We start from the raw sequence: 56,064 nt of genomic DNA, 5'->3' as shown, positions 1-56,064 counted from the left end.
GGCCGGGCGCAGCAGCGAGGCAGCGGCGGATATTCGCCAGCGCATCGATGCCTCGGCAGGCAAGGTGGAAAGCGGCACGCAGCTGGTGCACGACGCCGAAACCGCCATGCATGAGCTTTCCGAGAGCGTGACACGGGTCACCCAGATGCTGGGCGATATCAGCACCGCGGCCAGCGAACAGAACGACGGCATCAGCCAGGTCAGCATCGCGGTAAGCGACCTTGATCAGATGACCCAGCAAAACGCTGCGCTGGTCGAGGAGTCGACCACCGCCGCCGAGCAGCTCAAGGATCAGGCCGAGCGCCTCGCTTCGCTTGTCGGAGCCTTTACCCTGTCGACCAGTACTGCTACCTCGGGCGGGCAGCTTGCGCCGCCTGCCTACCTGCCGCGTTAAGCGGTAACCAAACTGAGGGCAACAACAAAAATGAACTTCAAGTCCGTACGTACCTTGATTGCCACCCTGGTGGGTGGCTGTATTCTGCTGGTGGTAGCGGCGCTGGTCATCTACTCGGTGATCGCCAACGCTCGCTCCCAATCGCTGGTAAAAAGCGAGACCCAGGCGCTGCTCGAACGCAACATCGAAGCTCGCCTTACCGCCATTGCCTCGGGCCAGGCCGAAGAGATAAAAGGCCACCTCGAGCATGCGCTGACGCTTGCGACCAGCCTGGCGCACACCAACGCCATGCTGGGCCAGCAGGATGCCGACGGACGGCCCTTGATGTCCATGAGTCGGCGCGAAGTATCGATGCTGGTACGGCAAACGGTCATCAACAACCCCGACCTGCTGGATGCATTCATTGGCTGGGAGCCGGATGCGTTCAACCGCGATGCCAATTTTGTCGGTCGAGAGGATCAGGGCTACGGCCCGGATGGCCGCTTCATGCCGTGGTGGTATCGTACGCAAAGCGGCAGCATCGAGGTGCTTGCGCTGGGCAGCAATATCGAAAGCCAGGAGCGCGATGCCGACGGTATTCGCCTTGGAGAGTACTACCTGTGCACCAAGGAAACCCGGCGCAGCTGCATTGTCGACCCGCACCTGTACGACTATAACGGTGAAACCCTGCTGGTGACCTCGTTTAACGCGCCCATCATCGTAGACGGCAAGTTTCGCGGCAGCGCCGGTGTCGACCTCTCGGTCGAATTCATTCAGGGACTGCTCGAAGAAGCCAATGAAACGCTCTATGACGGCGTTGGCGAAATGGCTCTGGTCGCCGCACATGGTGCTCTGGCGGCCTATACCGGCGCGCCGGAGCGGATGGGCAAGCGCGTTGAAAACGTGCTCGACCCTGAGCTTCAGGCCAGCATCGCCCAGGCCCAGCAGGGCGAGCGTGTACGCAAGCTGGACACCGAGCAGGGCATGACCGAGCTGTACTGGCCTTTCACCATCGACGAGAGCGGTAACCCGTGGGTACTGATGATCCGGCTACCTGAAAGCGCCGTCATGGCCGGTTTGTATGGCTTGCAGGACCAGCTCGGCGAGCAGAGCAAAGCCTCCATGTGGGGCATGATACTGATGGGTCTGCTGATTGCCAGCCTCGGCCTGCTGGCCAGCTGGCTGCTGGGCTCCAGTATTTCCCGACCACTGCGTCACCTGGCTGATCGCATGCGTGATATCGCTTCCGGCGATGGCGACCTGACCCAGCGCCTGCCAGTGCGCGGGCGCAACGAAAGCGCTGAGCTGGCCATCCAGTTCAACGCCTTCGCCGTCAAGATTCACGATGTGCTGGTCGATGTACGCGCCAGCAGCGAATCGGTCCACCACGCCGCAAGCGAGATCACCCAGGGCGGACAGGATCTGTCGCGGCGCACCGACCAGGCCGCAGCCAGCCTGCAGCAGACCTCGACCGCCATGGAGCAGATCAGCAGCACCGTGGGCCACACCACCAGCGCCTCCCAGGAAGCCAGCGGGCTTGCGCAAACTGCCTCGCAGCTGGCCGTGCGCACCAACGGCGCCTTCGAGCAGGTGGTGGTCACCATGGACGATATCCGTAACAACTCCACCGAGATCCAGAGTATCGTCAGCGTGATCGACAGCATCGCCTTCCAGACCAACCTGCTGGCCTTGAACGCCTCGGTGGAAGCCGCTCGGGCAGGCGAGCATGGGCGTGGGTTTGCCGTGGTAGCCGACGAAGTGCGCAAGCTGGCCGGGCGCAGCAGCGAGGCAGCGGCGGATATCCGCCAGCGCATCAACGCGTCGGCAGGCAAGGTGGAAAGCGGCACCCAGCTGGTGCACGACGCCGAAACCGCCATGCACGAGCTATCGGAAAGCGTGGCGCGGGTGACCCAGATGCTGGGCGATATCAGTACCGCGGCACGCGAGCAGAATGACGGTATCAGCCAGGTCAGCATTGCGGTAAGCGACCTTGACCAGATGACCCAGCAAAACGCCGCGTTGGTCGAGGAGTCCACCACCGCCGCGGAGCAGTTGAAGGAGCAGGCGGAGCGACTTGCCGACCTGGTGGGCGGGTTCACGCTGCTGGATGAGCACGATGGCGGCGGGCATCCCCGTCTTCTCGGCCCATCGTCCTATAACGAGTAAGAGTGTATCGAGCACCAAGAAATCCCTGCCGAGCAATACAAGACGAGAAGTGCTAAAGCGAGAAGTACCAGCCTAGAGCCTTGATCGAGGCTCTAGGCGTTGAATGATCGACCATCCGGCGACTCGTTTCTCTGTATCAGCACAGAGCGGAGGATGAATGAGACTTAAGTCACAAGACACACTGCCGATATAGCAAACGATTACTCGAGACAGGCCACTGATCCTGTCTACTCCCCTCCCTGATAATGAGATGAACCGATGCTTTCCTCTTTAAGAATGCGCATTCTGGCGATCATACTGGTCGTGATCGCTCTGGCCCTGGCGGTCAATGCCACGGTCAGCTATATCACCCTGAAAAAGCACAACGACCTGCAGATTACCCAGCAGTTGGCATCCGTTTCTCAAGGCAATGCGCTGGCGATCGAGGAGTGGATTGCCGCTCGTGCGTCCATGCTCGAAGCGGCGCGCACACCGGTAATGGATAATGATCCACTGACGGCGCTGGAGCAGTTGCAGGCCTCCGGCGGCTTCATGGCCGCGTTCTTCAGCCAACCCGATGGCAGCCACCTGGCAAGTGCGTTTCCGCCTGGCGACGGCTATGACCCTCGCACCCGTGGCTGGTATCAAGCCGCCGTGGCGCAGGACAGGACCATCGTGACCGAACCCTACGAGGACGACGCCAGTGGCCAGCTGGTCGTGACCTTTGCCACACCGGTCAAGCGCGGAGGCTCCCTCTATGGTGTCATCGGTGGTGACGTGGCGATCGGCAAACTGATCGAGCAGGTCAATGCGATTCAACCCACGCCAGCCAGCTTCGCGTTCTTGAGCAGCGCCGGGGAGACGATCATCGCCCACCCGGACCCGGCCTTGACCCTCCAGCCGCTGACAAGCCTCAACGACGCCTTGACCCCCTCCGCCATCGAACGCCTGCGCATGACCGCCAACGCCTGGGAACACGTTGACGTGAACGACGAAACCAAGCGGATAGCCGCCACCCCCATTGCCGGCACCGACTGGGAGCTGGGTGTCGCACTGGACGAGTACGAAGCCACGGTGGGGCTTCGCGCCATCATCCACTCGGCACTACTGACCCTGGCGGTGATCCTCGTGCTGACGGCGGTGCTGCTCAGCCTGTGGCTCAAGCGTAGCTTCGCCGGCCTCGAGCGCGCCCGCGATGCCCTGGAAGACATCGCCAGCGGCGAGGGCGATCTGACCCGCCGTCTGCCGGAGCAGGGCCGCGACGAAGTCGGCCAGATCAGCCGCGCCTTCAACCGCTTCGTCGACAAGATGGAGCACGTGCTGATCGACGTGCGCGCCAGCAGCGACGCGGTCCACCACGCCGCCAACGAAATCGCCTCTGGCGGTCAGGATCTCTCTCGGCGCACCGACAACACCGCCGCGAGCCTGCAGCAGACCTCCGCCTCCATCGAGGAAATTACCAGCACCGTGCAGCACACCGCGTCTTCCGCTCAGCAGGCCAGCAAGCTGTCCCAGTCCGCCTCCCAGGTGGCCGGCCACGGCGGCGAGGTGATGGGCAACGTGGTGACCACCATGGAGCAGATCACCCAGGCCTCGGAGAAGATCGGCGAGATCGTCACCCTGATGAACAGCATCTCGTTTCAGACCAACCTGCTGGCACTCAACGCCTCCGTCGAGGCGGCCCGGGCCGGCGAGCATGGCCGTGGCTTCGCCGTGGTGGCCGAAGAGGTGCGCAAGCTCGCCCGGCGCAGCAGCGACGCGGCCAACGATATCCAGAAGTTGATCGAGGACTCTCAGGGCAAGGTCAACAGCGGCACGACGCTCGTGCGCAATGCCGGCGAAACCATGGAGGAGATCGTCTCGCACATCGCCCGGGTGACCGACGTGCTCGAGGAGATCGAGGCCGCCACCAGCGAGCAGAGCGAGGGCATCAATCAGGTCAACATCGCCGTCGCGGACCTGGACCGCATGACCCAGGAGAACGCCGCCCTGGTGGAAGAGTCCACCACCGCCGCCGAGCAGTTGAAGGAGCAGTCCGGGCAGCTTGCCAGCGTCATCGGCAGCTTCAAGGTCTCCCGCGCGGCGCCGGCAGCCCCCGCGCCCGCACCGTCGCTGGCTCGCCCCAAGGCGCCGACCACGCCGGCCCCCCGCCTGGCAAGCACCTCGGCCGAAGGCGACTGGGACGAGTTCTGAGCTGCCGCCGCTCGATGATCAAGGCACCGGCGGCAGTGCGATATCGTCGCTGCGGCTGGCGCCGGCGGTCATCTCGCGGCACAGGCGCAGAAACTCGCGCACGCCGGTGGTCAGGTACTTGTGGCGGTGCCAGATGAAGGTGAACTGGCGCTTCAAATCCAGCTCCGGCGTAGGCAGCGGCACCAGGCTCCCGCGCCGGAAGGCGTCGCGCAGCGCAAGCCGCGAGACACAGCCGATGCCAAGGCCGGACTCCACCGCACGCTTGATGCCTTCGGTGTGCTCGAGTTCCAAAAGCGTATTGAAGCGGCTGCGTCGATGGCGCGCCGCGTGCTCCAGCGTCATGCGCGTGCCTGACCCTTCTTCGCGCATGATCCAGTCCTCGCGCAGAAGCTGCTCGAGCTCCAGGTGATCGCGCCCGGCCAGCGGATGGCGCGGCGAGCAGAACACGCACAGCTCATCTTCCACCCAGGGCTGACTGATGATCATCTCGTCATCGCACTGACCCTCGATCAGGCCCAGGTCCAGCGAGTGCTGACGCACGCTCTCGACGATATGGCGCGTGTTGCGTACCGAAAGGCGCACGCGGCTGCCGGGGTAGCGCTGCATGAAGTCGCTGATCAGAAGCGTTGCCAGATAGTTGCCGATGGTCAGCGTCGCCCCCACATCCAGCGTGCCCACGCCCTGCTGGCCGCGCAGCAGCTCCTCGATCTCCTCCCCCCGGTCAAGCAGCGCCACTGCCTTGGGCAGTAGTTGAAAGCCCAGCGCATTGAGCTTTAGCCGTTTGCCCAGCCGGTCGAGCAGTTGGCAGTCGAACTGGCGCTCGAGCTCGGCAAGCGCCGTGCTGGTGGCCGACTGCGACAGGGCCAGCGCCCGGGCCGCCTGGGAAACGCTTTCATGCTGGGCAACAGCAACAAACACTTCGAGCTGGCGCAAGGTATAGTGCATAACAAGCCTATATCGATTCTAAAGATAAGAGTTATCAATATAATTTACTTAACAGATATATCATCTTTGCTTAGACTTGCTGACAACATATTTTCTATTTTTTATTCTTTTAAAGAATATGAAAGATGCCCTCGAGTGTCGGCATCGTTTAACGGAGAGAGTGCATGAGTAAGTTTGCTCTGGAAGAAGTGCTTAGCGTTCACCACTGGAACGATACCCTGTTCAGCTTCCGCACCACGCGCGAGCGCAGCCTGCGCTTCAAGAACGGCCAGTTCGTCATGATCGGCCTGGAAGTGAACGGCAAGCCCTTGATGCGCGCCTACTCCATCGCCAGCCCCAACTACGAGGATCATCTCGAGTTCTACAGCATCAAGGTACCCGACGGCCCGCTGACCTCGCGCCTACAGCACCTGAAAGTGGGCGACCAGATCATGGTCAGCCGCAAGCCCACCGGCACGCTGGTATGCGATGACCTGCTGCCGGGCCGCAACCTTTACATGCTCTCTACCGGCACGGGCCTTGCGCCGTTCATGAGCTTGATTCAGGACCCGGAAGTATACGAGCGCTTCGAGAAGGTCGTACTGATTCACGGCGTGCGTGAAGTTTCTGAGCTGGCCTACTCCGACTTCATCACCAAGGAGCTGCCAGCGCACGAGTACCTGGGTGAAGAGATCGCCGAAAAGCTCGTCTACTACCCGACGGTAACCCGTGAAGAGTTCCACACCATGGGCCGACTGACCGACCACATCCGCTCGGGCAAGCTATACGAGGACACCGGCCTTGCGCCGATCGACCCGCGCCAGGACCGGGCGATGATCTGCGGCAGCCCGGCCATGCTGGACGATACCAGCGCGCTGCTCGACGAGCTGGGCATGAACATCTCGCCGCGCATGGGCGAGCCCGGCGACTACGTGATCGAGCGTGCGTTCGTCGAGAAGTGATGGCTGAGTGAAGAGCCCACAGGAGGCGCATCGTCATCGCGCCTCACTGACAAAAAAGCCCCTGCTGGATGCACTCCGCAGGGGCTTTTTCACAAATCACGACCTACCATTCACGACTCACCACTCATCCGCTTATACCGCATCCTTGCCGGTTTCGCCGGTGCGGATACGGATGACCTGCTCAAGCGGCATGACGAAGATCTTGCCATCGCCGATCTTGCCGGTATTGGCCACCTGGGTAATGGCGTCGATCACCTGCTCGACCATGTCGTCATCCACCGCCACTTCAAGCTTTACCTTGGGCAGAAAGTCCACCACGTACTCGGCACCGCGGTAGAGTTCGGTGTGCCCTTTCTGACGACCAAACCCCTTCACTTCCGTGACGGTAATGCCCTGCACCCCGATATCGGAGAGCGATTCGCGTACGTCATCAAGCTTGAACGGCTTGATAATGGCTGAGATCAGTTTCATTGCGATATCCCCTGGCTTGATGGCCCTGAATAGATGGGTGTTAGCGCCTGCGTCGGCCACCCGCTACCCGTTAGCATACACCGCTACCGGTAGAGAATAAAAAGGCCTTCCTTGAAAGGAAGGCCAAAGGAGCACGCCAGCTCACTTCTTGCGTTGTGCTTATTTCTTGACGCTGAACTCCGGGTAAGCCTCGAGGCCACACTCGGCGATATCCACGCCTTCGTACTCTTCCTCTTCGCTGACGCGAATGCCCATGATCGCTTTCAGCACCAGCCAGACCACCAGGCTCGCCAGGAAGACCCAGGCAAAGATGCCCACGATACCGATCAACTGGGCAGCAAGGCTGACATCGTCGAACAGCGGCACGGCCAGCAGGCCCCAGATGCCGACAACGCCGTGTACGGAAATGGCACCCACCGGGTCATCGAGCTTCAGCTTGTCGAGGGTCACGATGGAGACGACCACCAGCAGGCCACCAACGGCGCCGATCAGCGTCGCGGCAAGCGCCGAGGGAGCGGCAGGACCTGCGGTGATGGTCACCAGGCCTGCCAACGCGCCGTTAAGCGCCATGGTGAGGTCGGCCTTACGGAACCACAGCTTGGCCAATACCAGGGCGGCCAGTACCCCGCCTGCGGTAGCCGCGTTGGTATTCACAAAGACCTGCGCCACGTTATTGGCAGAAGCGACGTCGGACATCTTGAGCTCGGACCCGCCATTGAAGCCAAACCAACCAAGCCAAAGGATGAACGTACCCAGAGTAGCCAGCGGCATATTGGCACCGGGGATCGCATGGATGGCACCATCCTTGCCGTACTTGCCCTTGCGCGGCCCCAGAACCAGCACGCCCGCGAGCGCTGCCGCCGCACCTGCCATGTGCACGATGCCTGAACCGGCATAATCGGAGAAGCCCACAGCGTCCAGCCAGCCACCGCCCCAGGTCCAGTAACCGGATACCGGGTAGATGAAGCCGGTCATCACCACGGCAAAGGCGAGGAATGCCCACAGTTTCATGCGCTCGGCCACGGCCCCGGACACGATCGACATGGACGTTGCCACGAACACGACCTGGAAGAAGAAGTCCGCACGCATGGAGTAATAAGGTGCGTCTTCGCCACCATTCAACACGGCGTCGACGCTGTTTTCAGCGCCAATCAGAAATCCCAGGCTCGGCAGAAAACCGCCCTCACCGCTGGAGTACATCAGGTAGTAGCCCACCAGCAGGTACATGGTGCAGGCAATGGAGAACAGTGCAATATTCTTGGTCAGGATCTCGGCGGTATTCTTGGAACGTACCATGCCGGCTTCCAGCATCGAGAAACCCGCCGCCATCCACATGACTAACGCACCGCAAATCAAAAAGTAAAAGGTATCGAGCGCGTAGCTCAGATCAGTTACCTCATTCATAGGTCGTTCCCCGTCTACTAAAACGTTGTATCAAGCAAAAATGCCAACCAGGTCGCCACGCGGCTTCTTTACTCGGGTTATACGGCGTCGGCGCCGCGTTCACCGGTACGGATACGGATGACGTCTTCAAGGGGCGTGACGAACACCTTGCCATCGCCGATCTTGCCGCTGTTGGCCGCGGTGCAGATGGCATCGATCACGCTCTCCAGGCGCGAATCGTCAACCGCTACTTCCACTTTCACCTTGGGCAGGAAGTCGACCACGTACTCGGCGCCGCGATATAGCTCGGTATGCCCTTTCTGGCGGCCAAAGCCTTTCACTTCGGTTACGGTGATGCCCTGTACGCCGTTGTCGGCGAGCGCCTCACGAACGTCGTCAAGCTTGAATGGCTTGATGATGGCGGTGATGAGTTTCATCCCCTATCTCCCCTGCTGGATAAAGCCTGCTGAATGGGTAGCGACGCAGTCGCTGGCAATGCCCTGCTAATGCGCATACCGTGCCATCAACGTTTTTTATTTTACTTTTTAGCAACTTAACAAAAATTCAGGAATACCCAGGCACCGTTTGAGGTCACTTGAAACTCTCAGACAGCGCCCTTGCACCAAAAAATGACGCTGTCGGCACGACTGCGCACCATTAGCGGGCGTGTGGCCTTGGGTTAAATGAGCCAGCACCGCACGCAAAACATGCGCAGTCGCCAAGGGTTGCGTATCCTTGAGATAGCGCCCATTTTTTAAGCATCACCATCGAGGAGAGCATCATGACCCCCCAGGACCGTATCAGCCGCTTGGCCCAGCAAATCGGCGACCGTTTGCAGAACGCATCACAAGCCCCGGAAGATATCCAGAAAGGAGTGCAGCAGGTGGTTCGCGGCGCCTTTGACCGGCTCGAGCTGGTATCGCGGGAAGACTTCGACATCCTGATGGACGTGCTGCAACGTACGCGCACCCGTGTAGAAGCACTGGAACGCCAGGTGGCGAGCCTTGAAGCCGCCGTCGAAGCGAACAAACCCGCTGCGGCGCCGCCCGCGCCCACCGCCTCGGTTGAAGCATCGGAAAGCCCAGCCGCGGACGCCAAGCCCGAAGCCAAGCCAGCCAGCGTGAAAAAAGCGGCGCCTGCCAAGAAACCGGACGCTGACAAGTCATTGAAAGACGAAAAGTAAGCCGTTCAGCAGCGGTGCCCCTTCAGGCATTGCAAGCTGCCGGCGCGCCGGAAATGCCGAACAATGAGAACATCTATCATTGCGTTTCATGCCGCCAGTGATAGGATCAGCACTAACAAAAAACTGTTCTCTGGATAACCTATGAACCGCTACATCGTTGTAAGCGCCGGTCTCTTGAGCGGCGCTTTTCCTGTGCTTGCCTACTCCCAGACCGCTACTCAAGCCGCTCACCAGACTGACGGTACCGCTCAGGAAACCCTGGTGGTGGTAGGCTCGCGCACGCCTACGCAGATCAGCCAGATTCCCGGCGCGGTTCATGTGGTCGAAGGTCCAGAATTGCAGCAGCAGATCAACGCTGGCGGTGATCTCAAGACGGCCCTGGGCAGGCTGGTGCCAGGGCTCGACTTTGGCCCGCAGGGGCGCACCAACGCAGGGCAGAACATGCGCGGGCGCAGCGTGCAGGTACTTATCGATGGCGTATCGCTGAACAACTCCCGCGGCCTGTCACGTCAGTTCGATGCCATCGATCCGTTCAATATCGAACGCGTGGAAGTGCTTTCCGGCACCAGCAGCCTTTACGGCGGCGGGGCCACCGGCGGCTTGATCAACATCATCACCAAGCAGGGCGAAAGCGGCCGCCCCCATTTCGAGACCCAGGCCAGCGTGACCAGCGGGTTCAACACGCGTCATGATGTCGACCGGCGGCTCTCACAGTCGGCCAGCGGGGGCAATGACACGGTGCAGGGGCGCATCGGCGTATCGTTGGTGGAAAACGGCCGCCAGTACGATGCCGGAGGCGACGAGATATTCCCCGACATCGCCCAAAGCGACCTGCAGGACAATCGCCAGCTGGATATTCTGGGTAACGTGCGTGTCGAGCTTGACGACGAACAGACGCTGATGCTCAGCGGCCAGCTCTATGAGTCCGGCAAGAAAGGTGACCGTGGGGTCTACTACCCCAACCTGGCCGCCGCTGCGCCGAACCTGAATGATGCCGACATTCGCAATGGCTTTACCGCCGACCGCGACCCGCGCACCGACCGCAAGATGTTCAGCGCCAACTACCATCACGCCAACCTGCTCAACCAGGATTTCTACCTTCAGGCGTTTCATCGGGAAGAGGAGTCCAGCTTTCACCCCTTCCCTTACGCCGCCCAGGGCGGCGGCTACTACTTTGCCGCCTCCCGGCAGAACACGACACTCAGCGGCTTGAAGGGCCTGTTCTCGGCGGACCTGACGGAGAACCTCAACCTGACCTACGGCGCGGATATGGACCGGGAGTCCTTCGACGCCTCGCAGATGCGCTTTGATCGCGCCGCCAGTGACGCTACCGGTGGCCTGGTGCAGCGCGCCGACCGCGTCACCCCGCGCTACCCGGGCTTCGAGATCGACACCCTGGCGCTGTTTGCCCAGAGCGAATGGTGGGCAACGGATCAGCTCCAGTTCAGCGGCGGCATTCGCCATCAGCGCATGGACGTGGATATCGATGACTTCAACAATGTGCCGGGTGGCTCGAGCGACTACAACGTCACGCTGTATAACGTAAGCACCCTGTATGATTTCGACAACGGCCACCAGAGCTGGCTGGGCTACTCGGAAGGCTTCGAGCTGCCCGACCCCTCCAAGTATTACGGCCGCGCCGGGCAAACCGTGGCGGACAACCCGCTGGACGGCATCAAGACCCGGCAGGTGGAGCTTGGCTGGCGCTACCAGGGCGGCGACTGGCTGACCCAGGCGGCGGCCTACTACGCCTGGTCGGATACCGCCATGGAGCTGGATCGCGACCTCAACATCACCCAGGTCGATGATGAGCGCCGCGATTATGGCCTGGAAGCATCAATAACGCGCTATATCGGTGATGCCTGGGAAGTGGGCAGCACGCTGCACGTGCTCACCTCCGAGCGCAAGGTGGACGGCGCCTGGCAGGACCGCGGGATTACCGTTTCACCCTACCCCTCCCAGGATAGCCTGACCGCCCACGTGGCCTGGCAGGATGATGTGCGTACGCTGCGCCTGCAGGGCAGCCACGCCCGCGAGTACAAGGACGCCGAGGGCGAGCGTATCGATAGCTTTACCACCCTTGACCTGATCGGCAGCCAGGACATCGGCCTTGGCACGCTGAGCCTTGGCATCAGCAACCTGACCGACAGGCAGTACTCCACGCCCTGGGGCCAGCGCGCCGTCGGCTTCTACTCGCCCACCTACGGGCCCGAGTACCTGTACGACTACCAGGCCCGTGGGCGCACGTTCACGCTGGGCTGGTCAATGGAGTACTGAGCCTTTCGATGCCAACCCTTACCTCACTCACGCCGGCCACCCTTAGCCAGCTGGGGCACCGGTTCGGCATCGACTATCTCCACTTGGAAGCGGCGCCCGATGCGCCGATTGCGCAGGGCAGCGTCAGCGACCTGCCGCTGCCGCCGGCGCTGCATCTCACGCTTTCGGATCTTGAGGTGTGCCACTCCTACCACTCACGTTCGACCCAATCCGTGCCGTGGTTTGTATGCGTGGTCATGGAGGGCCGTATAGGTATCACTCAGGGGCAGAAGCGGCTGACCATCAGTGCAGGCCAAGGGCTGTGTTCACACTTTACTCCGCAGGCGCCGCTGGTCGTCGAACAGCCCGTCCAGAGGCGTTTGCGCACACTCAACATCGCCGTTCTGTCAACCGCCCCCTACACCCTGCCCATCGCCAATGCGCCGCAGTTACGAGCCTGGACGTTGCCACCTGCGCTTTTTACCCAGCTGCTTGCCCTCAGCGAGCACCCGCTGGACGACTGGCGCCAGTCGCTGCTCTGGCATGGCCTTGCCCTCCAGCTACTCGGCTACGGCCTGCCCACGCCACCCCCAGACAAGCCCATGCTCGTCTCGGACAGTAGAACGCGTGAGCGCGAACGGCTTGCCCAGCTGCATGACACGCTAAGCCGCCATCCGCTGGCCGACTACTCGCTGAAAGCCCTGGCTCGCAGCGCCGCCATGAGTCCAAGCAGCCTGCGCCAGAAGTTTCGCCATCAATACGGCTGCACGATTTTTGACCACCTGCGCCGCTGTCGCCTTCAAAAGGCTTACCAGCAGCTGGAACAGGGCCACAGCGTTCAACGCGTGGCCCATGCCTGCGGGTATAGTCATGCCACCAACTTTGCTACCGCCTTCAAGCGCCAGTTTGGCATGGCGCCTACCGCGGTGCTCAGCAGGACGAACGAGTGACCATCGCTGGCATCGCGCATAGCCAATTTGGCATTCGGCATATCTATCCATATCCATAAAAAGCAATAATTCTCATTACTATAAAGATCGGGAATTTATCATGCTTTTGCCCCAGCACCGCTTTGCCTATCGTCATCTGACGCTCGCGACCGCCCTGGCAGGCAGCTTTTTACCCGCCGCCTATGCACAAACCGGCGCCGACGCCAGCAACGCCTTACCCACCGTCACGATTACCGCCCAGCAGGCGGCTACCAAACTGGAAACGCCGGCCATCGAAACCCCGCAGAGTGTTTCCACGATCACCCGCGAGGCGATGGAGAGTCGCGGGGTAAGCACGGTACAGCGGGCCACCGACTACACGCCGGGCGTCTACTCCAATCAGGTAGGCGCCTCCAACCGCTTTGACTACCTGGTACTGCGTGGTTTCTCGGATGGCAGCTTGAGCAATACCTTTCTGGACGGCCTGAAGATAATGGGCGATGCCAACTCGCACAGCTCCATGCGCATCGACCCGTGGTTTCTGGAAAGCATCGAAGTGGTGCGCGGCCCGGCGTCCGTGCTTTATGGCCGCGCTTCACCGGGTGGCGTGGTGGCACTCAACAGCAAGCGCCCTGAGTTCGAACCGGGCGGCGAGCTGCGCTTACGGGTGGGCAACAATCGCCAGCGCAGCGCCGCCTTCGACCTTACCGGGCCGATTGGCGAGCAGCAGCGGGTGGCGTTCCGTCTGACCGGTATCGCCAGCGCCGCCGATACCCAGTTCGGCCCCACGGAAGAACAGCGCTACGCCATCGCCCCGCGCCTGACCTGGGACATGACTGACGCCACCAGCTTGACTGTTGAAGCCTACCTGCAGGACGAGCCAGAAGGCGGCTATCACTCTGGCGTACCTTATGAAGGCGCCGTGGTGCCGCGCAATGGGCGCAAGATCAGCAACAACTTCTTCGACGGCGAGGAAGAGTACGACGCCTACGAGCGTACTCAGCGCATGTTCGGCTATATGCTTGAGCATCGCTTCAACGACAACGTTACCGGGCGCCAACTACTGCGTTATCTCAACTCGGATGTAGTGCTCAACCAGCCCTACGGCTTTGGCTGGACCTCGCCTACCTCCAACGAATTGAACCGTTACTACTCCGGCAGCGACGAATCCCTGGAAGCCTGGACAATCGACAATCAGCTGGAAGCCCGGCTCAACGACGGCTTTATGGAGCATACGCTGCTCTTCGGGGTGGATTATCAGCAGCGCGAAAACGACGTTGCCTGGCCGTCCGGCGTCTTCGAGCCGATCAACGCGTTCGAGCCGGTCTATGGCACTGGGCCGGTGGCGTTTTACGACCCTGTACGCGAGCGTCATGAAATTGAACAGACCGGCGTCTATCTACAGGATCAAATTGCTCTCGATCGCTGGCGCTTCACCCTGGGCGGGCGCTACGACTGGGTCAGCATCGACAACACGGATCTGGATACCGATGCATCCAGCTCGCTCAGCGATACCCAGTTCAGCGGCCGTGCCGGCGTGGTCTATCTGTTCGATAACGGCGTGGCACCTTACCTGAGCTACTCCACCGCGTTTACCCCCACAAGCTTTGTGGATGCAAACGGCGATTTGCTTGCCCCCATGGAGGGCGAGCAGTGGGAAACCGGGGTGAAGTACCACCCCAGCGGCAGCGCCAACCAGTACAGCGCAGCGCTTTTCCATATCAGCCAGAAGAACGTGGCGACCAAGGAGCAACCCTCCGACCCGTACCGCGCCGTGGGTGAAATTGAATCCCAGGGCCTAGAGCTTGAAGCCCAGACCCAGCTGACTGACACGCTCTCGCTGCAGGCAGGCTACAGTTTCACCGATATTACCTACGCCAAGAGCGACGACGGCAACCAGGGCAACAACGCGATTTACTCGCCCCGGCATCAGCTGCAGGCATGGGCGCACTATGAGGCTGACCAGGGCTGGCTGAACGGGGTGGATGCAGGCATTGGGGTGCGCCACTACGCGGACATCGCCGCCGACCGCGCCAATACCGAAACCGTGCCCGACTACACCCTGGTGGATGCCACACTTGGCTACGACTGGAGCCATGCCGGCATCAACGGCGTCGAAACCCGCCTGAACGTCAACAACGTGCTGGATAAAGAGTACGTTGCCTCCTGCAACTCGCTGGACTACTGCTACTTCGGCGCCGAGCGCGGCATTACGGCAAGCGTTCATTATCGCTTCTAACGTCTCGTCATGACAGCCGCTGGGCCCCGTCGCACTGCTCACTCAGTAGATCTTCGGGGCTCAGCAGGCATCAGGCAGGAATATTGGTCTCCTTGACTATGTAAAATGATCGTTTTACATTGGAGACATGGATATCAAAACGAAGCTTATCTCCGCTGCCGAATCCCTTTTCGACCGGCATGGATTTACCGCCACCGGGATGGACCGGCTTACGCAGGCTGCCGGCATGTCGAGTAGAACGCTGTATAAACATGCGGGCAGCAAACATTCACTGATCGCCAGCGTGCTTACGGAACGCGACAGGCGGTTCTTGCGCCGGACAGACGTAAACAGTGTGAATGAGCTTTTCAAGGCGCTTGAAGACTGGGTGCGGGTGGAAGGGTGCCGAGGATGCCTTTTTCTACGCGCTTATGGGGAAACCGGTGGTGATGTACCGGAAATTGCCGAGGTCATGGCCGCTCACAAGGCCGGGGTCTGGAGCAAGATTCAGGAAATCATTGCACTTGAAACCAACGGACGTGGCGATGAACAGCTCGCTGAGCAAATTCTGATTCTGTTCGAGGGCGCAACGGCGACCGCCATTTATCGCGGCGCGGACGCCGTTATCACAGCCCGCCATTGCGCGGTTCGCCTAGTCAAACAGGCCTCATCATGAGTCCGGGCATGATGCTCGGCGCCGTAGGCTTTGGGCTCATCGCCATCTGCTACGGCTTTGCCCGCTTTGCTTTTGGGCTATTTCTTCCTCAAATCGATGCGGATCTCTCCTTATCTTCAACCGTGGGCGGGTTGATATCGGGCGGCTCTTTTCTAGGCTACTGCGCGGCTATCATTGTCTCTGCCCACCTGACCGAGCGGCTAGGGCCCCGCGTGGTGGCAACCGTCGCGGCACTCGTAGCGGCAGTGGGTATGATAGGCATCGCAGCGGCCCCCTCATCACTATGGCTTGCAAGTGCTGTAATGTTGGCAGGCACCAGCACAGGCCTCGCTTCCCCCCCCATGGCCGCCGCCGTGGCCACTGCCGTCAAGCCCGCCGGACAGGGTGCCACCAATACGATTATCAATGCCGGTACCGGTGCAGGCGTGGTGCTTTCAGGGCCTGTGGCGTTGCTAATGGGTGGGCACTGGCGGATCGCTTTCTTGATCTTTGCAGCCACTGCCTTGTGCATGGCGATAGCGGTCGTCATCAGCATACCGGGTGATGCCCGACCAGCGGAAAACCGTGAGACAGGCTTGCCACTACTCAACCAGGCACTTAAGCGGCTGATTATCGCCTCCTTTCTGATGGGTGCATCGAGCACTGCCCTGTGGTCCTTTGGTAGCCAGCTGGTTACGCTACGCCTGGACTGGGGCCATACCGGTGCAGGGCTTTTATGGATTGCCATTGGCACGGCAGGCATGGCGGGCGCTTGGGCCGGGGTACTCGTTGCCCGGTTTGGAATCAACCGGACTCACTGGCTGTTTCTGGGTGCATTGGCAGGCGGCATATTACTCGTGGGGTTTGAAGGTACCACCCCTACGCTGACACTACTCGGTGGTGCGCTGTTCGGCCTGGCCTACATCATGCTTACCGGTGTCTATCTGGTATGGGGTGTTGCAGCGCTACCCAGCCGCCCCGCAACGGGCCTGACCGTTGGTTTTCTCACCATCGCTATCGGCCAGACCGCAGGTGCACCTCTATTCGGGTTGCTCATGGATCAATTGACGCCTACCTACTCCGTTATTGCCTTCGCCTGCCTTGCCTTTACCGCCGGGTTGGCGAGAGTCGGCAGGACAGACGCTACACACTCTTCGGATCCTGCCCTTCCCGATGCGTGATAGCATGGCGTTGCAAGCAAGAAGGATTATCGTTTAAATACAGCTCTTCTTTCAAAATGACTCTTCCTCATGCGCCGTACCGTGACGCTTCTTTTCGCCCGAGCCGCGCTTCTGCTCACCAGCCTGCTGGCGTTTACCAGCGCGCATGCCCAGTTTGCCACGGTAGACTGGACCATTGCCGAAACGCTGGTGGCCATCGGCGCGCCGATCAGTGGCGTGGCTCAGCAGCCGGATTACTACGACTGGGTAGGCGAGCCGCGGCTCCCGCCCGGCGCCACGGACCTTGGGCTGCGTGCCCAGCCCAACTTCGAGCTGCTGGCCCAGCTTGCCCCGGAGCAGATCCTGATCTCGCCGATGTTCGCCACGCTCACGCCGCGCCTTGAGCGCATTGCGCCGGTGACGTCGCTTGCGCTCTATTCACCCGGCGTGGATACCTGGCAGGAGATACAGGCGCTGACGCGCGAGCTGGGGGAGTTGACCGACCGCGAAGCGGCGGCAGAAGCACTGATCGAAGACACGCAAACGCTGATGGATTCGCTGCGCAACGCCCAGCCGGATACCGCACCGCTATTGATGGTGCAGTTCATGGATGCGCGCCACGTGCGCATATTTGGCGATAACAGCCTGTATAACGCGGTGCTCGAACGGCTTGGCCTGGCTAACGCCTGGGAAGAACCGACCAACGCCTGGGGCTTTTCCCTGACGGGCATCGAGGTGCTCGCGAACTACCCCGACGCCCGGCTGGTGATCATCGACCCGCTGCCCTTGGGCGTGGAGGAGCAGCTGGCCACCAGCGGCCTGTGGCAGCAGTTGCCGATTGTAAAAAACGACACCCTGCTGCGCCTGCCGCCGGTATGGAGCTTTGGCGCGCTGCCTTCGGCACAGCGCTTTGCTCGCGTGCTGACCTCGGCGCTTACCAGCGGTAGCTGACGCTGCCGATCACGCTGCGCGATTCCCCGAAGTAGCACCAGTAGTCGCAGCTGGCCACGTACTCTTTATCGGTCAGGTTATTGACGTTGAGCTGCGCCTGCCAGCCTTCAGCAAACTCGTAGCCGATCATGGCATCCGCCAGGGTGAAGCTGCCTACCTGGGTATCGCCATCCACGCTCTCGCCCACGTAGCGCACGCCGCCGCCCAGGGTCACGCCATCCAGCGCACCGCCGGTAAAGGCGTAATCGAGCCAGGTGGAGGCCTGGTGGCGCGGAATCAGGCTGGCGCGCTGGTCATCTTCCAGGCGCGAATCGGTATAGGTGTAGGCGGCGGTGACCTTCAGGTCATCGGTGACATAGCCTACGCCTTCAAGCTCGAACCCCTGGGAGCTACGCTCGCCTTCCTGCACCTGAAACCCTGCCGGCGAGGTAACCAGCGTGTTGCTCTCTTCCAGATCGAACACGGCGGCAGTCACGTAGCCATCCCAGCCGATGGGCGCGTACTTCACCCCCGCTTCCCACTGGCGCCCTTCACGCGGGTCATAGAGATTGCCCGCGCTGTCGGACTGGGCAATGGGCTCGAAGGATTCGGTGTAGCTGAGGTAAGGGTTGATGCCGTTCTCGCCCAGGTACATGACGCCGCCAGACCAGGAGAGCTGGTTATCGTCAGAGCGTTCGGTAGTGCCCGCCGTCACGTTGGTGTTCTCGGTCTCGGCATGGTCGTAACGTACGCCGCCCAGCACTACCCAGCGGTCATCCAGGCGCAGCTGGTTTTGCAGGTAAACGCCGGTCTGCTCTTTATCGATATGCCGTTCGACCAGATCTTCATCGGCAAACGGGGTGTAGTTGCCGTAGGTGGGCGTGAAGATGTCGATCGGCGCACCGAAAGCATAATCATCGCCCTCCTGGCCCTTGAGGCCCAGGTTCTGGTAATCAACGCCCACCAGCAGGGTATTTTCAGTGCGCTCGGTGTACCAGTTGCCCACGAAGCGGTTGTCTACCGTCCAGCTATCGGCCTTGCCGTCGCGCAGGGTCAGCCCGCGTGAGGCGCGACGGTCGTCCACCATGGAGAGCGCATAGGTATTGCGAAGCTCCAGGTCGAGTTCGCTGTAGCGTAAATCCTGCTCGAACGCCCAGGTGTCGTTGACCTGATGGCGCAGCTCGTAACCTAGCCCCCACTGAGTGCGCTTGTTGCGGTCATAGTCGGGTTCGCTGACGTTGGACTGCGGGCTGACTCGGCCAAACGGCGTATCCTGAATGCTGCCGTAGGGCAGCTTGAAGCCATTGACGGGCACGCCATCGTCCTTCTGCACGCTGGCCAGGAAAGTAACGCTGGTATCTTCACTGACGTCCACCGCCAGGCTGGGGGCGAAGTAGTAGCGCTCGTTATCCGTGTTATCCAGATCGCCGTCGCGCTCTTTATACATGCCCACCACGCGGTAGCGCACATCGTCCGATTCGCCTGCAGGGCCGCTGGTATCGATGCCCACCTGGCGGTGGTTGCGGTTGCCCAGCTGGACATTCACGCTGCCCTGCGGGGTATCCGTTGGCCGCTTGCTCACCGCATTGATCAACCCGCCGGGAGGCGCCTCGCCGTAAAGGATCGAGGACGGCCCCTTGAACACCTCCACCCGTTCAAGCCCGTAAGGCTCCGGCAGCCACTGATAGAAGCCTTCGCGATAGATTCGCAGGCCATCCTGGTAAGTGGACTGGTCAAACCCGCGCACCTTGAACCAGTCGGTATCGTTGTCGCTGCCGTAATGGCCGGCAAGTACCCCCGCGCGATAGCGGAAGGTTTCATCCAGCTGCTGCACGTTGCGGGCTTCAAGCTCCTCACGGTCAACGCTTGAAACCGGGCGTGGCGTTTCCACCAGCGGTGTATCTACCTTCAAGGCCGTGCCGACCACCACGACGGTGTCGTTATCGACCGCTTCCTGAGCGCTGGCCGTGGCGCAGGCAAGAACGGCGGTGACAGGAATCAACGCGGCAATGGAACGCGCCAGGGGGCGGCGAACAAACGGCAAAGACGGCATGTTGGGCACTCGATTGGGTTAGAAGCAGGAGGTAGAAAGATTTTTAGTGATAATCGTTGTTATTTATATCCACTATACAGCGGCCTCGCCAGCGCTATCAACGCCTGCTCAAATAAGTTAAGTTAGGGTTAAGTAAACCTAGCGAGTGAGCGCAATGACCCTAGCGATTGTAGCCACGCGGGCAGGCGTGGGATTGGACGCACCGGCGGTGCACGTGGAAGTACACCTGGCCAACGGCCTGCCCGGGCTCACGCTGGTGGGCCTGCCGGAAACCGCGGTAAAAGAGAGCCGCGAACGGGTGCGCAGCGCCCTGGTCAACGCCGGGTTTGATTTCCCCAACACCCGGCGGATTACGCTCAACCTCGCCCCTGCCGACCTGCCCAAGGAGGGTGGGCGGTTCGACCTGCCGATTGCGCTGGGCATCCTGGCCGCCTCGGGCCAGATTCCGGTAGAGGCGCTGGAAGGCATGGAGTGCGCCGGTGAGCTGGCGCTGGATGGCAAGCTGCGTGCCGTACCCGGCATGCTGCCCTTTGCACTGGCAACGCGCCGGGCCAAGAAAGCCCTGATCATTCCTCGTGAGTGCGCGGATGAAGCCGCACTCGCCGGCGATCTTCCGGTACTGCCTGCCGACACCTTGTGGCAGGTAGTGGCCCACCTGCTGGGTCAGGAGAAGATCGCCCCGCATCGGCTGCCCGCCTCAGTCAAGACCACCACGCCCATGGCGGATCTGGCCGATGTGCGCGGCCAACAGCAGGCGCGCCGGGCGCTGGAAGTCGCCGCTGCCGGGGGACACAACCTGTTGTTCGCTGGCCCGCCGGGCACCGGCAAGACCATGCTCGCCAGCCGCCTGCCGGGCATTCTGCCGCCGCTTGGTGAGGATGATGCCTTGGCAGTGGCCGCCGTGCGCTCGGTGTGCGGGCTACCCCTGGATGCCGACTGGGGCAAGCGCCCGTTTCGCCAGCCGCACCATAGTGCAAGTGCCGCCGCGCTGGTGGGCGGCGGTTCCAAACCCAAGCCAGGGGAGATTTCACTCGCTCACCACGGGGTGCTGTTTCTGGACGAGCTGCCGGAGTTTTCCCGCAACGTACTGGAAGTGCTGCGACAGCCGCTGGAAACCGGTGAAATACACCTGGCCCGCGCCAGCCACGAGCGCCGTTACCCGGCGCAGTTTCAACTGGTAGCCGCCATGAACCCTTGCCCCTGTGGGCACCTGGGCGACCCGCGCCAGCGCTGCCAGTGCAGCGCCAGCCAGATCCAGCGCTATCAGGCGCGGCTTTCCGGCCCCCTGCTGGACCGCATCGACCTGCAGGTCGAAGTGCCTGCCCTGCCGCCGGAACAGCTCACCGCCCAGACCCAAGGCGAATCGTCGGATGCGGTGCGCGAGCGCGTGATGGCAGCCAGGGAGCGCCAGATGGCGCGCGGCGCGCTCAATAGCCAGCTTGGCGGCAAGGCGCTGGAAGCCGCCTGCGACCTGAACGATGAGGAGCGCACCTGGCTTGCCAACGTGCTGGAAAAACTCAAGCTCTCCGCCCGCGCTTACCACCGCGTACTGCGCGTGGCGCTGACGCTGGCTGATTTACAGGGCGAACCCAAGCCCACCCAGGCGCATCTGATCGAGGCCATCGGCTATCGGCAGCTGGACCGGATGCTGGGGAAAGGTTGAGAGTGCTACTACAAAGGGTCGCCATCAACTCGTATGGCGGCCGCTCATTACCCACGCTGTCCATGAGCCATCGAACAGCGAAAGGTGCTCGTACCCGGCAAGCTCCGCTGCCACCCATACGATGCAGGCGGTGATGCCGGAGCCACAGCTGAAGGCCAGGTGGTCCGACGGCTCAAGCTGCTTGCTGCGCATGAGCGCTGCAATTTCCTCGCGGCGCTTGAAGTGCCCGTTTTCCAGAAGCTCGGTAAAGGGCAGATTGACGGAGCCTGGAATATGGCCACTGGGCAATTCCGGTCGAGGCTCGGGGGTCTGCCCTGAAAAGCGCGCAGCACTTCGGGCATCCACCACCTTTAAGCGCTGGCGTTCGATGTTATCGTGAACTTCATCCACGCTGACCACGCTTTTATTGGCCTGGAGCGCAGGCGAGGCAGTCAACGGCGTTGGAGCAGAATAGCCCTGCTGAACCGGCAGCGACAGCGAGAGCCAATGGGGCAAGCCGCCATCCAGCAGGTTTACTTTCTTGAAGCCTGTCTGGGCAAGCAGCCAATAGGCCCGCGGGGAGGAGTAAACGCCGCGGTTATCGTAGACCACGATCTCGTCTTCGGGGCTCAAGCCAAGCCCTTGGCACGCCGCTTCCAAGGCCTCTTTCGCGGGCAACGTATGTGGAAACGTCGCTTCCCGGTCAGAAAAGACCTGCTCGATATCAAACTCGAGAGAGCCTGGAATCTTGCGATCATCCTCCGGCACGTAGGCCGCAATGGGGCTGTTGGGCAGCGAGGCGTCCAGCACTTTGGGCGGCGCATCACTTGCCAGGCGATCCAGCAGCTCATGGGCACTCATCAGAATATCTGACATGTGTAAAACATCCTTGAGTTAAAGGCAATCTCCCCCCTACCTTAGAGGACAAACCTAAGCCCACCCAACCGCATTTTATAGGAGCCATTGGCTACCGGCAGCTGGATAGGCTATTGAAGTGTGCTTAACTCGACAATTGGTTCCGCCATTTTAAACAAGTAGATAGCGGAAAAGTTTTAAAGCTTTATTCGCAATTTTTTTCTAACATTTACTAGAACTGCTTTTCGACCTCCTCAAGTCGAAATAAAATCTCTACTATCTACTCTAGAATATAGAGAATGCATATTTACTATTGGGTATATACTTGATAAGAACATTATCGGCATGCAACTTCAATCCGGCAACCTCGTGTCGTGACTCAATCATATTAAAAAGTTCGGCCTTAGGTTTTCTTAAATGAATACCAAGTACCCAGAAAGACCTAATATCCAAAGATGACGCCCTGATTTTGGCAATTTTTCTATATCTTTCATCATATTATAGAAACATACGCTAGCTTCTGGGTGCTGCTTTACTTCCAGGGCTGCATACGCATCTGTCCGCCATCCTTTCTTACGAATTATAAAATCGGGACGACAAAAAGATCCCATCTTCTCCCTTCGACGGTCAAACTCTACAGCGTACTCACGCCACCATTCAGGCATGGAGTGATGCTGGCTGAGGAAGTTGGCGAACTCAACCTGAAACCAGACTTCCCAACCCGTAATATTTTGCTCTTCAATAATACTTAAAGATCTACCCACTCTTCGCTGACGAAAAAACTCTTCAATCAGTTCTGTCAAATACTGAAAATCTCTATTCATTTATTAATCATTCTATTGATCTTCGCTTGTAAGCTCTTTGCCTACTCATAACCTGTTTAATAATTTTATCACTAAATCAATGATAGTTAATACATAAAAGTTTAAGCCCGATTTTTCCATCCGCACCTACGGTAATTGAATAGGCTGTTGAAACGGGCTTGCCTGATAGGCCCTAAAGTAGAATTTTCTCGCTGGTACACGCCAGAATATCCACCAGCCGCTGGCAAAGGGCATCAAGCTTTTTGCTATTGGTTTCTTCGATAAACGCGCCCGTTTCATCAAAAGCAGTATGAGCTTTGGATAGCGACATGGGCTGGGGCAGTACGATCAAACCCAGATTGGCTAGCAGTTGCTGGGCTAGCGGCATGGCGCGAATGCCGCCTAGCCCGCCGGGGGATGCTGACACCAGCGCGGCCCATTTACCTGAGTAAAGTGCCAGGCCCGGCGTGTCTTCATAAGGGCGAGACAGCCAGTCCAGCGTGTTCTTCAAAAGCGGGGTGATAAAACCGTTGTATTCTGGTGAGGCGATAAACAGCGCCTGGTGATCGGCTAAAAGCTTACGCAGTTTAAGCACGTTCTCGGGTATACCCTGGGTTTCGATATCTTCATCAAACAAGGGGCAAGGGTAGTCTTTTAAATCCACGAACGTTGCCACACCGCCCAGCGCTTCAATACGCTTGGCCACCAGCCGGGCTAGCTGCTTATTGAGTGAGCCTTGGCGGCTACTGCCTGCAAATACTAATACCTTGGGCGCTGCAGTCATCTGTTAAAACTCCTGTTAAGTAAATGGCTTATTGGTCGGTAGCTTCAAGCTTTCCGGCGGGCATCCCATCAATAAACGTATTGATGGCCTCAAACAGCACCTGGCGAATCGGCTCTGCTTCGTTGACCAGATGGTGCCGCGCTTCCGGATGATGGTGAATCTCAGCGTTAGTGAACTTCTCCCCCAGGATGTTCAGGTTCCACTCCCAATCCACCGTCAGATCCTGCTCGCCCTGTAGAATCAGCGTGGGCACATCCACCGGCGCCAGCGCCAGCAGTCGCGGCATCCAGCGGCGCATGGCGCTTACCCAGGCCACGCTCAGGCGTTCGGGCTGAAGCGGGTCGTGGTCGCGCAGGAAATCGGTGAAAGCTTCATCGGTCGAGTTGGGCCGGTACTTGCGCGGAAGCTCCTTGAGAAACGGGCTGGCGATCAGGTGTACCCAGCTGGCCTGGCTCCAGCGCCAGGGTCGCACCAGCGGTGCCAGCAGTACCAGCCCGTCCCAGCCTGCCTGCTCGCGGCGGCTCAAGGCGTCGGTGGCAAGAATGGCAGCCCCGGTGCTCTGGCCCACGCCCAGCCAGGGCTTGGGCGCCAGGCCCTGGGTTTCCAGGGTGGTCTGCACGTGGGTCAGGCAGTGCTGGTAGTCGTCGAAATCCTCGATTTCCGCTCGCGGGCCGCTGGAAAGGCCGTGGCCGGGGAGATCCCACAGCACCACCCGCCAGCCCTTGGCCAGCAGGTGCGCCAGCAGGTGGCGATAAAGCCCCAGGTGATCGAAATAGCCGTGCACTACAAACGCGGTGCCGCTTGGGTTGGGCGGGCTCCACACCTGACACCACAGGGCAAAACGCCCGGTATCGATGAACCCTGCATGCACCGCTTCGGTGCCTTCCAGCAGTGCTTCCAGGCCATAGTGCAGAAAATAGTCCTGCACGACGCCCCACAGCGGCTCACCCGGTATCAATCGAGAAAACGCTGATTCGCCTGCCACCTGCCGAAACAAGCCTTCCAGTTGTTGGAAATTGTGCATCAGTGCTTCTCCCTGAACGTCATGCGCGCCTTTCTCATCATTTGGTCGAGCATTGTACTGCTTTACGGTCTACGCTGTTTACATGCCCATGCAGTTGTGGAAGTATTTTCCATAAACGTGCTTTTACTCTGCCCCAGGCCATTTGATCCCCCTTGGGCACCTTCACAGGAGAAACCCCATGAGCGAGCGTATCACGCGCCACCGGTTACAGGTGGCCGCCGAGCTGGACCGCTTTATCAGCGAGCAGGCGCTACCCGGAACGGGCGTCGATGAAAGCACCTTCTGGGCCGGTGTCGATGCCCTGTTTCATGATCTGACCCCAAAAAACCAGCAATTGCTAGCAGAGCGTGACGCGCTGCAGGAAAAGCTCGATGCCTGGCACCGCGAAAACCCGGGCCCGGTCCGCGACATGCCCGCCTACCGCGCGCACCTGAAAGAGATCGGCTACCTGGCCGAAGCGCCGGCCAGCGTCAAGGCCAACACCGCCAATGTCGACCGCGAAGTGGCGCTTCAGGCAGGCCCGCAGCTGGTCGTACCGGTCAGCAACGCACGCTACGCCCTTAATGCCGCCAACGCGCGCTGGGGCAGCCTTTACGACGCGCTTTACGGCACCGATGCCATCTCCGAAGACGATGGCGCGGAGAAAGGCAAACGCTTCAACCCCAAGCGCGGCGAAAAAGTCATCGCCTACGCGCGTGGTGTGCTCGACCGAGCGGCTCCGTTGGCCACCGGCTCCCACCGTGATGCGGTCAAGTACGCGATTCGCGATGGCCACCTGGTGGTAACCCTGGACGGCGGCCGCGACACCGGGCTCAAGGATTCAGGCAAGCTGATTGGCTTTACCGGCGAAATGTCCGCGCCTGACACTATCCTGCTGGCCAATAACGGCCTGCACCTGGAAATCCAGATCGATGCGGATCATGCCATTGGCAAGACCGACCCGGCGGGCGTGAAAGACGTGGTGGTGGAAGCCGCGCTGACCACCATCATGGATTGCGAAGACTCCGTGGCCGCGGTGGATGCCGAAGACAAGGTTGGCGTCTACCGCAACTGGCTTGGCCTGATGAAGGGCGACCTGGAAGAGCGCATCGAGAAAGGCGACCAGACCTTTACCCGCAAGCTCAACGCCGACCGCACCTGGCAGACCACTGAAGGCGGCAAGGTCACCCTGCCCGGCCGTTCGCTGATGTTCGTGCGCAACGTGGGCCACTTGATGACCACCCCGGCCATTCTGGACGAGGCGGGCAACGAGCTGCCGGAAGGCATTCTCGACGCCGTGATGACCTCGCTGCTCGCCCTGCACGATCTGAAGAAAGACGCCGACCAGCCGCGCAACTCGCGCACGGGTTCGGTATATATCGTCAAGCCCAAGATGCACGGCCCCCAGGAAGTGGCGTTTGCCAACGAGCTGTTCGGCCGCGTCGAAGACATTCTGGGCATGAGCCGCGACACCCTGAAAATGGGCATCATGGACGAGGAGCGCCGCACCACGGTCAACCTCAAGGCGTGCATCAACGAAGCCTCTTCGCGGGTGGTATTCATCAATACCGGGTTCCTGGACCGCACCGGCGACGAGATGCACACCGCCATGGAAGCCGGCCCCATGGTGCGCAAGGGTGACATGAAGTCAGCCGCCTGGATCACCGCCTATGAAAAGAACAACGTGCAGGTAGGCCTTGCCTGTGGCCTGCGCGGCCGCGCTCAGATCGGCAAGGGCATGTGGGCCATGCCGGATCTGATGCACGCCATGCTCGAGCAGAAGATCGGCCACCCGAAAGCCGGTGCCAACACCGCCTGGGTGCCATCACCCACCGCCGCCACGCTGCATGCGCTGCACTACCATCAGGTCAACGTGGCGGACGTTCAGCGCGAGCTGGAAGCCCAAGGCGAGCCGGACTTCCTGGACGATCTGCTCAGCGTTCCGGTGGCGGAAAACGCCAACTGGTCCGATGAGGAGATTCAGCAGGAGCTGGACAACAACTGCCAGGGGATTCTGGGCTACGTGGTGCGCTGGGTCGAACACGGCGTGGGCTGCTCCAAGGTGCCGGATATTCACGACGTGGGCCTGATGGAAGACCGCGCCACGCTGCGCATCTCCAGCCAGCACATCGCCAACTGGCTGCACCATGGCATCGTGGATGAGGCCCGCGTGAAGGAGACCCTCACGCGCATGGCGAAAGTGGTCGACGAGCAGAATGCCGGCGACCCCACCTACACCGCCATGAGCAGCCACTTTGAAGACTCCACGGCCTTCAAGGCCGCCTCCGACCTGATCTTCAAGGGCCGTGAGCAGCCATCGGGCTACACCGAGCCGCTTTTGCATGAGTGGCGTCAGGTTCACAAGGCGAAGTAAGCCGGTTTCATGATACAACTAGCCCCAAGGCGTATGTCTTGGGGCTTTTTTATACAGGACAACAACAATGACCGTAATGACCGTCGACGAGATAGAGCAGTTTCTGGACGAGGTGTTTCCCCAGCGGATGGGGCGAATCGAGAGCGTGGGTGACAAGTGCGCCGCCATGCGCCTGAAAGTAGGGCATGAACACCTGCGTCCCGGTCCGCGGGTGAGCGGGCCGACGATGATGGGGTTTGCGGACGTGGCGCTTTATGTGGCGATTCTCGGCCAGATAGGCCCGGAGCCGATGGCGGTGACCAGCGACTTCAACTGCCACTTCCTGCGCGCCGCCTCCGGCGATCACGACATCATCGCCCACGCCAGGCTGATCAAGCTCGGCCGACGATTAGGTGTGGGCGAGGTACAGGTATTTTCCGCCGCTGATGATACTCGCCCGGTCGTTCACGTGACCGCAAGCTACGCGCTGCCCTCGTGACACGCCGGAACGCGACACTTTAGAAAATAAAAGACCCAGCACCAACTTACCGGGGCTGGGTCTCTCTTATGCTGTCGGTATTACCTGGCGCTTACGCCCCAGGCAGCCGGTCGAGCATGCGATCCAGCGTCATCGGGTAGTCACGCAGGCGGATGCCGGTGGCGTTGTACATGGCGTTGGCAATCGCCGCCGCGCCGCCGCAGATACCGAGCTCGCCCACCCCCTTGGCCTTGAGCGGTGCCGAAGCGCCGTCCTGGGTGTCCAGAAAGATCACTTCCTGGTCGGGAATGTCGGCGTGCACCGCGATTTCGTAACCGGCCAGGTCGTGGTTGGGGAAGAAACCGCGCGCCGTGTCGATGTTGAGGCTTTCCGTCAGCGCCGCACCGGTGGCCATGGTCATGCCGCCCAGTACCTGGCTGCGCGCGGTGATCGGGTTCAGGATCCGCCCGGCATCGCACACCGAAAGGGTACGCCGCAGCCGAGTTTCGCCGGTGTAGGCGTGTACCGCCACCTCCACGAAGTGCGCCGCGAAGGTGCCGATTTCGAGCTCGTCCTTGAAGTCGCCAAAGTGCAGCGTATCCTCGCCGACGATCTCTTCGCCGTTGGCGACCTCACCAAGGGCCAGGTCGGTACCCGCGGCCACCACACGGCCATTCTCGAAGCGCGCCGACTCGATTCCAAGGCGCTTTTCGATCTCGCCCTGAAGCGCCACGCACGCCGCATACACACCGGCGGTGGAGCTGGCCGCGCCCATCTGGCCACCGGAACCGGATGCTGACGGGTAGGCGCTGTTGCCCAGACGCACGTCCACGTCGCTCATTTCCAGGCCCATGGTTTCGGCAGCGGTCTGGGCGATGATGGTGTAGGAGCCGGTGCCGATATCGGTCATGTCGGTCTCGACGATCAGCCGGCCGTTTTGCAGGTGCACCCGGGCGCCGGAATCCAGCGTGGGCGCGCCGCGGTAGGCGCCGGCCATGCCCTGGCCGATCAGCCACTGGCCTTCGCGACGGCTGCCCGGCGTCTTGTTGCGTTCGCTCCAGCCAAAGACCTCGGCGCCTTTTTGCAGGCACTCCACGAAGTGGCGGTCGCTGTAGCGCTTTTCGGGCTCTTCCGGATTGACCTGGGTATCGTTGAGAATGCGAAACTCGACCGGGTCCATGCCGAGCTTCTCGGCCATTTCGTCCATGGCGATTTCCAGCACGGCCAGGCCCGTGGCCTCGCCCGGGGCGCGCATGTCGGCGGATTCCGGCAGGTTCATGTCGATGGCATGATGGGCCACGCGGCGGTTTTCGCCGGCGTAGAAGCAGCGCGTCTGGTTGACTGCATCCTCGCCGCTACCGCCGGGCAGCGTATGCGAGATCGCCGAGTGGTCGAAGGCGGTAATGCGCCCATCCTTGTTGGCAGCGATGCGCAGGCGCTGCACGGTGCCGGAGCGGTGCGTGGCATTATTGAAGATGAACGGGCGCGGCAGCGCTACCTTCACCGGGCGGCCGGTTTCTCGGGAGCCCAGTGCGGCCAGCACCGCGTCAGCGCGGACCCACAGCTTGCCGCCGAAGCCGCCGCCAATGTAGGGGCTCTCCAGGCGGATATGCTCCGGGTCCATCTCGAAGATAGTCGCGAGCCCCTGGCGGGACCACTCGATCATCTGGTTCGAGGTCCACAGCGTGAGGTTCTTGCCGTCGCACCAGTCCGCAATCGTGGCGTGGGGCTCCATCATGGCGTGGCTTTGCGACGAAGTGTGATAGATCTCGTCGAGTGTCACGTCCGCACGCTCGAACGCCGCATCCACATCGCCCACATGGGAAACCACGTCGCGATCCTGCAACCGTTTCCAGGCATCGTCCAGATCGAACTCGCCGGGTGTTTCCTCGTACTCCACCTCGATGAGCCTTGTGGCAGCGCGGGCCTGCTCCAGGGTACCGGCGATGACCACGGCAATCGCCTGATGGTAGTGCTCGACGATGTCGCCGCCAAACAGCTTGGCCACGTTGCTTTCGGGGCGGGGCAGCTCATCGATATCGAGTGCTGTGATCACTGCCACCACGCCCTCGGCGCTGCGCGCCGCCGTGGCATCCATGCGGGTGATGCGCCCCTTGGCGATGCTTGATCCCAGCGGGTACCCCACCAGGGGGTTCTCCGCGACATCATGGCGTTCGTAGGCGTAGGGCGCCGTGCCGGTCACTTTCAGTGCACCGTCGACCCGAGTGTGGGGCTTGCCGATGATCCGCGCACGGTCGAAGAGGTTCTCGTCGGCTGATTGATTAAAGTCCATGCATCACTCCTTTGCCAGCAGGGCGGCCAGCGTACGTTCGGCAAGCGTCAGCTTGTAGGCGTTTTCCTCGGTAGGGCGCGCACCGTCCAGAAGCTTTGCCATCACCGCCTGGGCACCATTGCCAAGCTCGGCATCGGCATCATCGCGCCGCCAGGGTTTGGGGGCCACGCCACCCAGTGCCACACGGCCCTTGCCATCGTCGGTCTCGACCAGTGCCACCGAGACCAGCGCAAAGGCGTAGGAGGCGCGGTCGCGCACCTTGTAGTAACGCTGGCGCCCACCGACCGGCGCGGGCAGTACCACACCGGTGATGATTTCACCCGGCTCAAGGGCGCTTTCCACTTCCGGCGTATCGCCGGGAAGCGGATAGAACTCATCAAGCGTGAGCCTGCGCGTCTGGCCTTCGGGGCTGATGGTTTCGACCTCGGCGTCCAGCACGCGAAGGGCAACGGCCATGTCCGAGGGGTGCGTGGCGATGCAGTGGTCTGAGGTGCCGATCACGCCCAGCTGGCGGGTGTCGGCACCGTCGTCGAGCGCTGCGCAGCCCGCGCCGGGTTCGCGCTTGTTGCAGGGCATGGCCGGATCGTAGAAGTACGGGCAGCGAGTACGCTGCAACAGGTTGCCACCGGTGGAGGCCTTGTTGCGCAGCTGGCTCGAGGCACCCGAGAAAAGCGCCCGGCTCAGCACCGGATAGTCACGCCGGATACGCTCATCGGCGCCCAGGGCAGTGTTGCTGACCAAGGCGCCGATGCGCAGGCCGCCCTCGTCGGTCTCGACGATATCGTCAAGGCCGGTGCCGTTGATATCGATCAGGTGCGCAGGCACTTCGATCTCGTGCTTCATGAGATCCAGAAGGTTGGTGCCTCCGGCGATGAACTTGCTGCCGGGCACTTCGAAGGCGCGTGCGGCGGCCTGGGCGGCATCGTCGATGCGCTCGTAGGAAAAGGCTTTCATGACCGCTCCTCGGCAACTTGTTCTTTGGCAACCTGGTTGATGGCTTTCAGAATGTTGGCGTAGGCGCCGCAGCGGCACAGGTTGCCGGACATGCGCTCGCGAATCTCCTCATCGCTGATCTCGATGGGGCCTGAAAGCTCCTTGGTAACATGGCTCGGAATACCGGCGCGGATCTCGTCGAGCGTCGCCTTCGCCGAGCAGATCTGGCCCGGCGTGCAGTAGCCGCACTGGAAGGCGTCGTTGTCGATGAACGCCTGCTGCATCGGGTCCATGTGCTCGACGTCGCCCACCCCTTCGATGGTGGTGATCTCGTCGTCCTGGTGCATGACGGCCAGGGTCAGGCAGGCATTCACCCGTTCGCCATTGATGTTCACCGTGCACGCGCCGCACTGGCCGTGGTCGCAGCCTTTCTTGCTGCCGGTGAGTTTGACGTGCTCACGCAGCGCGTCCAGAAGCGTGGTGCGGTTATCCAGCGTCAACGTATGGCGTTTGCCATTGATGGTCAGTGAATAGGTACTGCTGTCGGAGGTCACGGTCTTGGTCTGTCTTTCGACATTATTAGAGAAGTTCATTGCTATCTGCCTTCCTTGCGCGTTGCTAACGCTCGTTTGATGCCATGAGGTATTCAGCATAGACACGATTGCGCCAGGTAGCCCACGTCTGTGACCAAACCTTGCAAAACCAGGTGGCTCCCCCCTCTTTCACGCCAGGTGCGCTACGCTATGACACGTCTACCCCACGCAAGACAGGCAATGGATGCCGTTTGCCAACGATTGGAAACGTTTGAAATGCAACATTTGGACCTGCAGGTTATCGAACAAGCGCTTACCTGGTCCCGAGAGGGCGAAACGATCTGGCTTTGCACCGTGCTGGCCACCTTCGGCTCATCGCCTCGCGCCCCCGGCTCGTGGATGTCAGTCACCCGGGATGGCCGGCACCGCGGGTCGCTCTCCGGCGGCTGTGTCGAGGATGATTTCATTGCGCGCCTAGGCGAGGGGCAGTTCGAACAGGCCGTCTGCGTCATACGCTACGGTGATGCCGACGATGAACGGGGCGGGCATATCACGCTGCCCTGCGGCGGCATTCTGGAGGTACTGGTGGAGCGTTTGCCCGCCACGCCGAATACCCTGGCGCACCTGGACACGTTGAAGGCGGCACTTGAAGGCCACCAGCCGCTCATGCGCCACGTCGATATCCACCGTGGCACGCGCTGCTTTTCCGAAGACACCTCACTCGGGCCGCGGGTGATATGGCCTGCCGACGAGCATGCGCCACACCGGGTAAGCATGCGCCTTGCTCCCACCCGGCGGCTGATCATCGCCGGTATTTCGCCAGTCTCCAGCGCCTGTGCCGCGTTTGCCGTCACCCTGGGTTTTGAAGTGATCGTCTGCGACCCCGACGCCGCCGCCTGCCAGGCGTTTGACGTTCCCGGCGCGACCGTCAAGGCAGAGCTGCCTTCCCGGTACATTGCCACCCACCGCTGCCACGATGCCACTGCCATCGTGGCGCTCACCCACGACCCAAGAATTGATGACCTGGCGATGATGGAGGCGGTGCGCACGCCCGCCTTTTATATCGGCGTGATGGGATCTGCTCGCACCTCAGCGGCGCGGGCAGAGCGGCTGAGGCGCTCCGGCGGGCTAAGTGACGCCGAGATTGCCCGTATCCATATGCCGATAGGTCTGGCACTGGGCAGCAAGACGCCGGCCGAAATCGCGCTCGCGGTCATGGCCGACATCGTGCGCGTTCAGCACGGCAGGGCGCTGGATGCGCTCTGACGCCGCCAGCCCCCTGGTGGTCGCCCTGGTAATGGCCGCCGGCTATTCGCGCCGCTTTGGTGACGACGACAAGCGCCTGGCGCGCCTGGCCAGCGGGCAAACGCTACTGGCCGCCACGGTAGCCCGCGCCCGCCAGGCATTTGCCCATATCCGCGTGGTGATCCGTGAAGAGGATGAGGCGGCACGGCTGGGATTGGCAGACGACGTTGCGCTGATTCGCGTTCGCCAGGCGCATCGTGGCCTGGGAGCAAGCATGGCCGAAGCGGTGACCTCACTTGGCCGCGATACAGCGACAAGCAACGCTACTGCCGTGGCCATACTGCTGGGCGATATGCCCTGGATAAGCCGGGAGGCGCTAACGGCGCTTCAGCAGCGGGCCACGCCCGATACCATCTTGCGGCCGTGTCATGCCGGCAAGCCGGGGCATCCGGTCATCTTCGGGCGTACCCTGTGGCCTGAACTCGAAGCGCTGAGCGGCGCCAGCGGGGCACGCGAGGTGATTCGCCGTCACCCCTGCCGGTACCACGAATACGACATGGCGGACGGCGGCCTGTTTCAGGATATCGACACGCCTGTCGACCTTAGCCGCGGGGCGCTCTGATAACGCTGACTGCCAGGGCCAGCCAGCCGGCCATCAGCAGCACCCCGCCCATCGGCGTGATAATACCCACCCGCAGCCCGGCCAGGGCCATCAGGTAAAGCGAGCCCGAAAAGCCCACCACGCCCAGCGCCCACAGTCCCGCCACCCAGCGCCAGCCGGGCAGGTTGAATATCCGCTGGGCCACCAGCACGCCAAGTACCGCCAGCGTATGCCACGCCTGATAGCGCACGCCGGTCTCCATGACGCTCACCATGGCGGCGCTGGCCCGCTCGGCCAGGCCGTGGGCCGCGTAGGCGCCGAGAACCACCATCAGCACGCCGGACAGCGCCACCCCACACCCGATCATTCGCTCATCACGCCGCATGCCTGCTCCTTTTCCGAATGAATATTTCTGTCGCGGCCAGGGCTCGCCATACCTTGCCCCGCCGGAAAACGCTACAATAGGGCGACTACATGGTATTTCGCTAGGGTTTATCCCGTGTCCTTACACTCTGACCCTATGCCTCGATAGACGAGACAGCCTTATGCACATCCAACTCAATGGCGAGCCTTATACGCTGGATGCCGAGCTCACTGCCGCCGACCTGATCGAGCGGTTGGGGCTTGCCGGCCGGCGCGTGGCGGTCGAGATCAACGAAGAGATCGTGCCGCGCAGCCAGCTGGCCACCACCCGCCTGGGCCAGGGCGATCAGGTGGAAGTCGTGCACGCCATCGGCGGTGGGTGAGCCGCAGGCCCTGGCCTCACCGCGGGCGAACGCCTATTTCACGCGCTTTATCCAGGATCCGCTATGACACTGCACACCGATACGCCGTTTACCATTGCCGGACGCGACTTCCGCTCTCGCCTGCTGGTGGGCACCGGCAAATACAAGGACTTCGATGAAACCGGCGCGGCCATTGCCGAAAGTGGCGCCGAGATCGTCACCTTTGCCGTGCGCCGCACCAACCTTGGTCAGGAAGATGGACCCAACCTGCTCGACGTCATCTCGCCGTCGCGCTACACCCTGTTGCCCAACACCGCCGGCTGCTATACCGCCAAGGACGCCGTGCGCACCTGCCGCCTGGCTCGCGAGCTGCTGGATGGGCACAACCTCGTCAAGCTGGAAGTACTGGGCGACGACACCACGCTCTACCCCAATGTGGTCGAAACCCTGAAAGCCGCCGAGACGCTTCTGGCCGATGGCTTTGACGTCATGGTATACACCAGCGACGACCCGATTGTCGCCCGTGAGCTTGAAGCCATGGGCTGCTGCGCCATCATGCCGCTGGGCTCGCTGATCGGCTCCGGCCACGGCATCCAGAACCCGCACAACGTGCGCCTGATCGTCGAGCAGAGCCGCGTGCCGGTACTGGTCGATGCCGGCATCGGTACCGCCTCGGATGCCGCCATGGCCATGGAGCTTGGCTGCGATGGCGTGTTATTGAACACCGCCATCGCCCACGCGCGTGAGCCGCTGCGCATGGCACGGGCCATGAAAAATGCCGTGGAAGCCGGGCGCGATGCGTTTCTGGCCGGCCGTATGCCGCGCCGCCAGAACGCCGACCCCTCCTCCCCTTTTGCTGGCCGTATCAACGGTTGAGAGACATGACTGACATTCAAACACCCGATGAATCTTCCACCGGCCCTGAAGGCCCGGATGCACCGCTGCACCGTCGGGGGATCAAGAGCTACGTCATCCGTGCAGGCCGCATGACCCAGGCACAGACCCGCGGCCTGGAAGAGGTATGGCCGCGCTTTGGCCTCACGATCGCCGACGGCCGGCAGGACCTGGACGCGTTGTTCGGGCGCCAGGCACAGCGCGTGGTCGAGATCGGCTTCGGCATGGGCAATTCGCTGATCGAACAGGCAGAAACCCACCCGGATACCGACTTTATCGGCATCGAAGTACATTCACCGGGGGTAGGCAAACTGCTCGATGAGGTGGACAAGCGTGGCCTGACCAACCTGCGCGTCTATAAAGAAGATGCCCTCGCCGTGCTCGAGCAGTGCCTGCCTGAAGGCTCGATCACCACCGTGCAACTGTTCTTCCCCGACCCCTGGCCAAAGAAGAAGCACCACAAGCGGCGCATCGTGCAACCGGCGTTCGTCGAGCTGATTCGCACGCGCCTGAAGGATGGCGGCACCTTCCACATGGCCACTGACTGGGAAGCCTACGCCGAGTGGATGGCCGAGGTCATGGAAGCCGCTCCGGGCTATGCCAATACCGCAGGCACGGATACCGCGCCCTACGTACCTCGCCCGGCATTTCGTCCGCTGACCAAGTTCGAGGCGCGTGGCGAAAAGCTCGGCCACGGCGTGTGGGATCTGATCTATCGGCGTGAGGCGTAAGCCAGACCGCCTGATCGCAAAAGCCGCCGTCATGGCGGCTTTTTAGTGGCGGCCAGCCGCCGTCATCATGCGCCCTGACGCCGACACCGCTGCGAGCAGTAGACGACGTTCTCCCAATCCCGAGCCCACTTCTTGCGCCAGGTGAACGGGCGCTCACAGACCGGGCACGTTTTCGTTGGAAGGTGCGGTTTCTGGTGTGCCATGTGATGACCAGCGCCTGATAGAGATGCACCATTGTAGGATTCGAGGGGCCATAAAAAAAGAAAGCCACTCCCATGGAGTGGCAAAAGACCGTGACTAGCAATGAGAGGGAGAAACCATGACAGGAAACTGGCGGTTATCTGTCGTGGTCTGTAGCGACTCATCAAACGCTACATCTTCAATATAATCATTCGCATTTACCCCGTCAACACAAATGCGAATACTTTTTATTTATTTTTACATATTAGCCGGCTAACTGTAACCAGAGCGGCAGCGTAAGCATGGCAAGCAGGGTCTGACCGGTGATGATGGCAGCCATCAGCTCGGCATCGCCGCCCAACTGACGCGCCAGGATATAGGCCGACGTGGCGGTCGGCAGCGCGGCAAACAGCAGCGCCACGTCGCGGCTGATGCTGTCCAGACCAAGCGCCCAGGCCAGCACCAGCACCAACGCCGGCATCAAGAGCAGTTTGATGGTGTTGGTGGCCAGCAGTCCGCGGTCGACACGCAAGAGTGCCGCCGGGCGCAGCGCCACACCGACTGCCACCAGCCCCAGCGGCAGCGCCGCGCGGCCCAGCAGGGCCACCGTATCCCCACTCCAGCCGGGAAGGCCGATGCCGCTCAGGTTCAGCCCGATTCCCGCCAGGCAGGCAAGGATCAGCGGGTTTTTCACCAGCGCCATCACGCTCTTGCCCAGGCTGGCGCTGCCCAGCGTGCCGGCCCCGACAAAGCTTGCCACGCACATCACGTTGACCACGGGCACCATCAGCGCCACGGCAACCGCCGCCGTGGTGGCCCCCGCCGCACCGTGCAGGGCAGCGGCACCGGCCACGCCCACGTAGGTATTGAAACGTACCGCGCCCTGAAACACCGAGGTAAACGCCGCCGGCGTCAGGCCCAGCCAGTGGCGAAAACGCCAGATAAAGAGGCCAAACAGCGCCATGGCGCCAAGCAGCACCAGGGCAAGCCTGCCCACCGGCACCTGACTGACATCTGCATTCGCCAGCGTGCCCACCAGCATTGCCGGAAACAGCACAAAATAGATCAGCCGCTCCAAGGAGGGCCAGAAATCCGGGCTCGGCCAGCGCCAGTAGCCCAGTCCTGCCCCCAGCAGGATCAGCAGAAACAGAGGCCCGAGGGCAGCGGTAATACTCTCCATGGCGTTTCCTTGTTGGCGACGATGGGCTGCGACATCAGGGCGCAACGCCATCGGTTTTTTTATTGTTACCATGAAACGACTCCCGCCTCACGGCCTGCGTAGCGGTATTCTGCCATGAAGATACGACCTGAGCCTGCTTCGGGCTTGCCGGGGCTCAAAGCACTGATTCTGGTAACCGGCCTGGGGCTGGCCATGTGTATGGGATATCTGCTTTTCCACCGCCTGCACGATGAGGTCACCTGGTTTCCTGCGGCTGCCCCGTGCGACCTGAATACCCAGGCCTGCACGGCAAGACTCGGCGATGCGGGGCAGTTGACCTTGCATATCGACATCTGCGGTCCGGTCAGCGCGCTGACTCCGCTACCTTTGAGGGTGGATATCGATGGCGTGACTTCTACCTGGGTCAGCGTGGATTTTCTCAGCCGGCACAGAAAAGATGAAGCTTACCGCTTCGTGCTCGACGCCGTTGCCCCTGGCCGCTTTCGCGGTCTGGGGCAATTGGGAGAAAAGAGAGACAGCCGTTCCGGCATTGCCACGCCCTGGCGGGCACGAGTGATCGTGGATACGCCCGAAGGCAAGCTGGGCAGCTGGTTCGACTTTGACGTGCGCAGAAGTTAATCGACGCTTGCCGTCGGCGCTTCCAGACGATCCAGCATGGCCATCAGCGCCTTTAGCTGGGCGCCTTCGCGGCTATCGTGCAGCGGGTTATGCTGCCAGAGGCTTTCGGCATAGCCCCACCAGTCCCAGCACCCCTGGGGGTTGGAAAGGCTGCTGTCGACTTGAGGGTAAAGCACCAGCTGGCGATGTCGCGCAGCCCAGTGGTTCAATCCGCTGTGGCTGACGAAAGTGTCGCCAATGGCGCCGGCGCTCATCTGGCAGCCGTGCAGGGCAATCGTGACCGGGCAGGCTCCCTCGCTGCAGGCCGCGGGGATGAAGAGATAGCCGGTGTCCGCCAGCCCCTTGACCGCAAACTCCGATTGATCGAACGCGACCAGCTCGCCCGGTTCAGGGTCGCCCGCCTCGCGCGTTGGATATAGCCAGGCAAGCATCTCCCGAGCCACGTCTTCATCGCAGGCAAGCACATAGCTGCCTCCGCCCTGGCGGCAGTCACCCAGCTCGTGGGGCCCCACCGTTTCCTCTTCGTGCAGGCGTACCGGCCAGCCATGGCCCGCCGCTGGATTGCGTACATCCTTTAACTGGCCAGGTGAGGCCAGCCACTGCCGCCACTGTCCAGCCAAAAGCGTCACCAGCTCGGGGGCCACCACGTTGTCCGCACCGCCATGCCAGATAAAGGCCCTCAGCCTGCCAAGCGCGTCCTGCTCGCCCACCTGGTCGTTTTGCAGATAACGTGCGCGGCGGTCTTCAAGATCCTCAGGATCCGGCAGGCCACCCCGCGTCATCATGCAGCGGTTCAGCGCCATGCTCAGCGACCCCTGGGAACACCCCCAGGGGCCCGCGGCTACCACGCCTACCCCACTGAATCGCTCGGGCCAGGCAACCGCCAGCTGAGTGGCCATATAGCCGCCTGATGAAACGCCAACTACACTGGCTAGGCCACTCGCTGCATTAAGTGCAGGTAATTGCTTAGGCACGGCCCCTACTTCGGCACTGCTAAATAGTAAAAGCGCACTTAATATACAAGAGAAAGAAGTATTGGAACTTGCCATTTACTTCACAGCTATTAATTCAAAGCGATGAATCTGTATCTCACCATGAGCTAATTCTGCAGGAGTATATATAGTCCAAATGCCTCCAACTCCCACCTGTTGAAGCACCTGCTGTAATTCATTCCCGGCTTGACTCACTTTGAACCTCTCCGTGAAGCCGGGATAGTCTGAATCAGTGCCATCAAGATCGATAGCTTTAAAAGTTATCTCAACGGTATCTTCTAGACTAGGAGTTGATCCAGAGCCAGGCTCAAGAATTTCATACTGCACACCTGAATCAGTTACTACAACTCCGTCACGCTTAGCATTTTCCTCAAGATAATTTTGACTTTCATCCATCCTACGCCGCTCATTTTCAACGGCATTATGATCGATACGTTGTCCGTCAGCTTCAGGAACCGCTGCAGCAAACTGCGCGAGCAATAGCAAACCTAATACAGCGATAGAAGAAAAAAATATTTTCATAAAAAACCCATCTGGCGGCAAACGCACAAAACATTTAAGCGGCCTAAAAGCTTATATCCACTACCAGCCCGCATAGCGAAAATAAGCTTTTGGCACGCTATCTAAATTAACCTAAACAACTGCTCTGCTTACTTCATAACGTGCTAAAAGACAAGAAATAATAAAACGTGCTGTTTACTCTACACCCAGCAGTTCGACGCGGAAGGTAAGCATTTCATTGGGGCCGATCGGGCCCTGGCCACGTTCGCCGTAGGCCAGTTCAGCCGGGATATACAGCATCCAGCTGTCGCCGACGCTCATCAGCTGCAGAGCTTCCTGCCAGCCTTCGATCACCTGATTGACCTGGAAGCTGACCGGCTCGCCACGCTCAAAGGAGCTGTCGAAGACGGTGCCGTCGAGCAGCATGCCTTCATAGTTCACCTCAACGGTGTCCTCGGGCCCAGGCGTTGCGCCATCGCCGGACTCCAGCACTTCATACTGAAGGCCGGATTCGGTGACTTCGATGCCTTCACGCTCGGCATTTTCCGCCAGGAAATCATCGCCTTCCTGCTGGTTCATTTCGGCGATCTCGGCGGCTTGCTCTTCGCGCGCCTGCATGGAGCGCTCCTGGAAGGCCATGATCGCCTCGAGCATCTCCTCTTCACTCAGCGAAAGCTCGTTGTCTTCGAACACGTCACGCATGCCGTCGTTGAACGCATCCAGGTCGAGGTCTTCAAGATCGGCCTTCATGCTTCCGCCGAGGGTAACGCCGAGGCTGTAGGCCAAGCGCTGCTCGTCGGTATCCGGCGCGGCAGCAACGAAGGGCGCTACCAGCAGCAGGCTGGTCAAGGCCGTTGAAGTGAGCAGTGTTTTCATAGCAAAAATAACCTTATGCGGCGGCGTCATACGCCATAGGTGAGATATCTCAAAGACTAACACCCGCCGCCCTGTGATGCCTACCAGGCAGCGGGTGTAGATACGACCTCCGTTTCGCCGGGAGGTTTAGCCACGTTACAGCGCTGTTTCTGCGCAAGGGATCACTGGAAAGCTACATCGCGCAGGAACAGCGCAATCTGCGGGAACATGATCAACAGCACGGCCGCCAGAATCAGAATGAAGATGAACGGTGGCGTTCCCTTGATGACATCCCAGTAGGGGCGCTTGAAGACGGCAATGGCGGTGAAGATATCGCAGCCAAACGGTGGTGTGGCCGAGCCAATCGCCGTCTGCAGGGTGATCAGAATACCCACCAGTACCGGGTCGAGTCCGGTGGCGGCAATGGCCGGTGCGAAAATGGGCGTGAGCACCAGGATCACCACGATCGGGTCGACGAACATGCAGGCGATGAAAAACGAGACGCAGATCGCGATCAGCACGCCGGTGGGGCCGGCCTCGTTGACCCCCACGGTTTCGAGAATCGCTTGCGGGATCTGCGCAAAGGAGATGATCCAGGAGAAGCCGTTACCCACCGCTACCAGAATGAACACCACCGCGGTGATCAGGCCGGTGGATTTGGCGATGGCGTAGATATCCTGCATCTTGAGCGCGCGAAATACCACGAACTCGAGCAGCACGGCATACAGCACGCAGGCAGCAGCGGCTTCGGTGGGACTGAAAATACCGCCGTAGATACCGCCCACGATAATCACCGGGAACCCCATCGGCCAGAGCGCTCTCTGCACCGCCATGCCACGCTCTTTCCAGCTGGCCCGGGCCTCGGTAGGTACGTCCTTCACCACCGCATAGACGACACAGTAGGCCGAAAACATCAAAAGGATCAAAAGGCCCGGCCCGATACCGGCGATGAACAGCTCGCCGATCGAGGTACCGGAGATGACCCCGTAGATGATCATGCCGATACTCGGCGGAATCAGAAACGCGATGTCACTGGCATTGATGATCAGAGCCAGGGTGAACGAGTCGGAATAGCCCGCCTTGAGCATCTTGGGGCGCAGCGGCGACCCCACCGCCACCACCGTTGCCTGCGTGGAGCCTGACACCGCCCCGAAAAGCGTACAGGATGCCGCCGTGCTCACTGCAAGCCCACCCTTGATATGGCCGATGAACGCCATCACCATATCGATCAAGCGGTTGGCCGACTGGCCGCGGGTCATGATGTCCGCCGCCAGAATGAACATGGGAACAGCGATCAGCGACGCCGGCCGGATGCCCGCCATCATCTGTTGAATCAGCGTATCCATCTGGCCGAAGCCGTCGAACATCATGTAAAAGCCGATGATCGCAGCAGCAATCAACGGCACCATCATCGGAAAGCCCAGCAGCAGCAGGGCGATCATGGTCACTACCATTATCGTCGTCATTGCGTATTACCCTCGTGTGCGGTGCCCTGCGTCAAGCGTCGGTTTCGACATCTTTATAACCGTCCACCACGCCGGTCGAGAGGTATACCTCCCGGCTGGTGAGGTTCTTGATGGCGGTCAGCAGGTATTGAATACCCGTGATCAGAAAGCCCATCGGCACCCACAGATAAATCATCCAGACCGGCAGGCTAAGCGCCGGTAATACGCGCCCCTTGCTGTAAAGGTCCTGGATATAGACGATCGAGTAGTAGAGAAGAAAGAACATGATCAGCGAGGTGAACAGCGAAATACCGATCATCAGCGCCTTGCGACCGCCCGTGGGCAGCGCATCGAAAATCGCCGACATGCGAATATGCCGGCCGTGACGCGCCGCATAGCCGATACCGGCAAAGGTGATCATGATGATCAGGATACGGTTCAGCTCGCCTGAGAACATGATGCTGTTGCCAAACACGAACCGGGCGATGACGTTGGTGACCGTATTCAGCGCCATTAGCAAAACCCCCAGCGCCAGTATCACTGACTCGATTTTGCTAATTGCAGTGTCGATCACACCCAACACGCCGGGTAACCCTGACTGATAATGCTTCTCGGATTCTTCATCGGTCATGGCCGAACTCCCTTTTTCGGCATGACTATGGCGCATGGCACGCCAATAGCACGCTGGATAACTGACTCGCGAAGAGATGATTAAAGTGCGTTGACGCACTCTAAGCGTAATGGGTAGCGGGGTTTTGCGCCTTAGCGTAGGGCAAATAATTGCCAACGCACCGCTTGCCCTGCATGCCCCTTGCAGGCGCCGTGGCCCGGCAAGCCTGCAGGCAATAAAAAAGGGGCAGCGTTGACTGCCCCCTTTTCGATTCCCCTGCCTTGATCGAGCAAGCAGCGGTTACTCGTTGGTCACGGCGTCCAGGTCGGCCTTGAACTGCTCGAGCAGTTCAGCACCGCGCTCGCCGGTCATGCCGAGGAAGGCCTCTTCCACCTGCGGGGCGCGGGCACGGAACGCCTCGATCTGCTCTTCATCCAGGCGCGTCACGGTAACCTCGTCGGAGGCTGCCTGAATCTTTTCCAGCGCTTCGTCGGCCAGACCCTGGACATGCTCCATGGTGTGGTCATACGCGGCTTCGGATGCATCACGCACCAGCGCCTGGTCTTCCTCGGAAAGCCCTTCGAAGAAGTCCTGGTTGGCCATCATGGCGGTGGTGAACCAGCCGTGACCGGTGAAGGTCAGGTGCGGTGATACTTCGTACAGACCGCCGGACTCGATCCAGAAGATCGGGTTTTCCTGGCCATCCAGAATGCCGGTCTGCAGGCCGCCATACACCTCGCCCCAGGGCAGCGGTGTCGGCGTGGCGCCAAAGGCGTCATAGGTTTCGGAAAGCAGCGGGTTGGTCATGGTGCGGATTTTCTTGTTGCGCATATCCTCCGGCGAGCTGATCGGCTCGTTGGTGGTGATGACCATTTCACCTTCAGGATACATCTTCAAAAGCTCAAGGCCCTGCTCGGCGTAAAGCTCCGGGAACATCTCGTTGATTGCCTGGCTTTCGTCGAAGAACGTCAGTACGGTTTCTTCGTCGGTCGGCAGCAGGTAAGGAATGAAGAAGATCTGCGCCTCGGGAATCAGGGCGCCGGTGAAGCCGGGTGACTGATTCACGAACTGGAGGATACCGTTCTGGGTCTGCTCCATGATGTCGTCGGACTCGCCCAGCTCGCCAAAACGATAGACCTGAACGGTGTGATCGGAGTTGTCTTCGATGTACTCCTTGAACGCGAGGGCGAACACATCCTGTACGTCGCCTTCGTACTCTTCGTGCGCGTAACGCCAGTTGTCTGCCTGTGCAGCAGCTGTCATGCCGAACAGCAGTGCACCTACGCTTGCCGTCGTTACTAACTTGCTTGCCTTCATGCGATGTTCCCCTTGCAGTGGTAAGCGCGCTATACGAATGCGCAGAAATCTGCCTTTGTCTGTCCTGGACATTCTTTGTTTTGACATTCGCTGACACGCAAGAACGTGATCCATTGCTGCGGGTCAGCGCACGTATAACAAATGGTTATTCAAAAGCAGCTTTTTTTCAGGCTAGCGCGGCACTTCGAAGCGGTCAAGCCGGGTGGCCAGGCTCAGCCAGGCACGTGAAACGCTTTCGTGCGTGTCTGGCGCCGCAGCACAGCCTGCTTCAAGTTCGGCGAAAAAAAACCTATCCTGCAGCCATTTTTCAACATCATGCGAAGTTTCCGCTCGATTCCTCAAACGCTGCTGCGGTTCAGGAAGGTCTAGCGCCCAGGCCTGCCAACGTTGAAGGTTTTCACGTTCGGCTTGAAGCTCGGCCTGCTGTATCGTCTTGCGGAGCGCCGCAATCGCTTCGCTGTTCGATGCCTCGGGCTTAAGGCGGCGCCGCAAGTGACGCAGCACCTGGGTCACTTGCCGCTGCCACGCTTGTCGCGATTGGCGCTGCTCGGCCAGCGCATCCGGCAGCGCTTCAAGGCCGTGCACGAACAGCCAGCCGTGCAGCAGAAGCTCGCATACATCCACCCCGCCTGCGTCCTGCAGCGTCAGGCAGGCCCGCTCGACCTCGGGTTCTGAGTAAAACGCCAGTGCAAAATCCCATAACGGCATCTGCTCCAGGTGGCGCAATCGGTTAGAATCGAGCATTGATTTACCCACTTCTTTTGGGAGAGAGCATGATCGCACTGCGCCAAGTCGCCCTGCAACGCGGCACGCAAACGCTACTCGAGAACGCCGACCTGACCCTGCACGACGGTATCAAGGCGGGTATCATCGGGGCAAACGGCGCCGGCAAATCGAGCCTTTTCAAGCTGCTGTTGAGTGAGCTGGGCCCCGACCAGGGCGACGTGGAAATGAGCGGCGGCCAGCGCATTGCCCACATGGCCCAGGAAGTGGAAGCCCTCGACCGGCCGATCATCGAGTACGTGCTGGATGGCGACCTGGCCCTGCGCCAGGCCGAAGCCGACCTGCTGGCCGCCCAAGAGGCGGGGGAAGCCCACCGCGAAGCCGAGCTGCATGGGCTGATCGAGACCCTGGACGGCTACCGCGCCGAGTCCCGCGCCGCCCAGCTGCTGGTCGGGCTTGGCTTCGGGCAGGCTGACCTTGCCCGCCCGCTGTCGGACTTCTCCGGCGGCTGGCGGATGCGCGTCAATCTGGCGCGCACGCTGTTCATGCCCTCTGACCTGCTGCTGCTCGATGAGCCGACCAACCACCTGGATCTCGACGCGCTGCTGTGGCTCGAACAGTGGCTGACCCGCTACCCCGGCACCCTGCTGCTGATCTCCCACGACCGGGATTTCCTGGATGCGGTGTGCGACCACATCGTGCACATGCACCACCAGACCCTGGAGCTATACCGGGGCAACTACTCGCGCTTTGAGCGCACCCGCGCTGAAAAGCTGGCCCTGCAGCAGGCCGAAGCCGCCAAGCAGCAGGCGCGGCGCGAAGAGATCGAGCGCTTTATCGCCCGTTTCAAGGCCAAGGCCACCAAGGCCCGCCAGGCCCAGAGCCGGGTAAAGATGCTCGAGCGCATGGAAGATATCGCCATGGCCCACGTCGATTCGCCCTTTCACTTCACCCTGCCCGCCGCCGACAAGACCTCTCACCCGCTGCTGGTGCTGGATCAGGCCCAGTTGGGCTACCGCGGCGACGAGCGCGACAACGTCCAGCTGGACAAGGTCAACATCACGCTCCTGCCGGGCAGCCGTATCGGTCTTCTAGGCCCCAACGGGGCGGGTAAATCGACCCTGATCAAGTCGCTTACCGGCGAGCTTGGGCTGCTGGCCGGCAAGCGCGTGCCCGGCGAGCACCTGGCGATCGGCTACTTTGCCCAGCACCAGCTGGAAGGCCTGGACGTCACCTCGACACCGTTCATGCACGTGCAGCGTCTTTCACCCAAGGCCAGCGAGCAGGAGATCCGCAACTTCCTGGGCGGCTTTGGCTTCAAGGGGGACGACGCCTTTGGCGAAGTGGCGACCTTCTCCGGCGGCGAAAAGGCCCGCCTGGCGCTTGCGCTGGTGGCCTGGCAGAAGCCCAACCTGCTGCTGCTCGATGAACCGACCAACCACCTGGACCTGGAGATGCGTGAAGCGCTGACCGAGGCCCTGGCGGGTTTCGAAGGCACCGTGATCCTGGTGTCCCACGACCGCCACCTGCTGCGCGCCACGGTCGACGAGTTCTGGCGCGTGGCGGATCACCGGGTGGAGCCGTTCGATGGCGACCTCGAGGATTACCGCGCCTGGCTGAAGGCACGCCTTGAAGAGAGCCGGCGCGATTCGCGCAGCGAAAAGGCCGAGCGCCAGAGCCAGCAGCCAAGCGGCGACAGCCGCGAAGCGCGCAAGGCCGCCCGCAAGGCCGCCGCCGAGCTGCGCGAGAAGCTGCGTCCGTTGAAAAAGGAACGCGACAAGGCCGAGCAGGCCATGGAGAAGGCCCAGGCAGCACTGGAAGAAGTAGAAGCCGTGCTGGCCGACCCTGCGCTGTATACCGACAGCGCCCGCAAGGCCGAGCTGACCAATGCGCTAGCCCAGCAGGCCAGCATCAAGGCCCGCCTGGATAGCGCCGAGCAGCAGTGGCTGGCCGCGGAAGAGGCACTGGAGGCCATGGAGGCAGAGCTTTTAGCCAGCGAAAGCGCCGACGCCTGATGCGTCGGCCTGGCCTCAGCTTTCCAGCAGGAAGGTCACCGGACCGTCGTTGACCAGCGCGACCTGCATATCGGCCCCGAACTGGCCGGTCGCCACGCTCGGCCACGCCGTCTGGGCCCGAGTCACCAGCGCATTGAACAGCCGCTCGCCTTCGGCGGGCGGGGCGGCGCTGGAAAAGCCCGGCCGCAGGCCCTTGTGGGTCTCGGCGGCCAGGGTGAACTGAGACACCAGCAGCAGTCCGCCATTTATCTGTTGAAGGTTGAGGTTCATCTTGCCGTCGGCGTCGCTGAACACCCGGTAGTGCAAAAGCTTGTGCAGCATTTTCTCGACCGCCGCTTCATCGTCGCCTTTCTCGACACCGACCAGGGCCAGAAGCCCCTGGTCGATGGCGCCGATGGTTTGCCCCTCGACCGTTACGCTGGCCTTGTTGACCCGCTGTATCAGCACTTTCATGCTTGGTCTTCTCCTCGTTCAGGCGCCTACCACCAGGCGTGAAAGTGATGAACCGGCCCGCGCCCCTTGCCCACGCTCAACCGGGAACTGGCCTCGAGCGCTGCGTGGAGCCACTGCTTGGCCTCGCCAATGGCGGCGACGGGCGCTTGCGCGCCCGCATCGACCGGTAACCTGGCAAGACAGGCGGTAATCGCCGAGGAGAGCGCGCAGCCGGTGCCGTGCAGGTTGTCGGTCTGAATGCGCGAGGCGGGAAGCCATTCGTGGCCGCTTGGGGTGGCCAGCAGGTCCGGGCAGGTTTCGCCGCGCAGATGCCCACCCTTGAGCACGACATAGGGCGCACCCAGCCGGGTCAAGCCCGGCAGCATGGCTTCCATGGCATCCAGGCTCGCGGGAGAGCGAGTATCCAGCAGCACCGCCGCCTCCGGCAGGTTGGGGGTGATGACGTCAGCCAGCGGCACCAGGATGTCGCGCACCGCACGAATGCCCGCATCATCCACCAGAATGTCGCCGCTCTTGGCGACCATGACCGGGTCGAGCACGATCCAGCGCGGACGGCGCTTACTCAGCACCTCGGCGATCACCTCGGCGACGTCACGGCTGGCCACCATGCCGATCTTGATTGCATCGAGCTCGACATCGTCTAGCAGGTTTTCGAGCTGTTCTCGGATGGCCTGCGGCGAAACCGGATACACCGAGGCGACACCGCAGGTATTTTGTGCAATGACAGCCGTAATCACATTGGTGCCGTAGACACCGAGCGCCGAAAACGTCTTGAGATCCCCTTGCAGACCCGCCCCACCTGAAGGATCGGAGCCGGCAATGGTCAGCACATTGACACTACGCATCATGATATCTCCTAGATCACTGACGGCAGCCAGGTAGCAAGCCCCGGGAACAGCGCCAGCGCCAGCAGCATGGCCAGCTGCATGACAATGAACGGAATGACGCCACGATAGATCGCCGAGGTGGGCACGTTGTGCGGGGTGACACCGCGCAGGTAGAAGAGTGCAAACCCGAACGGCGGGGTCAGGAAGGAGGTTTGCAGGTTGACGGCAATCATGATGCCAAGCCAGATGGGATCGAGCCCCATGGCGAGCAGCACCGGGCCGACAATCGGCACCACCACGAAGGTGATCTCGATAAAGTCGAGAATGAACCCGAGCAGGAAGATGACCAGCATGACCACCAGCGTGGCCCCGACGACGCCGCCAGGCATTGATTCGAACAGGTGAGTCACCAGCTCTTCGCCACCAAACGCCCGGAATACCAGAGAAAACAGCGCCGCACCGATCAATATCAAAAACACCATGCTGGTGACCTGGGCGGTGGAGCGCACCACATCGCGCAGCATGCCAAGACTCAGCCGCCGGTTGGCCGCCGCCAGCAGCAGCGCGCCGAACGCCCCTACCGCCGAGGCCTCGGTGGGCGTGGCAAAGCCGCCCAGAATCGAGCCCAGCACGGCCACGATCAGCAATACCGGCGGCAAGAGCCCCTTCAACAGCAGCGGCCAGACGCTGCCGGTATGGCCCAGCTCCTGCATCAACGCCCCACGGTCCGCCGCCGGGGCCGCGCTGGGTTTCAGCCACGCCACCATGAGCAGATAGATGATGTAGGCCACTACCAGCAATAACCCCGGCACCAGCGCACCGATAAACAGATCACCCACGGAGAGGGTCTTGGGACTCCAGGAGCCCATGGCCAGCTGCGCCTGCTGGTAGGCGTTATTCAGCACATCGCCCAGCAGTACCAGGGCGATGGAGGGTGGAATGATCTGACCAAGCGTTCCCGTCGCGCAGATGGTGCCGGTCGCAAGCGCTGGCGAGTAGCCGCGCTTGAGCATGGTGGGCAGTGAAAGCAGGCCCATGGTCACCACCGTGGCCCCCACGATACCGGTGGAAGCGGCCAGCAGCATGCCGACCAGCACCACGGCAATACCCAGGCCGCCGCGCAAGGCGCCAAATGCCATGGTCATGGCATCCAGCAGGGTTTCCGCCACCCGCGACTTCTCGAGCAACACGCCCATCAACACGAACAAGGGCACCGCCAGCAGGGTGTTGTTGGTCATGATGCCGTAGATGCGGTTGGGCATCGAGCTCATCCAGCGCGCCTCGAAGTGCACCGGAACGCCCATCGACTGCAGCAAGAAGCCTAGCCCGGCAAAGGCCAGTGCCGTACCGGCCAGCGAGAGCGCCACCGGATAACCCAGCATCAGGACACCGCATACCGTGGCAAACAGTATCAGTGGCATGCTTTCCATCAGAATCGCCAGCACTAGATCATCTCCTCGTGTACGGGGGCAGAACTGGATAGCTTGCCGCGGATAATCAGTACCTGTCGGATCAGTTGGGCCACTGCCTGGATCAGCAGCAGAGCGACCATCGCCAGTATCAACGACTTGAGCAGAAATACCGCCGGAATGCCGCCATCCCCCGAGCGCTCCATGATGGCCCAGCTGGTCGCCACATAGTTAAAGCTCGAGATGGCAATGAAGGCGGCCACGGGAAGCAGCAGAAACAGCGTACCCAGCAGGTCGACCCAGGCGCGGCCCTTGTCCGACATCTTGCGATAGAAGATATCCACCCGCACGTGGCCATCGTGACGCAGCGTCCAGCCGGCGCCGAGCAGAAACACGGCGGCGTGCATGTACATCACGGATTCCTGCATCACGATGCTATTGATACCGAAGATATAGCGCAGCACGACGATGGCGAACTGGACGACCATCATGATGACCACCAGCCAGGCGATGGCCCGGCCCACTCCCTCGGTCACGCAGTCGAGCCAGCGGAGCAGGCGTGGCTCATGGGCATTGGCGAGCATGTCAAATGTCCTGGAGAAAGAAAACGGCCCAGAATCATCGCTGATTCTGGGCCGAACGTCATCCCCCACGCTCGCTTGTGCGACCTTTTATTGTCGCTGAGCGACTCAGCCAACCGAAGGCGTTGCCTTTTCAATGGCGAGCAGGCAGGCCGCCGGCAGCGGCAGATCCACCGCGATCGGCAGATGGTCGGAAAACAGATGGTCCATCACCCGAACCTCGGCGGCTTCCAGAGTCTGCGAGAGCAGGATATGGTCAAGCGCGCGCCGCGGCTGCCAGGATGGATAACTGAGCAGCGGCTTGACCGGATGCAGCGGCAGCGAGGTGCTGAACCGCTCGTGGGCATGCAGCTGGTCCGGAGTGCAGTTGAGGTCCCCCATCACCACCACGTGGCGCAGCGGCTCGATGATATCGCTTAAATAGTTGAGCTGACGCACCCGGCCCCGGTGGCTGAGCGCCAGGTGCGCCACGAAGATATGCAGCGCATCCGGCCCGTTGCCAAAGCGTACGTGGATGGCGCCGCGCCCGGGCAACGTACCGGGCAGACGGTGCTCTTCGATCCTGGTGGGCGCCAGGCGCGAAAGCAGCCCGTTACTGTGCTGGGCAACGTGCCCCAGGTTACGGTTCAGCTGCTTGAAGTAGTGGGGAAAGCCGGCCTTGGCTGCCAGGTACTCGACCTGATTGATGCGCCCGGAGCGAAAGCTTCCGCCATCGGCCTCCTGCAGCCCCACCACGTCGAACTGCCCGAGCACGCCACCCATGACATCCAGGCGCTTGACCCGCTGCGGATGGGGCAGAAAATGCTGCCAGCTGCGGGTCACGTAGTGATGATAAGCAGACGTCTGTATCCCTACCTGCAAATTGAACGTGAGCAGACGAATGTGTCCACGTTCGCGCAGCGGCAACGGCCCGTTTCCCTGGTTGTTCGCTGTCGTATCGGCCATCTGCTGGTCACCTGATTCCTTGGTTATCTACTCTTGCTGGGCGCGCTCCTCGCGTACCTGCTCGATCAATGTCTCGGCGATCTGTGGCATGTTTTCCAGGCTGCCGGCGGTGCTGGGTGTAATCACGTAGCGGCCATCGACCACCAGTGCCGGCACGCCCATCAGACGCATTTCACGCATGCGGCTGTTGGCCTTGTTGACGTCACTGCGTACGTTGAATGAGGTCAGGGCCTTTTTCGCGTCCTCTTCGCTCACGCCGTAGTGAGAAAAGAATTCGGCGATCTCGTCGGCATCGACGAGCTTGCGGCCGTCCTGATGGATCGCGTCAAAGAAGTCGGCGTGCAGGTCCTCTTCGATGCCCAGCGACTCCGCGGCATAGAAGGCCGCAGCGTGGGTATTCCAGTTGCCGCCCATGGTGGCCGGCATGTGCACAACGCTTACGTCATCCTCGAGGGTTTCGTACCACTCGTTGACCGGCGTCTGCAGGCGGTAGCAGTGTGGGCAACCGAACCAGAACACCTCGGTCACTTCGATCTGGTCATCATCCACCTGGGTCGCGACCGGCGCTTCAAGCAGCGTATAGTGCTGGCCTTCGACCAATTCCTGGGCACTGACGGCGGCAGACAGGCTAAGACCGGCCATCGCAACCATTAACGTTTTGAACATAGCGACAATTCTCCAAGGGGTAGGCGCAAGCTGAGACTGCCGATAACGCTATCAGGTTCCCAGGCGTTAGGAAACAGAGCGTACGCGTTTGCCACCCGCCCGGTGGCCCTTCGGCACTCGATGAATCAGTGCAATCCGAAAAGATACTCGGCCACGGCCTGTCGGTCCTCGGCGCTGAGCCTGGCGGCGATATCGTTCATGCTGCCACTCGGGTCATTGACTCGCTCACCGGCGGCAAACGCTTGCAGTGCCGCCACGGTGTAAGCCGGGTACTGCCCAGAAAGCGCCGGATACACGGCGCTGCCGATACCGACACCGGTAGGCGTATGGCAGGCGCTGCAGGCAGGAACGCCAAGCTCGGCGTCGCCCGCCCGGTAGAGCGCTTCACCCCGCGCCAGCTGCGCCTCGTTTTCGCGACTGACCTGGCCCAGGTTCGCCTCCTGAGCGGCGTAGTAGGCGGCCACGTCCAGAGCATCCTGGTCGGAAAAATCATCCACCAGTCCTATCATCTGGGGCACGATGCGCTCGCCGTCACGAATATCCCTGATCTGCTTGGCAAGGTAGGAGGCCTGCTGGCCGGCCAGGTGAGGAAAGACGCTGGCCGGACTGATGCCGGTCTGGCCGTGGCAGGCCGCGCAGGTCTGCGCGCGCTGCTCGCCGGCGGTGGCGTCCGGCGTCGGCTGATCGTCAGCCTGCACGCAGGCCACGCTCCACATCGTCAACAGGGCCGTCAGGCCTGGCAGCACTACTCTCATGGCAACTCGCTTGCAGTTAAGGGTGAATGACGTCAAGCAGCGTTCCAGGTGCGGTGGTACACTGGCGCCCCAGATCACAGGTAATCCCGCTTTTATAGCGCAACATGTGACCTGGCTGACGGGGCAATTCGTCGCAGCGCGGCGTGCCATGTCATTATACGCGTGGTCAACGCAGACTGTTCTATAGGTTCGATTTCAGGATTCTTTCCATGTCCACCCCCCAAGATGGTCCCGTCGCTCGGCTCAACTATCCTACCGCTCGCTTCATCACCAGTGCGCCTACGCTTGCCACCTGCCCGGACGACACTGGCGCCGAAGTGGCGTTTGCCGGCCGTTCGAATGCGGGCAAATCCAGCGCCATCAATGCGCTGACTCAGCAAAAGGCGCTGGCACGCACTTCGCGCACGCCGGGCCGTACCCAGCTGATCAACTTCTTCAGCGTGATGAACGACGATTCACGCCGCCTGGTCGACCTGCCCGGTTACGGTTACGCCAAGGTGCCCGAAGCGGTCAAGATCGAGTGGCAACAGCATCTTTCGGACTACCTGCGCGGCCGCTTCAGCCTGCGCGGTTTGGTGCTGCTGATGGACGTGCGCCATCCGCTGACCGAGTTCGACCAGATGATGCTCAGCTACGCCGACCAGCGCAACATGCCAGTGCATATCCTGCTGACCAAGTCCGACAAGCTGAAGAAGGGGCCCGCAAGCGCAGCCCTGCAAAAGGTCCGCTCACGCCTGAAAGAGTGGGAGGACCTGGTGTCGGTTCAGCTGTTCTCGTCGCTCAAGCGCGAGGGCGTCGACACGCTCTCGCATAAGCTTGACCAGTGGCTGCACACGCCTGAGTCCGAATAGGGCAATCAGCTCTTCAGCCGCTCAAGTATCTCGGGCAGCTCCTTGATATGCGCAATACGGTGCACGCGAGGCGGCAGCGCCTGCTCGCTATCGCTCGAGACCCATACCGCGTGCATGCCGAGCTGCTGGGCAGGAATAATGTCTTCCGCCCAGGAATCCCCCACGTGCATGGCGCACTCCGGCGCCACGTCCAGTTTGGCCAGTGCCGTCAAGAAAGGCGTGTGATCGGGCTTCGGGGCCAGCAGCTCCCCCGCCGCAATGGCCACCGGAAAGTACGCCGCCAGCGGCTGGCGCTTCAAATGGATATTGCCGTTGGTAATCGCCGCCAGTTGGTAGCGCTCGCCTAGCGCCGCGAGCAGCCCCGCCGCTTCCGGATGGGGCGTTACCTGCACGCGCAGGCGGTGGAATTCGTTCATGGCCGCCGCCGCCCACAGGATGGCCGCGCTGCGCGGCAGGCCTTCGGCCTCCAGCTGGGCTTCCAGGGCGCGCAGACGCAGCCAGGTGAAGTCGCCGCGCCGCTCGGGCACCTCCCTGGCAAACTGCTGGCGACGCGCCAGGTAGTCCTGTACCCCCGCCTCAAAGCCAAGCGCAAGCGGCGCCTCCTGGCGCGCAGCGCGCCACATGCCGAGCGCCTCGAGCAGCCATGCGTAGTGGCCCTCCTCGGTGCGCAGCATGACACCGTGGTTGTCCCACAGCGTATCATCGAGATCAAAGGTGATGGCTTTCAGTGCTGTCATGGTTTGCTTCCGGAACCGCGTCTGGCGCGTGGATGAGCGGCATCGTAGCTGGTGGCCAGGTGCTGCCAGTCCAGCCGGGTGTATACCTGGGTGGTGGAAAGATTGGCGTGGCCTAGAAGCTCCTGCACCGCGCGCAGGTCCTGGCTTGATTCGAGCAGGTGGCTGGCAAAGGAGTGGCGCAGCCGGTGCGGGTGCAGATGCTCCGGCAGCCCGCGGGTGATCGCGAGCTGGGCCAGGCGTTTCTGGATGGCCCGGTGGCCAAGGCGTGCGCCCTGCTGGCCAACGAACAGCGCGTCTTCTCCCTCCTTCGCCATGCCGGCCCGGCAGGCCAGCCACTCGGCCAGCGCCTGCTGGGCGCGGCGGCCAACCGGTATCTGGCGCGGCTTGCTGCCCTTGCCGATGACCCGCACGCGGCTTGCCTGCAGGTCGTGAAGATCAAGCGCGGCAAGCTCGGCCAGGCGCAGGCCGCTGGAGTAGAAAAGCTCCAGCATGGCCTGGTCGCGTACCGCCAGCGGCGAGCCGTCGTGAGCGCTGTCCAGAAACCGGGCCAGGGCATCGACATCCACCGGACGCGGCAAGTGGCTGGGCTGCTTGGGCGTGCGCAGAAGCTCGACCGGGTTATCGGCCAGAACACGCTGCCTGACCAGATAGTCGGCAAAGCGCGACAGCGCAGCGCGGCGGCGAGCCAGGCTGCGTGCGCCCAGCCCCCGGCTGCGCTCGGCGCCTAGAAAAGTGCGCAACAGCGCCGTATCCAGCGCCGCCGGGTCGTGCACCGCGCGTTGCTCGGCAAACCGGCACAGGGCACTCAAGTCCTGCTGATAGGCCGCAACGGTCGCCGGGCTTGCATGGCGGGAAAGCGCCTCGAGATAACCCGCCACCGCCTGCGTCAGCGCCGACTCAGCCATGTGGCCCCAGACGAACCAGCAAGCGTGCCACGATATCGCCCAGATACTCGGTAAACAGCGTATCCATGCTGGCGCGATAGCTCTCCGGATTGGGGCTGGCAAGCAGCAGATAGCCCAGCGATTCGCCTGCCGACAGCCGCGAAATGGCGCAGGACCCCGCCTTGCGCGGCGCCTTGGTATGCGGCAGCAGACATTTCCAGTCGCTGACGCTCAGCTTGGCACAGCGGCTGGTCTTGCCGTCCAGCAACGCGGCAAGCCGAACGCTTGCGTGCTGGTCGAGCACGTGGCGCGGCGGCTGGGGCAACGCCGGTTCGCTGTCGCTCAGCGTGGCCGGGCACCACAGCGCCATGGCCTGCGTATCGAAGCGCTCGTTCAACTGGGTGGCAAGGGCCTGAGCCAGCTCATCGCGGGTATCGGCCTCGACCAGCGCCAGCAGCGTTTCGCGCAGCCGCCGGTACTGGGCTTCGTTGTGGCGCGCGGTTTCCAGCAGATGCTCCAGGCGGCCTTCAGCGCTTTCCGCCCGCTGGCGCAAATCCAGCACCAGCCGCTCGAGCAGCGAGACCGCGCCGTCGATATGCGGATGGGGCACCTTGAGCTGCTGCAGCAGCCCTTCACGGCCGACAAAAAAATCGGGATGACGGGCAAGCCAGAAGGCAACCTGATCGGGATCGAGCGTCTTGCGTGGTTCAGGGGCTTGAGACATTGCCGTACTCCTTGAATCAGTGAAACGCGACCATCAGTTCAGGGCAACGCGACCATCATAGACTCGCGTGGCAGGCCCCACCATGACCAGCGAGGCCTCGGGGTCGGACCATTCGATGATCAACTCGCCGCCGGGGAGCTGAACGCTGACCGGGCTTTTCAGAAGCCCCTGACGAATACCGCTGGCCACGGCGGCGCAGGCGCCGGTGCCGCAGGCAAGCGTCTCGCCGCTGCCCCGCTCGAATACCCGCAGGCGAATCCGGTTGGGCGAAACCACCTGCATGAAGCCCACATTGACTCGCTTGGGAAAGCGCGGATGCGCCTCCACCCGCGGGCCAAGGCGCTCGACCGGGGCCTGCTCGACGTTCTCAACCTGCAGCACGGCGTGGGGGTTGCCCATGGAAACCACGCCCACGTCGAGCGTTTCACCGTCCACCTCGAGCGCATGCAGCGGCTGGTCGCCTTCGGCGTCGAAGGGCAGCGCCGCCGGGCTGAAGCGCGGACGCCCCATGTCCACGCGCACCAGCCCGTCGTGCTGCACGTGCAGCACCAGCGGGCCACCGGCGGTTTCCACGTGAATCTCGTGCTTGTGGGTCAGGCGCTGGTCGCGGACAAAGCGCGCAAAGCAGCGCGCTCCGTTACCGCAGTTCTCCACTTCGCTGCCGTCAGCATTAAAAATGCGGTAGCGAAAGTCCATTTCCGGCTCGCGGGGCGGCTCGACGATCAACAGCTGGTCAAAACCGATGCCGAAGCGGCGGTCAGCCAGCTGGCGAATCTGCTCTTCGCGCAGTCGGGCACGCTGGGTGACCAGGTCCACGACCATGAAGTCGTTGCCGAGGCCCTGCATCTTGGTGAAGTGCAACAGCATCAGCGTGCTCCTTCGGGCAGCAGCGCTTCGCCAGCCCACAGGTTCTGCACGCTCTCTCGGGCGCGCACTACATGGCAGGCATCGCCATCCACCATCAGCTCGGCAGGCCGCGGGCGGCTGTTGTAGTTCGAGGCCATCACGAAGCCGTAAGCGCCGGCCGAGCGCACCGCCAGAAGATCCCCCTCGGCAATCTCAAGCTCGCGCTCCTTGCCCAGAAAGTC

The 56,064-nt window shown here is 61.5% G+C and carries 56 protein-coding genes (2 of these 56 cut by a window edge); 22 read left to right on the top strand and 34 right to left on the bottom strand.

Annotated elements, in window-relative coordinates; genetic code table 11:
- From HW452_RS08845 to HW452_RS08835, 3 genes are all read left to right on the top strand, one after another.
- Positions 1-394: the 3' end of a methyl-accepting chemotaxis protein gene (locus HW452_RS08845; RefSeq protein ID WP_224105743.1), read on the top strand. 1,718 nt of this gene lie to the left of the window's left edge; the window shows 394 of its 2,112 coding nt (coding positions 1,719-2,112); its start codon lies beyond the left edge, outside the window; its stop codon occupies positions 392-394.
- 30 nt (positions 395-424) lie between these two features.
- Entirely contained in the window at positions 425-2,539 is a 2,115-nt protein-coding gene (locus HW452_RS08840) for a methyl-accepting chemotaxis protein (RefSeq protein WP_224105742.1), read from the top strand.
- Between the two features lie 258 nt (positions 2,540-2,797).
- Positions 2,798-4,711, top strand: a complete 1,914-nt coding sequence (locus HW452_RS08835) for a methyl-accepting chemotaxis protein (RefSeq protein ID WP_224105741.1) — start codon at positions 2,798-2,800, stop codon at positions 4,709-4,711.
- Between the two features lie 18 nt (positions 4,712-4,729).
- On the opposite strand, the gene HW452_RS08830 is transcribed toward HW452_RS08835, so the two are convergent.
- Positions 4,730-5,656 carry a LysR family transcriptional regulator gene (locus tag HW452_RS08830; RefSeq protein WP_224105740.1) on the bottom strand — a complete coding sequence of 309 codons (927 nt, stop codon included), beginning with the start codon at positions 5,654-5,656 and terminating at the stop codon, positions 4,730-4,732.
- Positions 5,657-5,820: 164 nt separating this feature from the next.
- On the opposite strand from HW452_RS08830, the gene HW452_RS08825 reads away from it, so the two are divergent.
- Positions 5,821-6,597 carry a ferredoxin--NADP reductase gene (locus tag HW452_RS08825; RefSeq protein WP_224105739.1) on the top strand — a complete coding sequence of 259 codons (777 nt, stop codon included), beginning with the start codon at positions 5,821-5,823 and terminating at the stop codon, positions 6,595-6,597.
- A 132-nt stretch (positions 6,598-6,729) separates the two neighbouring features.
- On the opposite strand, the gene glnK is transcribed toward HW452_RS08825, so the two are convergent.
- From glnK to HW452_RS08810, 3 genes are all read right to left on the bottom strand, one after another.
- Positions 6,730-7,068 (bottom strand): P-II family nitrogen regulator, encoded by a 339-nt coding sequence (gene glnK / locus HW452_RS08820; protein WP_027337179.1) that lies wholly within the window; start codon positions 7,066-7,068, stop codon positions 6,730-6,732.
- Between the two features lie 159 nt (positions 7,069-7,227).
- Positions 7,228-8,472, bottom strand: coding sequence for an ammonium transporter (locus HW452_RS08815; RefSeq protein WP_224105738.1), 1,245 nt, complete (start codon positions 8,470-8,472; stop codon positions 7,228-7,230).
- Between the two features lie 77 nt (positions 8,473-8,549).
- A complete protein-coding gene (locus HW452_RS08810) occupies positions 8,550-8,888 on the bottom strand; it encodes a P-II family nitrogen regulator (RefSeq protein WP_126952303.1) in 339 nt (112 codons plus the stop codon).
- Positions 8,889-9,232: 344 nt separating this feature from the next.
- Here HW452_RS08810 and HW452_RS08805 point away from each other — a divergent pair, with 344 nt between their 5' ends.
- From HW452_RS08805 to HW452_RS08775, 7 genes are all read left to right on the top strand, one after another.
- On the top strand, positions 9,233-9,634 hold the full coding sequence (locus HW452_RS08805; RefSeq protein ID WP_224105737.1) for an accessory factor UbiK family protein: 402 nt from the start codon (positions 9,233-9,235) through the stop codon (positions 9,632-9,634).
- A 141-nt stretch (positions 9,635-9,775) separates the two neighbouring features.
- Entirely contained in the window at positions 9,776-11,911 is a 2,136-nt protein-coding gene (locus tag HW452_RS08800) for a TonB-dependent receptor (protein WP_224105736.1), read from the top strand.
- 8 nt (positions 11,912-11,919) lie between these two features.
- Positions 11,920-12,840, top strand: coding sequence for a helix-turn-helix domain-containing protein (locus tag HW452_RS08795; RefSeq protein ID WP_224105735.1), 921 nt, complete (start codon positions 11,920-11,922; stop codon positions 12,838-12,840).
- A 100-nt stretch (positions 12,841-12,940) separates the two neighbouring features.
- A complete protein-coding gene (locus HW452_RS08790; protein WP_224105734.1) occupies positions 12,941-15,058 on the top strand; it encodes a TonB-dependent siderophore receptor in 2,118 nt (705 codons plus the stop codon).
- A gap of 127 nt (positions 15,059-15,185) precedes the next feature.
- Positions 15,186-15,713, top strand: a complete 528-nt coding sequence (locus tag HW452_RS08785; RefSeq protein ID WP_224105733.1) for a TetR/AcrR family transcriptional regulator — start codon at positions 15,186-15,188, stop codon at positions 15,711-15,713.
- Between the two features lie 8 nt (positions 15,714-15,721).
- The gene (locus tag HW452_RS08780) at positions 15,722-16,873 is read left to right on the top strand and encodes an MFS transporter (RefSeq protein WP_224105732.1); all 1,152 of its coding nucleotides are present in this window, start codon (positions 15,722-15,724) and stop codon (positions 16,871-16,873) included.
- A gap of 69 nt (positions 16,874-16,942) precedes the next feature.
- Positions 16,943-17,803 carry an ABC transporter substrate-binding protein gene (locus HW452_RS08775; protein WP_224105731.1) on the top strand — a complete coding sequence of 287 codons (861 nt, stop codon included), beginning with the start codon at positions 16,943-16,945 and terminating at the stop codon, positions 17,801-17,803.
- On the opposite strand, the gene HW452_RS08770 is transcribed toward HW452_RS08775, so the two are convergent.
- Positions 17,787-19,835: a TonB-dependent siderophore receptor gene (locus tag HW452_RS08770; protein ID WP_224105730.1), complete on the bottom strand. Its 2,049-nt coding sequence runs from the start codon at positions 19,833-19,835 to the stop codon at positions 17,787-17,789. The genes HW452_RS08775 and HW452_RS08770 overlap by 17 nt on opposite strands.
- A 154-nt stretch (positions 19,836-19,989) precedes the next feature.
- Between HW452_RS08770 and HW452_RS08765 the strand changes: the two genes are divergently transcribed.
- A complete protein-coding gene (locus tag HW452_RS08765; protein WP_224105729.1) occupies positions 19,990-21,498 on the top strand; it encodes a YifB family Mg chelatase-like AAA ATPase in 1,509 nt (502 codons plus the stop codon).
- 24 nt (positions 21,499-21,522) lie between these two features.
- Here the strand turns inward: HW452_RS08765 and HW452_RS08760 are convergent, their stop codons facing one another.
- The 4 genes from HW452_RS08760 to HW452_RS08745 all read right to left on the bottom strand — a co-directional run bounded on the left by HW452_RS08760 (position 21,523) and on the right by HW452_RS08745 (position 24,943).
- Complete coding sequence (locus HW452_RS08760; RefSeq protein ID WP_224105728.1) at positions 21,523-22,353, bottom strand: sulfurtransferase; 831 nt, start codon at positions 22,351-22,353, stop codon at positions 21,523-21,525.
- Positions 22,354-22,745: 392 nt separating this feature from the next.
- A complete protein-coding gene (locus tag HW452_RS08755; RefSeq protein ID WP_224105727.1) occupies positions 22,746-23,156 on the bottom strand; it encodes a hypothetical protein in 411 nt (136 codons plus the stop codon).
- 172 nt (positions 23,157-23,328) lie between these two features.
- Positions 23,329-23,919: an NADPH-dependent FMN reductase gene (locus HW452_RS08750; RefSeq protein ID WP_224105726.1), complete on the bottom strand. Its 591-nt coding sequence runs from the start codon at positions 23,917-23,919 to the stop codon at positions 23,329-23,331.
- Positions 23,920-23,947: 28 nt separating this feature from the next.
- On the bottom strand, positions 23,948-24,943 hold the full coding sequence (locus tag HW452_RS08745; RefSeq protein ID WP_224105725.1) for an alpha/beta hydrolase: 996 nt from the start codon (positions 24,941-24,943) through the stop codon (positions 23,948-23,950).
- Positions 24,944-25,121: 178 nt separating this feature from the next.
- Here HW452_RS08745 and HW452_RS08740 point away from each other — a divergent pair, with 178 nt between their 5' ends.
- Both HW452_RS08740 and HW452_RS08735 read left to right on the top strand, forming a co-directional pair.
- Positions 25,122-27,296, top strand: coding sequence for a malate synthase G (locus HW452_RS08740; protein WP_224105724.1), 2,175 nt, complete (start codon positions 25,122-25,124; stop codon positions 27,294-27,296).
- A gap of 67 nt (positions 27,297-27,363) precedes the next feature.
- A complete protein-coding gene (locus tag HW452_RS08735) occupies positions 27,364-27,774 on the top strand; it encodes a PaaI family thioesterase (protein WP_224105723.1) in 411 nt (136 codons plus the stop codon).
- A 91-nt stretch (positions 27,775-27,865) separates the two neighbouring features.
- Here the strand turns inward: HW452_RS08735 and paoC are convergent, their stop codons facing one another.
- Genes paoC through HW452_RS08720 form a run of 3 tightly spaced genes read right to left on the bottom strand, consistent with a single transcriptional unit; the run spans position 27,866 to position 31,572 of the window.
- A complete protein-coding gene (paoC, locus tag HW452_RS08730) occupies positions 27,866-30,046 on the bottom strand; it encodes an aldehyde oxidoreductase molybdenum-binding subunit PaoC (RefSeq protein ID WP_224105722.1) in 2,181 nt (726 codons plus the stop codon).
- Positions 30,047-30,049: 3 nt separating this feature from the next.
- Positions 30,050-31,000, bottom strand: a complete 951-nt coding sequence (locus HW452_RS08725) for an FAD binding domain-containing protein (protein ID WP_224105721.1) — start codon at positions 30,998-31,000, stop codon at positions 30,050-30,052.
- A complete protein-coding gene (locus tag HW452_RS08720; RefSeq protein WP_224105720.1) occupies positions 30,997-31,572 on the bottom strand; it encodes a 2Fe-2S iron-sulfur cluster-binding protein in 576 nt (191 codons plus the stop codon). The genes HW452_RS08725 and HW452_RS08720 overlap by 4 nt, the downstream gene beginning before the upstream one ends.
- A 216-nt stretch (positions 31,573-31,788) precedes the next feature.
- On the opposite strand from HW452_RS08720, the gene HW452_RS08715 reads away from it, so the two are divergent.
- Positions 31,789-32,778, top strand: coding sequence for an XdhC family protein (locus tag HW452_RS08715; protein ID WP_224105719.1), 990 nt, complete (start codon positions 31,789-31,791; stop codon positions 32,776-32,778).
- Entirely contained in the window at positions 32,768-33,379 is a 612-nt protein-coding gene (locus HW452_RS08710; protein WP_224105718.1) for a nucleotidyltransferase family protein, read from the top strand. Before HW452_RS08715 ends, HW452_RS08710 begins: the two co-directional genes overlap by 11 nt.
- Here HW452_RS08710 and HW452_RS08705 read toward each other — a convergent pair.
- Positions 33,360-33,743 (bottom strand): DUF423 domain-containing protein, encoded by a 384-nt coding sequence (locus tag HW452_RS08705; protein WP_224105717.1) that lies wholly within the window; start codon positions 33,741-33,743, stop codon positions 33,360-33,362. The genes HW452_RS08710 and HW452_RS08705 overlap by 20 nt on opposite strands.
- A gap of 160 nt (positions 33,744-33,903) precedes the next feature.
- Between HW452_RS08705 and thiS the strand changes: the two genes are divergently transcribed.
- The 3 genes from thiS (at position 33,904) to trmB (ending at position 35,708) form a co-directional block, all read left to right on the top strand.
- Positions 33,904-34,104, top strand: coding sequence for a sulfur carrier protein ThiS (thiS, locus tag HW452_RS08700; protein ID WP_224105716.1), 201 nt, complete (start codon positions 33,904-33,906; stop codon positions 34,102-34,104).
- Between the two features lie 63 nt (positions 34,105-34,167).
- Positions 34,168-34,959 (top strand): thiazole synthase, encoded by a 792-nt coding sequence (locus tag HW452_RS08695; RefSeq protein WP_224105715.1) that lies wholly within the window; start codon positions 34,168-34,170, stop codon positions 34,957-34,959.
- A 5-nt stretch (positions 34,960-34,964) separates the two neighbouring features.
- Positions 34,965-35,708: a tRNA (guanosine(46)-N7)-methyltransferase TrmB gene (gene trmB, locus HW452_RS08690; protein ID WP_224105714.1), complete on the top strand. Its 744-nt coding sequence runs from the start codon at positions 34,965-34,967 to the stop codon at positions 35,706-35,708.
- A 65-nt stretch (positions 35,709-35,773) separates the two neighbouring features.
- On the opposite strand, the gene HW452_RS08685 is transcribed toward trmB, so the two are convergent.
- Positions 35,774-35,911: a DUF2256 domain-containing protein gene (locus HW452_RS08685; RefSeq protein WP_224105713.1), complete on the bottom strand. Its 138-nt coding sequence runs from the start codon at positions 35,909-35,911 to the stop codon at positions 35,774-35,776.
- A gap of 242 nt (positions 35,912-36,153) precedes the next feature.
- Positions 36,154-37,068, bottom strand: a complete 915-nt coding sequence (locus HW452_RS08680; RefSeq protein WP_224105712.1) for an AEC family transporter — start codon at positions 37,066-37,068, stop codon at positions 36,154-36,156.
- Positions 37,069-37,182: 114 nt separating this feature from the next.
- On the opposite strand from HW452_RS08680, the gene HW452_RS08675 reads away from it, so the two are divergent.
- Positions 37,183-37,686, top strand: coding sequence for a hypothetical protein (locus HW452_RS08675; RefSeq protein WP_224105711.1), 504 nt, complete (start codon positions 37,183-37,185; stop codon positions 37,684-37,686).
- Here the strand turns inward: HW452_RS08675 and HW452_RS08670 are convergent.
- The 7 genes from HW452_RS08670 to HW452_RS08640 all read right to left on the bottom strand — a co-directional run bounded on the left by HW452_RS08670 (position 37,683) and on the right by HW452_RS08640 (position 44,150).
- Complete coding sequence (locus HW452_RS08670; protein WP_224105710.1) at positions 37,683-38,735, bottom strand: PHB depolymerase family esterase; 1,053 nt, start codon at positions 38,733-38,735, stop codon at positions 37,683-37,685. The genes HW452_RS08675 and HW452_RS08670 overlap by 4 nt on opposite strands.
- Entirely contained in the window at positions 38,736-39,200 is a 465-nt protein-coding gene (locus HW452_RS08665) for an FKBP-type peptidyl-prolyl cis-trans isomerase N-terminal domain-containing protein (RefSeq protein WP_224105709.1), read from the bottom strand.
- 174 nt (positions 39,201-39,374) lie between these two features.
- Complete coding sequence (locus HW452_RS08660) at positions 39,375-40,055, bottom strand: FKBP-type peptidyl-prolyl cis-trans isomerase (RefSeq protein WP_224105708.1); 681 nt, start codon at positions 40,053-40,055, stop codon at positions 39,375-39,377.
- Positions 40,056-40,216: 161 nt separating this feature from the next.
- Positions 40,217-41,500, bottom strand: a complete 1,284-nt coding sequence (locus HW452_RS08655) for a TRAP transporter large permease (RefSeq protein WP_224105707.1) — start codon at positions 41,498-41,500, stop codon at positions 40,217-40,219.
- A 31-nt stretch (positions 41,501-41,531) separates the two neighbouring features.
- A complete protein-coding gene (locus tag HW452_RS08650; protein WP_224105706.1) occupies positions 41,532-42,110 on the bottom strand; it encodes a TRAP transporter small permease in 579 nt (192 codons plus the stop codon).
- 279 nt (positions 42,111-42,389) lie between these two features.
- Positions 42,390-43,406: a TRAP transporter substrate-binding protein DctP gene (gene dctP / locus HW452_RS08645; protein WP_224105705.1), complete on the bottom strand. Its 1,017-nt coding sequence runs from the start codon at positions 43,404-43,406 to the stop codon at positions 42,390-42,392.
- Between the two features lie 171 nt (positions 43,407-43,577).
- On the bottom strand, positions 43,578-44,150 hold the full coding sequence (locus tag HW452_RS08640; protein WP_224105704.1) for a TIGR02444 family protein: 573 nt from the start codon (positions 44,148-44,150) through the stop codon (positions 43,578-43,580).
- A gap of 29 nt (positions 44,151-44,179) precedes the next feature.
- Here HW452_RS08640 and abc-f point away from each other — a divergent pair, with 29 nt between their 5' ends.
- Positions 44,180-46,144: a ribosomal protection-like ABC-F family protein gene (gene abc-f / locus HW452_RS08635; protein ID WP_224105703.1), complete on the top strand. Its 1,965-nt coding sequence runs from the start codon at positions 44,180-44,182 to the stop codon at positions 46,142-46,144.
- A gap of 15 nt (positions 46,145-46,159) precedes the next feature.
- Here the strand turns inward: abc-f and dtd are convergent, their stop codons facing one another.
- The 7 genes from dtd to HW452_RS08600 all read right to left on the bottom strand — a co-directional run bounded on the left by dtd (position 46,160) and on the right by HW452_RS08600 (position 51,780).
- Positions 46,160-46,597, bottom strand: a complete 438-nt coding sequence (dtd, locus tag HW452_RS08630) for a D-aminoacyl-tRNA deacylase (protein WP_224105702.1) — start codon at positions 46,595-46,597, stop codon at positions 46,160-46,162.
- 26 nt (positions 46,598-46,623) lie between these two features.
- Positions 46,624-47,445 (bottom strand): bifunctional hydroxymethylpyrimidine kinase/phosphomethylpyrimidine kinase, encoded by an 822-nt coding sequence (gene thiD / locus HW452_RS08625; protein ID WP_317986332.1) that lies wholly within the window; start codon positions 47,443-47,445, stop codon positions 46,624-46,626.
- Between the two features lie 8 nt (positions 47,446-47,453).
- Positions 47,454-48,869 (bottom strand): TRAP transporter large permease, encoded by a 1,416-nt coding sequence (locus HW452_RS08620; protein WP_224105701.1) that lies wholly within the window; start codon positions 48,867-48,869, stop codon positions 47,454-47,456.
- On the bottom strand, positions 48,869-49,417 hold the full coding sequence (locus HW452_RS08615; RefSeq protein ID WP_224105700.1) for a TRAP transporter small permease subunit: 549 nt from the start codon (positions 49,415-49,417) through the stop codon (positions 48,869-48,871). Before HW452_RS08615 ends, HW452_RS08620 begins: the two co-directional genes overlap by 1 nt.
- A gap of 105 nt (positions 49,418-49,522) precedes the next feature.
- A complete protein-coding gene (locus tag HW452_RS08610; protein ID WP_224105699.1) occupies positions 49,523-50,359 on the bottom strand; it encodes an endonuclease/exonuclease/phosphatase family protein in 837 nt (278 codons plus the stop codon).
- A 27-nt stretch (positions 50,360-50,386) separates the two neighbouring features.
- Complete coding sequence (locus HW452_RS08605) at positions 50,387-51,025, bottom strand: thiol:disulfide interchange protein DsbA/DsbL (RefSeq protein WP_224105698.1); 639 nt, start codon at positions 51,023-51,025, stop codon at positions 50,387-50,389.
- Between the two features lie 125 nt (positions 51,026-51,150).
- Complete coding sequence (locus tag HW452_RS08600; RefSeq protein WP_224105697.1) at positions 51,151-51,780, bottom strand: c-type cytochrome; 630 nt, start codon at positions 51,778-51,780, stop codon at positions 51,151-51,153.
- 209 nt (positions 51,781-51,989) lie between these two features.
- On the opposite strand from HW452_RS08600, the gene yihA reads away from it, so the two are divergent.
- A complete protein-coding gene (gene yihA, locus HW452_RS08595; protein WP_224105696.1) occupies positions 51,990-52,631 on the top strand; it encodes a ribosome biogenesis GTP-binding protein YihA/YsxC in 642 nt (213 codons plus the stop codon).
- 5 nt (positions 52,632-52,636) lie between these two features.
- Here the strand turns inward: yihA and HW452_RS08590 are convergent, their stop codons facing one another.
- The 5 genes in view from HW452_RS08590 to lysA are tightly spaced (at most 33 nt apart) and all read right to left on the bottom strand, a layout consistent with a single transcriptional unit that may run on beyond the window.
- Positions 52,637-53,368 carry an HAD family hydrolase gene (locus HW452_RS08590; RefSeq protein WP_224105695.1) on the bottom strand — a complete coding sequence of 244 codons (732 nt, stop codon included), beginning with the start codon at positions 53,366-53,368 and terminating at the stop codon, positions 52,637-52,639.
- The gene (locus HW452_RS08585; protein WP_224105694.1) at positions 53,365-54,273 is read right to left on the bottom strand and encodes a tyrosine recombinase XerC; all 909 of its coding nucleotides are present in this window, start codon (positions 54,271-54,273) and stop codon (positions 53,365-53,367) included. Before HW452_RS08585 ends, HW452_RS08590 begins: the two co-directional genes overlap by 4 nt.
- Positions 54,266-54,976 carry a DUF484 family protein gene (locus tag HW452_RS08580; protein ID WP_224105693.1) on the bottom strand — a complete coding sequence of 237 codons (711 nt, stop codon included), beginning with the start codon at positions 54,974-54,976 and terminating at the stop codon, positions 54,266-54,268. The genes HW452_RS08585 and HW452_RS08580 overlap by 8 nt, the downstream gene beginning before the upstream one ends.
- Before the next feature lie 33 nt (positions 54,977-55,009).
- A complete protein-coding gene (gene dapF, locus HW452_RS08575; RefSeq protein WP_224105692.1) occupies positions 55,010-55,843 on the bottom strand; it encodes a diaminopimelate epimerase in 834 nt (277 codons plus the stop codon).
- Positions 55,843-56,064: the 3' portion of a diaminopimelate decarboxylase gene (lysA, locus tag HW452_RS08570; RefSeq protein ID WP_224105691.1), read on the bottom strand. It continues 1,050 nt past the right edge of the window; the window shows 222 of its 1,272 coding nt (coding positions 1,051-1,272); its start codon lies beyond the right edge, outside the window; its stop codon occupies positions 55,843-55,845. Before lysA ends, dapF begins: the two co-directional genes overlap by 1 nt.

This window comes from Vreelandella aquamarina, assembly GCF_020075495.1.
In the GTDB taxonomy this organism is placed as follows: domain Bacteria; phylum Pseudomonadota; class Gammaproteobacteria; order Pseudomonadales; family Halomonadaceae; genus Vreelandella; species Vreelandella aquamarina_A.
This window is presented reverse-complemented; position numbering and strand designations above follow the sequence as displayed.

Excerpts from the sequence above, each read along its gene's own strand:
- HW452_RS08605 (WP_224105698.1), bottom strand. The coding sequence starts at position 51,025 with ATGTTCAAAACGTTAATGGTTGCGATGGCCGGTCTTAGCCTGTCTGCC.
- HW452_RS08840 (WP_224105742.1), top strand. The coding sequence starts at position 425 with ATGAACTTCAAGTCCGTACGTACCTTGATTGCCACCCTGGTGGGTGGC.
- HW452_RS08755 (WP_224105727.1), bottom strand. The coding sequence starts at position 23,156 with ATGAATAGAGATTTTCAGTATTTGACAGAACTGATTGAAGAGTTTTTT.
- HW452_RS08725 (WP_224105721.1), bottom strand. The coding sequence starts at position 31,000 with ATGAAAGCCTTTTCCTACGAGCGCATCGACGATGCCGCCCAGGCCGCC.
- HW452_RS08675 (WP_224105711.1), top strand. The coding sequence starts at position 37,183 with ATGAAGATACGACCTGAGCCTGCTTCGGGCTTGCCGGGGCTCAAAGCA.
- HW452_RS08665 (WP_224105709.1), bottom strand. The coding sequence starts at position 39,200 with ATGAAAATATTTTTTTCTTCTATCGCTGTATTAGGTTTGCTATTGCTC.
- HW452_RS08815 (WP_224105738.1), bottom strand. The coding sequence starts at position 8,472 with ATGAATGAGGTAACTGATCTGAGCTACGCGCTCGATACCTTTTACTTT.
- HW452_RS08660 (WP_224105708.1), bottom strand. The coding sequence starts at position 40,055 with ATGAAAACACTGCTCACTTCAACGGCCTTGACCAGCCTGCTGCTGGTA.
- HW452_RS08680 (WP_224105712.1), bottom strand. The coding sequence starts at position 37,068 with ATGGAGAGTATTACCGCTGCCCTCGGGCCTCTGTTTCTGCTGATCCTG.
- thiD (WP_317986332.1), bottom strand. The coding sequence starts at position 47,445 with ATGATGCGTAGTGTCAATGTGCTGACCATTGCCGGCTCCGATCCTTCA.
- HW452_RS08810 (WP_126952303.1), bottom strand. The coding sequence starts at position 8,888 with ATGAAACTCATCACCGCCATCATCAAGCCATTCAAGCTTGACGACGTT.
- thiS (WP_224105716.1), top strand. The coding sequence starts at position 33,904 with ATGCACATCCAACTCAATGGCGAGCCTTATACGCTGGATGCCGAGCTC.
- HW452_RS08790 (WP_224105734.1), top strand. The coding sequence starts at position 12,941 with ATGCTTTTGCCCCAGCACCGCTTTGCCTATCGTCATCTGACGCTCGCG.
- HW452_RS08580 (WP_224105693.1), bottom strand. The coding sequence starts at position 54,976 with ATGTCTCAAGCCCCTGAACCACGCAAGACGCTCGATCCCGATCAGGTT.
- HW452_RS08745 (WP_224105725.1), bottom strand. The coding sequence starts at position 24,943 with ATGCACAATTTCCAACAACTGGAAGGCTTGTTTCGGCAGGTGGCAGGC.
- HW452_RS08750 (WP_224105726.1), bottom strand. The coding sequence starts at position 23,919 with ATGACTGCAGCGCCCAAGGTATTAGTATTTGCAGGCAGTAGCCGCCAA.
- yihA (WP_224105696.1), top strand. The coding sequence starts at position 51,990 with ATGTCCACCCCCCAAGATGGTCCCGTCGCTCGGCTCAACTATCCTACC.
- HW452_RS08650 (WP_224105706.1), bottom strand. The coding sequence starts at position 42,110 with ATGACCGATGAAGAATCCGAGAAGCATTATCAGTCAGGGTTACCCGGC.
- HW452_RS08655 (WP_224105707.1), bottom strand. The coding sequence starts at position 41,500 with ATGACGACGATAATGGTAGTGACCATGATCGCCCTGCTGCTGCTGGGC.
- HW452_RS08735 (WP_224105723.1), top strand. The coding sequence starts at position 27,364 with ATGACCGTAATGACCGTCGACGAGATAGAGCAGTTTCTGGACGAGGTG.
- HW452_RS08760 (WP_224105728.1), bottom strand. The coding sequence starts at position 22,353 with ATGTCAGATATTCTGATGAGTGCCCATGAGCTGCTGGATCGCCTGGCA.
- HW452_RS08770 (WP_224105730.1), bottom strand. The coding sequence starts at position 19,835 with ATGCCGTCTTTGCCGTTTGTTCGCCGCCCCCTGGCGCGTTCCATTGCC.
- HW452_RS08600 (WP_224105697.1), bottom strand. The coding sequence starts at position 51,780 with ATGAGAGTAGTGCTGCCAGGCCTGACGGCCCTGTTGACGATGTGGAGC.
- abc-f (WP_224105703.1), top strand. The coding sequence starts at position 44,180 with ATGATCGCACTGCGCCAAGTCGCCCTGCAACGCGGCACGCAAACGCTA.
- dtd (WP_224105702.1), bottom strand. The coding sequence starts at position 46,597 with ATGAAAGTGCTGATACAGCGGGTCAACAAGGCCAGCGTAACGGTCGAG.
- HW452_RS08705 (WP_224105717.1), bottom strand. The coding sequence starts at position 33,743 with ATGCGGCGTGATGAGCGAATGATCGGGTGTGGGGTGGCGCTGTCCGGC.
- HW452_RS08805 (WP_224105737.1), top strand. The coding sequence starts at position 9,233 with ATGACCCCCCAGGACCGTATCAGCCGCTTGGCCCAGCAAATCGGCGAC.
- HW452_RS08610 (WP_224105699.1), bottom strand. The coding sequence starts at position 50,359 with ATGGCCGATACGACAGCGAACAACCAGGGAAACGGGCCGTTGCCGCTG.
- HW452_RS08715 (WP_224105719.1), top strand. The coding sequence starts at position 31,789 with ATGCAACATTTGGACCTGCAGGTTATCGAACAAGCGCTTACCTGGTCC.
- HW452_RS08685 (WP_224105713.1), bottom strand. The coding sequence starts at position 35,911 with ATGGCACACCAGAAACCGCACCTTCCAACGAAAACGTGCCCGGTCTGT.
- HW452_RS08795 (WP_224105735.1), top strand. The coding sequence starts at position 11,920 with ATGCCAACCCTTACCTCACTCACGCCGGCCACCCTTAGCCAGCTGGGG.
- glnK (WP_027337179.1), bottom strand. The coding sequence starts at position 7,068 with ATGAAACTGATCTCAGCCATTATCAAGCCGTTCAAGCTTGATGACGTA.
- dctP (WP_224105705.1), bottom strand. The coding sequence starts at position 43,406 with ATGAAGGCAAGCAAGTTAGTAACGACGGCAAGCGTAGGTGCACTGCTG.
- HW452_RS08830 (WP_224105740.1), bottom strand. The coding sequence starts at position 5,656 with ATGCACTATACCTTGCGCCAGCTCGAAGTGTTTGTTGCTGTTGCCCAG.
- HW452_RS08710 (WP_224105718.1), top strand. The coding sequence starts at position 32,768 with ATGCGCTCTGACGCCGCCAGCCCCCTGGTGGTCGCCCTGGTAATGGCC.
- HW452_RS08585 (WP_224105694.1), bottom strand. The coding sequence starts at position 54,273 with ATGGCTGAGTCGGCGCTGACGCAGGCGGTGGCGGGTTATCTCGAGGCG.
- HW452_RS08765 (WP_224105729.1), top strand. The coding sequence starts at position 19,990 with ATGACCCTAGCGATTGTAGCCACGCGGGCAGGCGTGGGATTGGACGCA.
- paoC (WP_224105722.1), bottom strand. The coding sequence starts at position 30,046 with ATGGACTTTAATCAATCAGCCGACGAGAACCTCTTCGACCGTGCGCGG.
- HW452_RS08800 (WP_224105736.1), top strand. The coding sequence starts at position 9,776 with ATGAACCGCTACATCGTTGTAAGCGCCGGTCTCTTGAGCGGCGCTTTT.
- HW452_RS08740 (WP_224105724.1), top strand. The coding sequence starts at position 25,122 with ATGAGCGAGCGTATCACGCGCCACCGGTTACAGGTGGCCGCCGAGCTG.
- HW452_RS08640 (WP_224105704.1), bottom strand. The coding sequence starts at position 44,150 with ATGCTCGATTCTAACCGATTGCGCCACCTGGAGCAGATGCCGTTATGG.
- HW452_RS08590 (WP_224105695.1), bottom strand. The coding sequence starts at position 53,368 with ATGACAGCACTGAAAGCCATCACCTTTGATCTCGATGATACGCTGTGG.
- HW452_RS08785 (WP_224105733.1), top strand. The coding sequence starts at position 15,186 with ATGGATATCAAAACGAAGCTTATCTCCGCTGCCGAATCCCTTTTCGAC.
- HW452_RS08775 (WP_224105731.1), top strand. The coding sequence starts at position 16,943 with ATGCGCCGTACCGTGACGCTTCTTTTCGCCCGAGCCGCGCTTCTGCTC.
- HW452_RS08615 (WP_224105700.1), bottom strand. The coding sequence starts at position 49,417 with ATGCTCGCCAATGCCCATGAGCCACGCCTGCTCCGCTGGCTCGACTGC.
- HW452_RS08780 (WP_224105732.1), top strand. The coding sequence starts at position 15,722 with ATGATGCTCGGCGCCGTAGGCTTTGGGCTCATCGCCATCTGCTACGGC.
- HW452_RS08835 (WP_224105741.1), top strand. The coding sequence starts at position 2,798 with ATGCTTTCCTCTTTAAGAATGCGCATTCTGGCGATCATACTGGTCGTG.
- HW452_RS08720 (WP_224105720.1), bottom strand. The coding sequence starts at position 31,572 with ATGAACTTCTCTAATAATGTCGAAAGACAGACCAAGACCGTGACCTCC.
- HW452_RS08825 (WP_224105739.1), top strand. The coding sequence starts at position 5,821 with ATGAGTAAGTTTGCTCTGGAAGAAGTGCTTAGCGTTCACCACTGGAAC.
- trmB (WP_224105714.1), top strand. The coding sequence starts at position 34,965 with ATGACTGACATTCAAACACCCGATGAATCTTCCACCGGCCCTGAAGGC.
- dapF (WP_224105692.1), bottom strand. The coding sequence starts at position 55,843 with ATGCTGTTGCACTTCACCAAGATGCAGGGCCTCGGCAACGACTTCATG.
- HW452_RS08695 (WP_224105715.1), top strand. The coding sequence starts at position 34,168 with ATGACACTGCACACCGATACGCCGTTTACCATTGCCGGACGCGACTTC.
- HW452_RS08670 (WP_224105710.1), bottom strand. The coding sequence starts at position 38,735 with ATGGCAAGTTCCAATACTTCTTTCTCTTGTATATTAAGTGCGCTTTTA.